Consider the following 55,856-nt stretch of genomic DNA (forward strand, 5'->3'; position numbering starts at 1 on the left):
TCGGGCAGCCCGAACTGCGCCTCCACGGCGAGGGTGTAGCCCGGCAACCGCAGTGAGTGGACCTGCGTGCCCGCGATCGACGCGCCGCGGGCCTCGGGGTGCCCCGCCGTGCGTCCCGGGTCCACGGCGTACTCGGGCCGCCGTACGGCGCCCAGTTGTTCGGCGAGTTCGCGCGCGGTGCCGCTGGGGGCGTCGGGCTTGGTCGCGGAGGCGTAGTCGAGGATCTCCCAGTGCGGCAGGTGACGGGCGGCCAGCCGGGCGCAGGCCTGCGCCATGGCCGCGGTCAGTGAGAAGTTCCCCGAGGCCACCACGCCGACACCGTGCTCCTCGGCCAGCGCGGCGATCTCCTCGTAGTCCGCGCCGGACAGGCCCGACGAGCCGACCACGACGTTGACCCCGCGGACCACGGCGGTGCGCACATGACGCCCGACCGCGGTGTGCGAGGTGTAGTCGATCAGCACGTCCACGCCGTCCAGAGCGTCGTCGACCGTGCTGAAGACGGGCACCCCGAGTTCCGGACCGCCCCACACCGCCCCGAGGTCCGCGCCGGCCGCCGACCGAGCCACCGCCGTCCGCAGCCGCAGGTCCCCGGAGTCCAGGACGGCACGCGCGACCGCCTCCCCGGTCCAGCCGGTCGCCCCGGCGACGCACACGTTCAGCAGGTCCATCCCACCAGCATGAGGCATGATCACCGTCCTTCCCGCCCGGAACCGGTCCCACCGGGGGACCTCAGGCGCAGCCGGGCGGCGGCGGAGCGGGCCTGACGGCGCATCCGGCCGGGCAGCGTCGTCGAGTGCGGCGCGGCGGCGACGAGCTGCTCCGACAGCCACAGCGAGCGCTTCTCCAGGTCCAGCTCGTCCAGCAGCCGGTCGATGTTGGCCAGCAGCGCCCCGTACAGGTCCCAGCTCTCCCAGCGCCGTTCCGTCTCCGCCCGCAGCAGCGCCGCGATCCGGTCCCGTTCCTCCCGGCCGCGCCGCAGCGCGTCCTCCAGCCGGGCCTCCGCCTGGTCCGCGCCCTCCGTGACCTGGGCGGCGATCAGCCGGCCGTAGCTGTCGACGGCGTCGGCCATGTCGGCGAACAACTCGTCGATGCCGGAGGCGAGCTCGCCGGTGAACAGCGGCTCCCGCGCCCCGCGCTCGCGGTCCAGCTCCGTCAGCGAGCGGCACAGCGTCCGCAGCAGCACGGTCGACACCTCCAGGGTGTCCAGCCCGCTGCGCAGGAGGAGCCGGGCCATCGCGCCCTCCGCCGGCTTCACCCGCGGGTTGAGCCGTGTCCCCTCCTCCGCCCTGCGCAGCGAGGCGTCGAACCGTGCGATCTCGTTGTCCAGCCGGCGTGCGTCCATCAGCCAGGAGCGGGCCTGCCCGGCGGTGGCGCCGTCGCGCACCTCCCGCCCCATACGGAGCATCAGCGCCCGCATGTGCTCGGCCAGCTCCCGCACCGCGTCACCGGCCGGCTCCACGAAGGCGGGGGGCGGCACGACGACGTTCAGCAGCACCCCGACGACCGCCCCGACCAGGGTCTCCAGGATGCGGTCCAGCGCCTCGCCGGAGGGGGCGGGGACGGCCAGGATGAGCATCGCGCTGATCGCCACCTCGGCCACGAACTCGTCCACGCGGATGAAGTGACCGATCACCAGCGACGCCAGGATGATCAGCCCGAGGCTCCACCAGGTCAGCCCGATCAGCTCCGCGAAGCCGACCGCGATGAGGACGCCCGCCACCACGCTGACCACCCGTCGGACGCCCGTGGTCACCGTCGTGTAGAGCGTCACCTGCACCACGAGCAGGGCCGTCAGCGGAGCCGTCAGCGGCGCGGGGTTGGGCAGCAGCCAGACGGCCACGGCGTACGACAGCACCGCGGCCACGGTGGAGCGCACCGTCTGCACGACGATCGGGTCGTTGTTGCGCCGCAGGAGGTCGGAGAGCGGGGCGGGGAGGACGCCGGGCACCCTGCCAGTCTCCCCACGCGCGGGACGCCGGCACCGGTCGGCGGCACGGGTTGCGCCGACCGCGTGAATACCCGGCCCCGACACGCCCCTGAGGCACCGTCGGCGGCCGCGGCGGGGGCTTCATGGTCCGGGCCGAGTGTGTCCGAGCAGGGGAGCGAGGTGCCTATGGCGTGCGCGGTACGGCGCTCCGGGGCCCTTGCCGCGGTGGTCGTCCTCGCGGCCGCCGCGGTCGCGTGCGGCGGCGCGTCGCGGACGTCCGGACGGGCGACGCTCGACTGGTACAACTTCCCCGACGACTCCGGGGCGCTCCAGCAGGCCGCCGACCGCTGCAGCCGTGCCTCCGGCGGACGCTACGTCATCCGCTACAACAAGCTCCCCCGGACGGCGGACGGCCAGCGGCAGCAACTCGTACGCCGGCTGGCCGCACACGACCCCGCGCTCGACGTCCTCGGCCTGGACGTCACCTGGGCCCCGGAATTCGCCGAGGCCGGCTGGATCCGCCCGTGGACGGGCGACCGGCGCGCCGAGGCCGTCCGGGACACCCTCGCCGCGCCGCTGCGGACGGCCACGTGGAAGGGCCGCCTCTACGCCGTCCCGTACAACACCAACGTCCAGCTGCTGTGGTACCGGTCGGACCTCGTGCCGGAGCCGCCCACGACCTGGGCCGGGATGCTCGATGCGGCCCGCGCCCTGGCGAAGGCCGGCAAGCCCCACCGGATCGAGGTCCAGGGCGCCCAGTACGAGGGGCTCACCGTCTGGTTCAACACGCTCGTAGCCAGCGCCGGCGGGTCGATCCTCAACGCCGACGCGACCGCGCCCTCGCTCGGCGCGCCCGCGGTGCGGGCCGCGGGCATCATGCGCGACCTGGCGGTCTCGCCCGCCGCCGACCCGTCGCTGCCCAACCAGACGGAGGACCAGAACAGGCTGGCCATGGAGTCCGGCACCGCCGCCTTCCAGCTGAACTACCCCTTCGTGTATCCGGCGATGAAGGCCGACAACCCCGAGCTGTTCCGGCACTTCCGGTGGGCCCGCTACCCGCGGGTCGACGCCGGCCGTCCCGCGCGGGTCACCATCGGCGGGATCGACCTCGCCGTCGGCGCCTACAGCCGCCGGCCCGCCCTCGCCTTCGAGGCGGCGCTGTGCCTGCGCGACCGCGACAACCAGCGGACCGCCGCGCTGCGGGGCGGCCTGCCGCCGACCCTGCGCGGCCTCTACGACGATCCCCGGATCAAACGCAGCTACCCCTTCGCGCAGGACATCCTCGCCGAGCTGGAGAACGCCGCCCTGCGGCCGCAGACCCCCGCCTACCAGAACGTGTCCATCGCGGTGGCCCACACCCTGTCACCACCCGCCGCCATCCGGCCGGCCGCGTCCGTCCGGGACCTGCGGGGGCAGATCGAGGACGCCCTGCAGTCCAAGGGGCTGGTCCCGTGACGCGGCTCTCGGAGGGCGCCCGCCAGGAGCGGCGGCTGGGCTGGCTGCTCTGCGCCCCCGCCGTGGTCGTCATGCTCGTCGTGACGGCCTACCCCGTGTTCTACGCCGTCTACCTGTCCCTGCACCGCTACGACCTGCGCTTCCCCCAGCTGGCCCGTTTCGTGGGCCTGGACAACTACGCCGCGGTCCTGAGCTCCGGGTTCTGGTGGGAGGCCTTCTGGGTGACCTGCCTGATCACGGTGGTGTCCGTCGCGGTGGAACTGGCCCTCGGCATGGGCCTGGCCGTCGTCATGCACCGGGCGGTCCTCGGCCGCTCCGCGGTGCGCACCGCGATCCTGCTGCCGTACGGCATCGTGACCGTCGTCGCCGCCTTCTCCTGGCAGTACGCCTGGACCCCCGGCATCGGCTACCTCGTCGACGCGGCGGGACAGGCCCCGCTGACCGACCACTGGAAGGCCATCGGACTGATCATCCTGGCCGAGGTCTGGAAGACCACGCCCTTCATGGCGCTGCTGCTGCTCGCCGGGCTGGCCCTGGTGCCCGAGGAGACCCTGCGCGCGGCCATGGTCGACGGCGCCGGCCGCTGGCAGCGCTTCCGGCTGGTCACGCTGCCGCTGATGAAGCCCGCCATCCTGGTGGCGCTGCTGTTCCGCACCCTCGACGCGTTCCGGATCTTCGACAACATCTACGTGCTCACGCAGGGCTCCAACGGCACGGGCTCGGTGTCGATCCTCGGCTACGACAACCTCTTCACGGCGCTGAACCTCGGCATCGGCTCGGCGATCTCGGTGCTGATCTTCGTGTGCGTGGCGGTCATCGCCTTCGCCTTCATCCGGCTGTTCGGCACGGCCGCCCCCGGATCGGAGGACAGCGGACGATGAGCACGAGCCCGGCGCAGCGGCGGCGGATCGCCCGCTGGAGCGTCGTCAACACCGTCGTGGTGCTGTACGCGCTGTTCCCGGTGTGGTGGATCGTCGCCCTGTCCTTCAAGGCCCCCGCCACCCTCTCCGACGGCAGCTTCGTCCCCCGTACGTGGACGCTGGAGAACTACCGGGGCATCTTCGCGACCTCCGAGTTCACCCGCGCGCTGGTCAACTCCATCGGGATCGCCCTGATCTCCACCGTCGTCGCCGTCACGCTGGGCACCATGGCCGCCTACGCTGTGGCCCGGCTGCGCTTCCCCGGCAAAGGGCTGCTGATCGGGACCTCGCTGCTGATCGCGATGTTCCCGCCGATCTCCCTGGTGTCGCCACTGTTCAACATCGAGCGCTTCCTCGGACTGTTCGACACGTGGGCCGGGCTGATCATCCCGTACATGACCTTCTCGCTGCCGCTGGCGATCTACACGCTGTCGGCGTTCTTCCGCGAGATCCCCTGGGACCTGGAGAAGGCGGCCAAGGTCGACGGGGCGACCCCGGCCCAGGCCTTCCGGCTGGTCATCGCACCGCTCGCGGCGCCTGGGGTGTTCACCACGGCGATCCTGGTCTTCATCTTCTGCTGGAACGACTTCCTGTTCGCGATCTCCCTCACCTCCACCACCACCGCCCGCACCGTGCCGGCGGCGATCGCGTTCTTCACCGGCAGCTCCCAGTTCCAGCAGCCCACCGGCTCGATCGCCGCGGCCGCCGTGGTCATCACCGTCCCGATCGTCGTCTTCGTGCTGCTGTTCCAGCGGCGCATCGTGGCCGGACTCACCTCCGGCGCAGTGAAGGGCTGAAGGACCGCACATGGCCGAGATCACCCTCGACGGCGTCACCAAGCGCTACCCCGACGGCGCGGTCGCCGTCCGCGACGTCAGCCTCGCCATCGGGGACGGCGAGTTCGTGATCCTCGTGGGGCCGTCAGGCTGCGGCAAGTCCACCACCCTCAACATGATCGCCGGGCTGGAGGACATCACCGAGGGCACCCTGCGCATCGGCGGGCAGGTCGTCAACGACAAGGCCCCCAAGGACCGCGACATCGCCATGGTCTTCCAGAGCTACGCCCTCTACCCCCACATGACCGTCCGCCAGAACATGGGCTTCGCCTTGCGGCTGGCCGGCGTGGACAAGGCCGTCATCAAGGAGAAGGTCGAGGAGGCCGCCCGGGTCCTGGACCTCACCGGCCACCTCGACCGCAAGCCCGCCAACCTCTCCGGCGGGCAGCGCCAGCGCGTCGCCATGGGCCGGGCCATCGTCCGCGAGCCCAAGGCCTTCCTGATGGACGAGCCGCTCTCCAACCTCGACGCCAAGCTGCGGGTCCAGATGCGCACCCAGATCGCCCGGCTGCAGCGGCGCCTGGGCACCACCACGGTGTACGTCACGCACGACCAGACCGAGGCCATGACCCTCGGCGACCGTGTCGTCGTGATGCGCGGCGGCGTCGTCCAGCAGACCGGCTCGCCGCAGGAACTGTACGACCGGCCGCGCAACCTCTTCGTCGCCGGGTTCATCGGCTCGCCCGCGATGAACTTCCTGCCCGCCGCCGTGGAGGAGGACCGGTTGCGCACCCCCCTCGGCGACCTGCCGCTCGACGACCGCCTCCGCACCGCCCTGGCACGCCACGACGCACCGCGCGAGGTCATCGCGGGCTTCCGGCCCGAGCACTTCGAGGACGCCGCGCTCGTCGACCCCGGCCGTGGCGGCGCCACGGTCACCGTCACCGTCGACGTCCGCGAGTCCCTCGGCTCCGACGTCTACGTCCACGTCGCCCAGGAGGGCGGCGCGGCCGCCGCGGCCGCCGCGGAGCAACTGGCGGAGCTCGCCGCCGACTCCGGGCTCGCCGACACCGGCGCCGGCGGCCCCGAGGTCGTCGCCCGGCTCTCCGCCAGGACCCGGGCCCGCGAGGGCGAACGCCTGCGGCTGTGGCTGGACACCGCACAGGCCCAGGTCTTCGACCCGGCCACCGGCGACAACCTCACGCTCCCCGAACGCCCCGGCGACACGACCGCGGGGTGAGCGCATGGCCCCGGCCACCGTCCCGCCGCCGCTGCCCGGCCCCCTCGCGCACCTCGCCCCGCTCCTCGACGACTGGGGCTACCTGGCGGTCGGCGTCCTCGTCCTGCTCGACAACTGCGGCATCCCCGTACCCGGGCAGACCGTCCTCGTCGTCGCGGCCGCCTACGCGGGCACCGGCCGGATGGACATCGCCGGCGTCGTCGTGGTCGCCGTCGCCGCGGCCGTCGCGGGCGACTGCCTCGGCTACCTCATCGGCCGCATCGGCGGCCGCGCCTTCGTCCACCGCTGGGGCCGCTACGTCCTGCTCACCCCGGAACGCTTCGTGCGCGGCGAGGAGTTCTTCGCCCGCCGCGGCGACCTCGTCGTCCTCCTCGCCCGGTTCGTCGACGTCCTGCGCCAGACCAACGGCATCATCGCCGGCACCGCCGGCATGCCCTGGTGGCGCTTCCTGCTCTGCAACACCCTCGGTGCGATCCTCTGGGTCGGCGTGTGGGCCTCCCTCGCCTACGCCGCCGGCGCCCGCCTCGGCCCCCTCTACGCCTGGCTCACCCGCTTCCAGCTCTACGCCCTGATCGCCGTGGCCCTCCTCGCCGCCGCCCTGACCGCCCGCCACATCCGCCGCCGCCGCATCCGCCGCCGCGACGCCGGTCCCTGAGGGGTCCTCACGCCCCGTCGCGGGCCATCAGCGTCGCCAGTCCGGCTCCGGTACGCGGACACCCCGTGCGGCTGCCCGTTGCTCAAGGAGGCCGGCGGAGCGGGACGGTCATGCAGGGCGCGTCTCGCCGGTTCGCCGTTGCGTACTCCCACCTTCGGGCAACGTCCGGCCCAGGACCAGGGCTTCGGCCGCGGGCGGCGGGGTCGGCGCGGTGCGAGGCCGCGCGTGGGGGCTCGGCCCCGCCACCTGCCGCCCGTCGGCGTGGTGCCCGGGGCCCGGCGGGGGCTAGAGCAGGTCCTCGATGGTGATCGGCATCTTGCGGACGCGGCGGCCCGTGGCGTGGTGGACGGCGTTGGCGATGGCGGCGCCGGCGCCGACCTGGCCGATCTCGCCGACGCCTTTGACGCCGAGGGGGTTGACGACGGTGTCCTCGACCTCGACGAACTCGACGTCGACGTCCGGCACGTCCGCGTTGACGGCGACCAGGTAGTCGCCGAGGCTCGACGCCGCCCAGCGGCCGGTGCGGGCCTCCATGTGGTTGGCCTCGAGGAGGGCCTGGCCCAGTCCCCAGATCATGCCGCCGGTGAGCTGGCTGCGGGCGGTCTTGGGGTTGAGGACCCGCCCGGGGGCGAAGGCGCCGACCATGCGGCGGACCCGGACGAGGCCCAGGTCGGCGTCGACGGCGACCTCGGCGAACTGGGCGCCGAAGGTCATCAGGGCGTGCCCGTTCGCGCCGGCGTCGGGGGTCCAGGAGCCCAGGGCCTCCATGTCGGGGAGGAACTGCCGGTGCATCATATCGGCGTAGGTCTCACCGGTGCCGGGGTCGTCCCGGAGCACCATGCGGCCGTCCTGGACCTCGACGGCCTCGGGGGCCGCGCCGTGCAGCGGCGACTCCGCGTCCGCGACCGCCCGCGCGACGAGCGCGTCGCGCAGGGTGGTGGCCGCGGTGTGGACGGCCGCGCTGATCATGCCCGCCCCGGCCGAGCCGACGGCCGCGGCGATCTGGGGGAAGGCGGTGTCGCCGTTCTCGAAGCGGCACCGCCCGGCCGGCAGGCCGAGGGCGTCGGCGGCGACCTGCGTCATGGCCGTGGCCACGCCGGTGCCGAAGTCGGGGGTGGCCGCCTGCACCAGGGCGGTCCCGTCGGCGTAGAGGCGGGCGCGGGCGCGCTGCGGGGTGACGGGCTGGGCGACGGGGTAGCCGGCGCTGGCCATGCCCGTGCCGATCAGCCAGTGCCCTTCACTCCGGGAGCGCGGTCGCGGATCGCGGTCCGCCCAGCCGAAACGCTCCGCGCCGCGGCGGTAGCACTCCTCCAGCCCCCAGCTCGACCACGGGTCGCCCGTGCCGGGGTCGGTCGCCGTGATGTTGCGCAGCCGCAGTTCCAGCGGGTCCATCCCGAGGCGCTCGGCGAGCTCGTCCATCGCGCACTCCATGGCGAACATGCCCGAGGCCTCGCCCGGCGCGCGCATGAAGGTCGGCGTCATGGTGTTCGCGCGGAACAGCCGGTACTCGCCCTCGTAGTGGGGGCACCCGTAGATCTGCGAGGCGACGCCCAGGGAGGGCTCGGCCCACTCGTCGAAGTGCGAGGTGGGGGAGAGCTTGTGGTGGCGCAGCGCGGTGAGCCGCCCGTCCCCGGCCGCCGCGAGCGTGATCGTCTGCTCCTGCTCCTCGCGGTGTCCCATCGAGGTGAACATCTGCTCGCGGGTCAGTGCCAGTTTCACCGGGCGGCCCACCTGCCGGGCGGCGATCGCGGCGAGGGCCGGATGGTGCCAGATCATGGCCTTGCCGCCGAAGCTGCCGCCCGTGTAGTGCCCGATGACCCGCACCCGGGAGACCGGCAGGCCGAGCAGCGCGGCGACCGTCTGCTGGGTGGAGGTGATGCCCTGCGTCGCGTCCCAGAGGGTGAGTTCGTCGCCCTCCCAGGACGCGGTGGTCGCCGGCGGCTCGAGGGGGTTGTGGTTGTTGGCGGCGTAGGTGAAGGTGACGTCGAGCCGTACGTCGGCCTCGTCGATCCCCTTCCGCAGGTCGCCCCGGCTCATGCGGCCCGGTATGAAGCCGCCGAAGATCGCCTCGGGCACGTGGGCCCGGTCCCGGCCCTGGTCGAGGGTGGTGACGGAGGGCTCCTCCGCGTACCGCACGTGCAGCAGGCTCGCCGCGTGCTGGGCCCGTTCGTGCGTGTCGGCGACGACGACGGCGATGTGCTGGCCCGCGTAGTGGACGACGTCGTCCTGCAGGGGGAAGAAGGTCTGGCCGGGCGCCGCCGTCCCCGCCAGGGAGGGGATCAGCGGCGGCTGCGCCGCGATGGGCGGGGTGTTCTCGTGGGTGAGGACGGCGAGGACGCCCTCTGCGGCCTCGGCCTCGCCCGCGTCGATCGAGGTGATCCGCCCGCAGGCGATGTGGGCCCCGACGAGCGCGGCGTACGCCATGCCGGGGAGCGGGACCTCCGCCGAGTACCGTGCAGAGCCGGTGACCTTGGGGCGGCCGTCGACACGGTCCATGGGCTGCCCGACGGCCGGGCTCATGACGGGCTCCCGGTGAGGGTCCCGAGCGCGCGGACCACGGCCCGGCAGGCGAGTTCGACCTTGAACGCGTTCATCGCCGTGGGCCGTGCCGCGGCCAGTTCGACCCGCGCGGCCTCGTGGAAGTTCTCCGGGATCGCCGGGGCCCCGAGCAGGAACTCCTCGGCGCGTCCGGCCCGCCAGGGCCGGGTGCCCACCCCGCCGAGCGCGAGGCGGACGTCCAGCACCAGCCCGTCCGCCAGCGCCAGCGCGGCCGCCACCGAGACCAGGGCGAACTCGTACGACTCGCGGTCCCTGACCTTCAGGTAGGTGGAACGACGGGCGATCGGCACCGAGGGCACCTCGATCACGGTGATCAGCTCGCCGTGCTCCAGCGGGTGCTCCCGGTCCGGGGTGTCGCCGGGCAGCAGGAAGAACTCGTCGAAGGAGTAGGAGCGTTCGCCGCCGGGCCCCTGGGTCCGGATCCTCGCGCCCAGCGCCGCCAGGGCCACGGCCACGTCCGAGGGGTGGGCTGCGATGCAGTGCGCGCTCGTGCCGAGGACGGCGTGCCCGCGGCTCGTCCCCTCGATCGCCGAGCAACCGCTGCCGGGTACGCGCTTGTTGCAGGGTGACGCGGAGTCACGGAAGTAGCCGCACCGCACGCGCTGCATCATGTTGCCGCCCATGGAGGCCATGTTGCGCAACTGCGCCGAGGCGCCGAGCTCCAGCGCCTGGGCGACGAGCGGGAAGCGCTCCCGTACGACGGGCGCCTGCGCGACCTGGCTCATCCGGGCCAGCGCGCCGATCCGCAGCGAGCCGTCGGGCATGCCCTCCACGCCGGTCAGGGGGAGGTCGTTGATGTCGACGAGCCGTCGCGGCGTGAGCACGTTCTGCCGCAGCAGGTCGACCTCCGTGGTGCCGCCGGCCAGGAAGTGGCTCTGCGGGTCGGCGGTGACGGCCGCGATGGCGTCCGCCGTGCCGGTGGCGCGGGTGTAGCTGATGGGCCGCACGGTGTCACGCTCCGCTGCCGGTTCCGGGATCGGTGTCCGGTCCCGCATCGCGCACCGCGCGGACCGCCGCACGGATGTTGGGGTACGCGGCGCAGCGGCAGATGTTGCCGCTCATCCACTCCTTGATCTCGGCGTCGTCCGAGGCGTGCCCCTCCCGCAGCAGCGCCACCGCCGACATGATCTGCCCCGGGGTGCAGTAGCCGCACTGGAAGGCGTCCTGCGCGATGAACGCCTCCTGCATCGGGTCGAGCCGGCCCTCCCGCGCGAGGCCCTCGATCGTGGTGACCTCGTGGCCCTCGCACGCGATGGCGAGCGTCAGGCAGCCCAGTACGCGCCGCCCGTCCACGAACACCGTGCAGGCCCCACAGGTGCCCTGGTCACAGCCCTTCTTGGCGCCGGTCAGCCGGAGGTGCTCGCGGAGCGCGTCGAGCAGGCTCACCCGGGGCTCGATGTCCGCCGCCCGCCGTTCCCCGTTGACGTGCAAGGTGACCGGGACGGGGTCCGGGCCGCGCTCCGGCAGTACGCCGGATTCCGCCGCGGTGTTCGCCGAAACATATGAGGACACCGGTCCACCTCCAGATCGGTCTCCCTTTCATGCTGTTTCGCCCGTCAACGACCCGCAACCGGGATCATGCCCCCGCGCGGCGGCACAGGGGGCGGACCGGATCGCCGGGCCGTGCCCGGGCGCCCCCGGCTCCGGGTCCTCGCGGGGCGGCTACCGCTGCCGGGCCGCGTACGCCCGTGCCTTGTTGCGGTTGCCGCACACGCGCATCGAGCACCAGCGGCGGCTGCGGTTCTTGGAGACGTCCCAGAAGACCCAGCCGCAGGTGTGCTCGGCGCAGCGCTTGAGGCGCGCCGCGTCGCCGGTGGTCACCAGCGCGCTCCAGGCCAGGGCGATGCGGGCGAGCGCCCCTTCCACGGGCGGCAGCCCCGGCGCGGGGGACAGTACGGGCCGGTCCCCGCCGACCGCGACGTGGACGGGCAGCCCCCGCAGCACCTCGTCGGCGGCCGCGACGGCCCCGGGGTCGGGGGTGTCGCCGACGTTGGCGCCCAGCACCTCGCGGATGCCGGCCCGCAGGCGCAGGGCGCGGTCGTGCTCGCCGGGCGTGACCGGCGTGCCGTCGTCGAGCAGGCCGCGGGAGGCGAGGAAGGCGGACAACCGGTCCGGCGCGGCCAGGTCGTCCGTGCCGATGTCGAGGTCGACGGTGTTGGCGAAGGCCTCCACCAGGACGGCGGCGGGCGGGGGTTCGAGCACGGGGCACCTCCTGTCGCCGAAGTCTACCGGCTATCGTGAACGGCGGTTAGAATCACCGGCGGAGCCGATAGCCGGTTAGTGTAGGGGGAGTTCACATGGGGGACCGCGCCCGCGTCACGCCGGTGAAGGAAGGCACCGCCCCGGCGGCCGACTCCGCGACCGCGCCGCCGACGGTCCTCCGGGGCACCCGCAACACGGCCGTGCTGGTCGGCTTCACCGCGGTCACCAATCTCGCCGACGGGGTGACCAAGATGGCGCTGCCCCTGCTCGCGGCGCGGGCCTCCGGCTCGCCGCTGCAGGTCACGGCGGTATCCCTGATGCTCACCCTGCCCTGGCTGCTGGTCGCCCTCCCCGTGGGCGTCCTGGTGGACCGCCGGGACCGCCGGGGGCTGCTGTGGGCCGCGGGCGGCGTGCGGATGGCGGCCGTGGCCTGCCTCCTCGCGGCGGCGGCCGGCGGCGGGCTCGGCATCGGGGTGCTCTGCGCGGCCGGTGCCGTCCTCGGCGTCGCGGAGGTGGTGGCGCTGACGGCGGAGGCGGCGCTCGTACCGTCCGTGGTGCCCCCGGCCGGGCGTGAACGCGCCAACGCGTGGATCACCGGCGCCGAGACCGTGTGCAACGAGTTCTGCGGCCCCCTGGTCGGCGGGGTGCTGATCGCCGTGGGCACCGGGTTCGCGCTCGGCGCGACCTGGGTCGCGTACGCGCTCGCCTCCCTCGCCCTGTTCCTGCTCGCCGGGCGGGTGGCCGGGGCACGCGGCACGGGCGCGGTGGCGGACCGCGCCCCCGCCGCCGTCCGCACGCAGATCGCCGAGGGCCTGTGCCACGTGTGGCGGCACGACCTGCTGCGCACCCTCTCGCTGGTCCTCACCGTCCTGTGCTCCTGCTGGGGCGCGTGGCTGGCGCTGATGCCCCTGCACGCGACCCACACGATGGGCCTGGACGCCGGGCGGTACGGGCTGCTGCTGAGCGCCCTCGGCGTGGGCGGGCTAACCGGCGCGCTCACCGTCGGCCGGGTCAACCGGCTGCTGGGCCGCCGCGGCGCGATGTCCGCCGACATCGCCGGCACCGCCGCGATGATGGCGCTGCCCGCGCTGACCACCGCCTTCTGGCCGGTGGCCGCCGGCGCCTTCCTCGGCGGCATGGGCGGCACCCTGTGGGCGGTCAACGCCCGCACGATCGCCCAGGACATCGTGCCGGAGCACATGATGGGCCGCTACAGCGCCGTCAGCAGACTGTTCAGCTGGGGCGCCATGCCGCTCGGCGCCACCCTGGCCGGCGTACTGGCCGAACTCGGCGGCCCCCGGCTGGTGTTCGCGGTCCTCGCCGTCGTCGCGGCCGCGGCGCTCGTCCCCTTCCTACGGATCGCCGCCCCGGCGCGTGCCTAACGCTGAGCGTCTTCCAGCTGTCGGACGACCGCCTCCGCGACCGCGCGGGCGCTGCCGGGGTTCTGACCGGTGATCAGCCGCCCGTCCTCGACGACGTAGGCGTCGAACGGCCGCCTGGCCGTAGAGTAGTCGGCGCCGAGCTTCGTCAGCTCCTCCTGGAGGCTGTAGGGCACCGCCTCGGCCCGGTGGGCGAGTTCCTCCTCGGGCCACGAGAACCCGGTCACCCGCCTGCCCCGGACCAGCGGTTCTCCGCTGCTCAGCGTCACGTTGAGCAGCCCCGTCGCGCCGTGGCAGACTGTGGACACGATCCGGCCCGACTCGTAGAACCTGGCCATCAGGGCCTCCAGTTCCCGGCTCTGCGGGAAGTCGAACATCACGCCGTGGCCGCCGGTGAGGTAAATGGCGTCGTAGTCCTCGAGGTTCACGTCGGTGATCGGCAACGTGTCCTCGAGGAGGTCCATGTACGCGCGGTCGGCGTAGTGCCTGCCGGTGCCGAGCTCCCCCAGCACCTCGTGGGAGAGGCTCTCCGGGTCGAGGGGGACCTTGCCGCCGGCCGGACTGGCGATGTCCATGGAGTAGCCGTCCTGCTCGACCACGTCCCAGAAGTGTGTCAGTTCCCCGAGCCACAGCCCGGTGCGCATGCCGACCTTCTCGTACTCGTCGACGTTGGTCACGATGACCAGGATCTTCTTGGTCGCAGGCATGCCACTGCCCTCTTCCCTGCGGGATTCGGTGCTCGTCGCGGCGGTCGACACCGCTGTGGCACCCCGTCGGTTCGAGCCTAAATGCGCCATTTGGGGCAGGCAAGGCGGTCCGGCGGGCCGGGCACCGGCTACGCCACGCAGAACTCGTTCCCCTCCGGGTCCTGCATCACCACCCCGTAGTGGTCCACGCCCGGTTGGGCGAGCACGCGCAGTCGGGAGGCCCCCGCCGCCACCAGCCGGCCGACCTCGGCCTCGACCCGCTCCCTGCGGGTCTCCAGGGGCACCTCGGCCCGCCGGCCGCCCACCTTGACGTCGAGGTGCAGCCGGTTCTTGACCACCTTGCCCTCGGGCACCTGCTGGAACCAGATCCGGGGCCCGTCACCCTCCGGGTCCACGATGGAGTCGCAGCACTCCCCGTCGCCGAGCTCCTCCTCCGGCACGCCGACGGAGAGCCAGTACTCCCGCCAGGTGGGGAAGCCGTCCGGGGCGTCCTCCATCCGGTAGCGCAGCGCGTCCGCCCAGAAGCGCGCCTGCGCCCCGGGATCCGCGCAGTCGATCGTCAGCTGGAACGCGACCATGGTGTGCCTCCGTCGAATGGGCCCGCCCGGTGCTTTGCACCGGTGGGGCCCATGCTGCCCGACGGGTACGACAGTCGCTCAGTCGCTCCCCTCGAGCCTGAAGCCGACCTTCAACCCGACCTGGAAGTGCCCGACCTGCCCGTCCGCGAAATGACCGCGGATCTGCGTCACCTCGAACCAGTCGAGGTTGCGCAGGGTCTCCGAGGCACGGCTCAGCCCGTTGCGGATGGCGGCGTCCAGGCCCTCGCCGGACGAGCCGACGATCTCGGTCACCCGGTACGTGTGGTCGGTCATGGGTCCTCCCTGATCAGTGGGAACGGGCGGTTCCGCCGCCCCTCCACGGTGCCTCATCGCCCCGCGGGCCGCGAGGGGAAGGACGGTCCCGGGCGTTAGCCGGCGGCGTGCCACGGGAAGGGGCTCCACATGGCCAGGGCCAACGCCGAGGTCGAAGCCCTGCTCCGCGAGTACGCCGACCTCATCCGGATCACCGGCGGCGACGCGTACAAGGCGCGCGCCTACGAGAAGGCCGCCCGCGCCATCGGCGGCCACCACGAGGACGTCTCCCGGCTCGACGACAAGGGACTGCGGAAGATACCCGACGTGGGGAAGTCCGTGGCCGAGAAGGTCACCGCGTACCTGCGCACCGGCACCGTCCCCGCCGTCGAGGAGCTGCGCGCCCGCATCCCCGCCGGCGTACGGGAGATGACCGCGATCCCGATGCTCGGCCCCAAGCGGGCCATGATGCTCTACCAGGAGCTGCACATCGCCTCGGTGCAGGAACTCGCCGACGCCATCCACGCCGAACGCCTGCGCGATCTGCCCGGCTTCGGCGCCCGCACCGAGGAGGCCATCCTGCACGGCATCGGCCTGATGCGGTCCTCGGCCGGCCGGGTCCCGCTGGACGTCGCCACCGCGGTCGCCGAGGAGGTCGTCGCCGAGCTCTCCGCGCTCCCCGATTGCGAGCGCTGCACGTACGCCGGCTCGCTGCGCCGCATGCGGGAAACCGTCGGCGACGTCGACGTGCTCGTCGCCGCCGAGCGGTCCGGGCCCTTCATGGAGGCGTTCACCCGGATGGCGGGCACCGCCGAGGTCATCGTGCGGGGCGCGAAGAAGACCTCGATCCGGACTACCAAGGGCCTCCAGGTCGACCTGCGGGTCGTGCCGCCCGACTCCTGGGGCGCGGCGCTGCAGTACTTCACCGGCTCCAAGGCCCACAACATCCGCACCCGCGAGATGGCCGTCCACCACGGCCTCAAGCTCTCCGAGTACGGGCTCTTCGACACCGCGACCGGCGAGCGCGTCGTCTCCCGCACCGAGGAGGAGGTCTACGCCCGGCTCGGGCTGCCCTGGATACCGCCCACCCTGCGCGAGGACCGGGGCGAGATCCAGGCCGGGCTCGCCGGGGAGCTCCCCGAGCCGCTCGCGCTGCGCGCCGTCCGCGGTGACCTGCACACCCACACCGACCTCACCGACGGCCTCGCCGGCCTGGAGGAGATGGTGGCAGCGGCGGCCGCGCGCGGCTACGCCTACTACGCGGTCACCGACCACGCACCCGACCTGTCCATGCAGCGCATGACGGACGAGAAGATCCTCGCCCAGCGCGAGGAGGCCCGCCGCCTGGACCGCGCCCACAAGGGCATGCGCGTCCTGCACGGCACCGAACTCAACATCGGCCCCGACGGGGGCGTGGACTGGCCGGAGGAGTTCCTGGCCGGCTTCGACCTGTGCGTGGCCTCGATCCACTCCCACTTCCACCAGGACCGCGAAACCCTCACCCGGCGCCTGGTGCGCGCGGCCGAGAACCCGTACGTCAACATCATCGGCCACCCCACCACCCGGCTGCTGGGCAGGCGCCCGGGCGTTGACGCCGACCTCGACGAGGTCTTCGCGGCCTGCGCCCGCACCGGCACGGCGCTGGAGGTCAACGCCCAGCCCGACCGGCTCGACCTCGGCGACGAACTGATCCTGCGGGCCCGCCGGCACGGCGTGAAGTTCGCCGTCGACAGCGACGCGCACGCCATCGTCCACCTGGACTTCATGCGCTACGGCGTCGGTACGGCGCAGCGGGGCTGGCTCACCGAGGACGACGTCGTCAACGCCTGGCCGCTCACCCGGCTGCGGCGCTTCCTGCGCAAGGGCGGCCGTACGCATCCGTGACCGTACCCGGGGTAGGCGCAGCGCGAGGGCCCCTACCACGCCCGACTTCGAGGAGGACACGATGCTGCTGCTGGGATTCGTGCTCATGGGCGCCACCGCCGCCTTCACCGGACTCCTGATCGCGGAGAACCTCGGCGGAGGACCCGACTACACCGTGACGTTGTTCGGCTCGGACATCGCCACCGTCAACACCCTCGGCGCGTTCCTCGCCGGTCTCGCGCTCGCCCTGGTGTTCTGCCTGGCCTCGGTCATCGCCCTGGCCGGCGCCGGACGCGAGCGCAGCCGCCGCGCGGAGCTGCGCCGGCTGCGCCGCCGGGCCCGCGCCGCGGAGACGGCGCCCGACGCCACCGCCCCGACCGCCCCGACCGTCGCCACCGGGACCGCCGGGACCGCCGACGACACGGACACGACCACGAAGACCCCCACGGCGTCCGCCCGCCGCCGGGGCATGCACCTGTTCGGCCACTGAGCCGGAGCAGGAGCGCACCATCCGGCGCATGTGGCGCCCGCCCACCGGTACGTACGACGGACCGCCGAAGATGCCTCCCGGACCCGCTGCCGCCATTCTGGGAACGGGGCAGGACAAGGAGGCCGGTACGTGTCCACCGCGAAGATCTGCTGTGTGGCGGGCGCCCCGTGCTGGGTCAGCCTGATGGCACGCGACCTGGACGTGGCGAAGGCGTTCTACGGACCACTGCTCGGCTGGGAGTTCGAACCCGGTCCGTCCCGCTGGGGCCCGTACGAACGCGCACTGGTGAACGGCACGGAGGTCGCCGGCATCGGGGCCATCGCCCGGGACTGGGAGACCTCGGTGTCCTGGACCACGTACTTCGGGGTGGAGAGCGCCGACGCCACCGCCTCCGACATCCGCGACCGCGGCGGCACGGTGGCCGTGGGCCCGCTCGACTTCGACGCCGGGCGGCTGGCCCTGGTGGCCGACTCCATGGGCGCCTCCTTCGGCATCTGGGAGGGCGAGCACGGCCCCGCCCGCAAGCTGCGGATGCACGGCGCCCCCTCCTGGATCGAGCTGCGCACCCGCGACGCCTTCGCCGCGGCCCTGTTCTACGGCGAGGTCTTCCACTGGGACCGGCGCGGGCCCCGCTACGTCGTGGAGTGGGAGAACGACCGCGTCGTCCTCTACGTCGACGGGCACAGCGTCGCGGGCATCCGCGGCGGCGGCGTCGAGGCCGCGGCCGACCCCAAGGTCCGGCCGCGGTGGCACGTCTTCTTCACCGTCGCCGACGTCGACGAGGCCGTCCGGCGCGCCAAGGACCTCGGCGGCGAGGTGACCGGCGAACCCCTCGACAGCGCCTACGGCAGGGTCGCGGGCATCCGCGACCCGGAGGGCGGACTGCTCTCCCTCGTCGCCGACCACGAGTAGCACGCCGCCCGCCCGCCGGGAGAAGCGGCCATGGAGTGGTTCACGGCACCCGACTACTGGCTGAGCCGCGTCGTCGTCCAGCGCGGCCTCGGCGTGCTCTACCTGGTCGCCTTCCTCACCGCCGCGAACCAGTTCCGCGCCCTCATCGGCGAGCACGGTCTGCTGCCCGTGCCGGACTTCCTGCGGCACGTGCCGTTCCGCCACGCGCCGAGCCTGTTCCACCTCCACTACTCCGACCGCCTCTTCGCCGCCGTCGCGTGGGGCGGCGTCGCGCTGTCCGCGGCCGTCGTCGCGGGCGTGACGGACCTCGTGCCGCTGTGGGCCGCCCTGCTGGTCTGGGCGGCGCTGTGGCTGCTCTACCTGTCGATCGTCAACGTCGGCCAGACGTGGTACGCGTTCGGCTGGGAGTCCCTGCTGCTGGAGGCCGGCTTCCTGGCGGTGTTCCTCGGCAACGACGAGACCGGGCCGCCCGTGCTGATCCTGTGGCTGATGCGCTGGCTGCTCTTCCGCGTCGAGTTCGGCGCTGGACTGATCAAGATGCGGGGCGACGCCTGCTGGCGCGACCTGACCTGCCTGTACTACCACCACGAGACGCAGCCCATGCCCGGCCCGCTCAGCTGGTTCTTCCACCACCTGCCGCGCGGGGTTCACCGGGCCGAGACCGCCGCCAACCACTTCGCCCAGCTGGTCGTGCCCGTCGCCCTGTTCACCCCGCAACCGGTGGCGGGCATCGCCGCCTGCGTCGTCATCGCCACCCAGCTGTGGCTCGTGCTCTCGGGCAACTTCGCGTGGCTGAACTGGCTGACCATCGTCCTCGCCGTCGCCGCGCTCGACGGCTCGTACGTGGCCGCGCCGCCACCCGCGGCGTCCGTCCCCCCGCCCGCCTGGTACGCGGCCCTGGTGATCGCCGCCACCGTCCTCGTCGCCGTCCTCAGCTACTGGCCCGCCCGCAACCTGCTCTCCCGCGGCCAGATGATGAACGTCTCCTTCAACCGGCTGCACCTGGTCAACTCCTACGGCGCCTTCGGCAGCATCAACCGGATGCGCCTGGAGGTCGTCGTCGAGGGCACCGACGCGGCCGAACCCGGTCCCGGCACGGTGTGGAAGGAGTACGGCTTCAAGGGCAAGCCCACCGACCGGCACCGGCTGCCCCGCCAGTTCGCCCCGTACCACCTGCGGCTGGACTGGCTGATGTGGTTCGCCGGGATCTCCCCGGCCTACGCGTGGAGCTGGTTCATCCCGTTCGTCGGCAAGCTCCTGGAGAACGACCCCCGCACGCTGCGCCTGCTGCGCAGCAACCCCTTCCCGCACGCCCCGCCCACGTACGTCCGGGCCCGCCTGTACCACTACCGCTTCACCGACCGGCGCACCCTGCGGGCCACCGGGGCCTGGTGGGAGCGGAGCCTGGTGCGCGAGTACCTGCCGCCGGTCGACCGCGAAGGCCTGCGACGCGAGGGCCGGTGACGACCGCCCCGCACATCGGCCGCGCCGCCCTCGCGCGGGCCCTCAGCCGCGCCAGGGGGTGGGACGGATCTCGAAGCCGGTGAGCCCCTCCGGCTCCTCCTCGACGACCTCCACACGGTCCACGATGGACAGCGGTGAGCCCTCGTGCGACCAGGCCACCATCCGTTCCACCGCCTCCGGCGGACCCTCGAAGACCGCCTCGACCGTGCCGTCCGGCCGGTTGCGGACCCAGCCGGCGACCCCGCTCTCGTCCGCCGTCATTCGGCAGGTGTCCCGGAAGTACACCCCCTGGACGTCGCCCGTCACGACGACCCGCCGCCGGATCACGACGGCCGCACCTGGCGGACCGCCTCACGGAAGGCGTCGGCGTCCAGGACGGCCGCCCCGCCGGGGTCGTTGTTGAAGTACACAAACACGTCGGAGCCCTCCGGCCAGGTGTCCGCGATGCGGTGTGCCCAGGTGGTCAGCGCCCGGGAGCCGTAGCGGGGCCACGGCCGGGCGATGCCCTCATGGAAGCGCACGTACCCCCAGTCCGCGGTGCGCCACAACGGCGTCGCAGGGCGTGCCCGCCGGTCGGCCCAGCACAGCGCGGCGCCGCGGCGCTTCAGCAGGGCCCGGATCTCGGGGGTCCACCAGGAGGCGTGCCGCGGCTCGACGGCCACCCGTACGCCCTCGGGGAAGCAGTGCAGGCACGCCTCCAGGACCCGGGCGTCGGCCCTCAGGTTCGGCGGGAGCTGCAGCAGCACCGGCCCCAGCCGGTCGCCGAGCCCCTCGGCGTGCGTCAGCAGCCGCCGCACCGGCTCCTCCGGGTCGCGCAGCCGCTTCATGTGGGTCAGGTAGCGGCTGGCCTTGACCGCCATCACGAAGCCCTCGGGCGTGTGCTCGCGCCAGCTCGCGAAGAGCTCCCGGGACGGCAGGCGGTAGAACGCGTTGTTGCTCTCGACCGTGCCGAAACGGCGCGCGTACTCCTCCAGCCACAGCCGCTGCGGCACCTGGGGCGGGTACAGCACGCCGCGCCAGTCCCGGTACTGCCATCCCGAGGTTCCCACGAGCACGGACATCGCGCGGTCCCTGCCGGTTGCTTGCTGCTCCCCATTCAGGGTAGGTCGTAAGAAGCCCCGCATCTCCCCGCTCGCGGGGGTGGAACCATGCACTTCACAGACCGCGCGGATGCCGGACGGCAGCTCGCCGAGCGGCTGCGGCATCTGGAATTCGACAACCCCATCGTGCTCGGGCTGCCCCGCGGCGGCGTGGTCGTCGCCTACGAGGTGGCCCGCGCCCTGCACGCACCCCTGGACGTGATCGTCGTCCGCAAGCTCGGCGTCCCGTACCACCGGGAGCTGGGCTTCGGCGCCATCGGCGAGGGCGGCGCCAAGGTGCTCAGCGACGACATCGTCCGCATGAGCCACGTCTCCCGCGCCGACATCGACACCGTCGAGCACCGCGAGGAGGCCGAGCTGGCCCGGCAGGCGCACCGCTTCCGCGAGGGGCGCCCGCGCACGCCACTGGCCGGCCGTACGGTGCTCCTCGTCGACGACGGCGTCGCCACCGGCGCCACCGCCCTCGCCGCCTGCGAGGTGGCCCGCTCCCAGGGCGCCGCCCGGGTCGTCCTCGCCGTGCCCGTGGCCTCGCCCCAGTCGCTGCCCGCCCTGCGGCACGCCGCCGACGACGTGGTGTGCCTGTCGGCGCCGAGCGCCTTCTTCGCGGTGGGGGAGTGGTACCACGACTTCTCCCAGACCGCCGACGACGAGGTGTCCGGGCTGCTCAAACAGGCCGCCGCCCGGGGACCGCGGACCACCGAGGTGGACCTGGCCGTGGGTGGCGAGGCCGGGGTGCGGCTCGCCGGGACGCTGACCATGCCCGCCGACGCACGGGCCCTGGTGGTCTTCGCCCACGGCACCGGCAGCAGCCGGCACAGCCCGCGCAACCGGGCCGTGGCCGCCGCCCTCAACCAGGCCGGCCTCGGCACCCTGCTGTTCGACCTCCTCACCTCCGCCGAGGAGGCGGACCGGGCCAACGTCTTCGACGTCGAACTGCTCGCCGGCCGTCTGGTCGAGGTCACCGCGTGGGCCCGCGGGGAGAACCTGCCGCTCGCCTACTTCGGGGCCAGTACCGGCGCGGCCGCCGCGCTGTGGGCCGCGGCCGACCCCCGGGCCGCCCCGTACGTCTCCTCGGTGGTGTCCCGGGGCGGCCGTCCCGATCTGGCCATGCCCCGGCTCGGCGAGGTCAGGGCGCCCACCCTGCTCATCGTCGGCGGCCGGGACACCACGGTCCTGGAGCTGAACCAGCGCGCACAGGAGGCGCTCGAGTGCCCCAGCCTGCTCCACGTGGTGCCCGGCGCGACCCACCTGTTCGAGGAGCCGGGAGCGCTCGACGAGGTGGCTCACCTGGCGCGTGACTGGTTGGCCGGTCACCTCCCTGCGACGGCAGGTGAGTGACCGTACCCTGAGGTCAGGGGGTGTGGAAGGGAGCAGGAGGATGCGCCGATGAGCAGCACGGTGACCATGCTGGACTCACTCCCGCCGGCCCATCGCCGAGCCTTCCTGGAGCACGCCAGGAAGGTCAGCTTCCCGCAGAGCTGGCGCATCTGCGACGAGGGCAGATTCGCCGACCGGTTCTGGGTGGTCGAGTCGGGTGCCGTCTCCATCGACATGGACGTGCCCGGCCGAGGTGCCGTCTCCGTCGAGACCCTGGGGCCCGGCGAACTCGTCGGCTGGTCCTGGCTGTTCCCTCCCTACCGCTGGCAGGTCGGCGCCCACGCGCTGGGCTCGGTGGGGGCGTACGAGTTCGGGGCGGCCGAGATCCGCGACCTGTGCCGGGACAACCCGGTGCTGGGCCAGGCCATCGTGCTGGCCGCCGCGCAGACCATCGCCCAGCGGCTGGGTTCGGCCCGGGCCAGGATGCTGGACATGTACGGCCCGCGCCTGCAGGAGCACTCCTGACCGACGGAAACCGGCCACGTGCACGGCTCGCGGGGCACCTGCCGGTAGCGCTCCCCGTCCGAGAAGTCCCCGACGTGTCACCGCCGTTCACGGCGGTGTTCAAGGCGAGGTTCACGGTGGCGTAGGCCACGGGCCCGGTGGCCCGGGTCAGCGCACCCAGGTGTCGTCGGCGCCCCTCGTGCCCACCGGGCGGCGGAACAGCTCGTCGCGTCCCGCGTCGTACAGGACGAACGACCGGTGCGCCTGCGGGGCGGGGCGCACCGCGACCACCTCCGACTCCCGGAAGCCGGGCCACGCTTTCCCGGAGTGGCCGGCACCCTCGACCGCTTTCGGCGCCGACAGCGGATTGCCGCCCGCGCAGCGCACCCGGGGCACGCCGCGGTCGTCGACGAGCACCGCCGTGCCCGCCTCCAGCACCGCCGGGAAGGAGGTCGCGGAGCCGTCCGCGAAGCCGTGGTCGGTGACCCTGGTGTCGGCGCGCAGCAGCGCGGGGGTGAGCGACTTCAGGTGCCGCCCGATCCCGTCGGCGTCGATGCCCGCCACCCGGGCGAAGGCGGCCGCCTTGCCGGGGTCCGCGGTCAGGGATGCGGTCTGCTCGGCGACGTCGCAGGCGGCCTCGCCCTTGGTGCCGCCGTACAGGGCGCTCGTACCACCGGAGACGCTCGGCGCCCCGTACGCGGCGGAGGGCTTCGGGGTCAGGGTGGGCGCCGGGGCGTCCGGGGGCGGGGACTCCTCGGCCGTGCTCGCGGTGAAGGAGTCGAGGCCCGCCACCCGCGCCGGCTGGAGCACGACCTGCGGCCGGGTCGGTGACGGGCTGCGCCCGGGCGCCGCCGTGCCTCCGTCGCCGCCCCGTGTGACCAGGAAGACCGCCAGGACGAGCGCCGCGGCCCCCAGCGCCGCCAGGGCCGACAGCCCGGCGCTCGACGTCCACCACGGACGGCGGGCGTGCGCGGGCGGGTCGTGGCCGGGGCCGGGGGTGCCGGGTGGCTCCTGGGGCGGGGGTGAGGTCACCCCGCATTCTCCGTCCACCCTCCGGCCGGGCCGCAAGCCGGGACATTCCGGACGGGCGGGCTGCCGCGGGGCTGCTTAGCCTGACACCGTGACCCGGCATCCGCCCTCCGCCCCGCACCCGGCCCCGGGGCCCACCCACGGCTGGCTGCACGCACTCGCCGCGGTCGTGGCCGGGTACGCCGTCATGGTGGTCGTGGCGGCCCTGGGCCTGTGGCTCGCGGGGGCCTCCGAGCTGCCGCAGGGCGCCTTCCTGCCCGTCATCGCCGCCACCGTGGTCATGGCCGTCGGGGGCCGGGTCGGCCTGGAGGGCGGCGCGGGCACCATCGCCCGGTCGGACGCGGCGGTGACCGTCTTCCCGCTGTCCGTCGCCCTGGCCGGAGCCCTCGTCACCGCCTACGTGGTCGTACGGCCGCTGCGCCGGCACGCGGTGGTGGCCGGGGACCGGCTGCTGTGGCTCTTCGTCCGGACGGGCGTGCTGTGGGCCCTCGTCACGCTGCTGATCGCCCTCGGCGCACGCCACACCTTCACCATCTCCACGGGCGAGGAGTTCCTCAACGACCTCGGCGACCTGTTGGGCATCACCCCCACCGTCGGTTTCCGCGCCGACGTCCCGGTCACGGTCGTCGCCGGGCTGCTCTGGCTGGCCGTCGTCCTCCTCCTGGCCTTCGCCGTGTCACGGCGGGCGCCCCTGCCCTCCCGGCTGGTGCCCGTGCACACCGTCGTCCGGCCGGCCGCCCGCGCCATGGTGGGCGTCCTGCTCGCCTACGTGGTCGGCGGCGCCGTGGTCGCGGTGGTCACCGCCTCGACGCGCGCGGAGCCCGCGGACAGCTTCGCCGTCGTCTTCCTCGGCCTGCCGAACGTGGCATGGCTCGCCCTCGGTCTCGGTATGGGCGCCTCATGGCACGGCAGCGTGCAGGGGGCGCTGGGTGTGCCGATGCCGGAGGCCCTGGCCGCCGTGCTGCGCAGCGGGGACGGGGAGGCCACCCTCGACCTCGCGTCGCTCTCCGAGCACGACGGCAGGGCCTGGTGGCTGGTGGTCGCCGCCGCCGTCGCCATGCTGGGCGCGGGCTGGGCCACCGCTTGGCGCGCGCGACCCGGCACGGGGCACGTGCGCAACGCCGTCCACCTGGGGGTGGCGTCCGCGGCGGCCATGCTGCTGATCGGCGTGCTCACCCGGATCGACGCGCACTACGGCCTGTCGCTGTTCGGCATCGGCGACCCGTCCGACACCGGCGGCCTCGGCGGTTCCATCGTGCTGCTCCCGAACCTGCTCCCCGCGATCGGCATCGCCGCGCTGTGGGGCGTGGCCGCAGGCCTGCTCGGCAGCATGGCCGTCCACCTGCTGGCCCGCGGCCGCACCGCCCGCCGGGACGCTGCGGCCCGCTGAGCGTCGCGTGGGGGGCCGCGGCCGGCATCGCCGCGCTGCGGGGTGCGGCGGCAGGCCTGCTCGGCAGCATGGCCGTCCACCTGCTCGCCCGCGCCCGCACCGCCCGCCCGGGCGCTCCGGCCCGCTGAGGCCGTCGCGGCGGGCTGCGCCCGGTTGCTCGGCGGACCGCGACCGCGGTCAACGCGTGGTCGCAAGGCGACCTGAGGCCGTGCCGGGCGGCCCCTCGGGGTTGTCCGTCCGGGTGGGGGGACGGGTCCGTGCCGGGGTTCTCGCGGCGGCACGTCTGCCGGGCCGGGGCCGGCCTGCGGGTGGCAGTTCGGGCGCCGTCGCGTGCGGAGCCGCGGCTGGCATTCCGGGCTGCCGGGCGTGGCGGCACACCTGCTCGGCAGCATGGCCGCCCGCATCCTGGCACCGGCCCGTCCCGCTGACGCCTGCCCCGGCGGCGGCCCCGTCCAAGGCGGAGGTTTGCCCGTCCGGGTGATCCGACGGGTTCGTGCCATGCTGCGGGCCGTCCGGCGGCAGGTCTGCCGGGCCGGGGCCGGTTCGGGCTCTGCGGGTGGCGATCCGGGCGCCGTCGCGTGGGCGGCCGCGGCCGGCATCGCCGCGCTGTGGGGCGTGGCAGCCGGCCGGGCCGCTTCCATCCTGGCCCGGGGCGAGCCGGCCGTTGCCGCGGCGGCGACGGCTGTGTCCTGGGCATCGGCGCGTGGCCCGGGCAGTACCGGCCGTCGGCCCTGGCATCCGCCTCAGGATTCGCCCGTCCAGGTGATCGGGTGGGTCTCGGTCGGGGACGCGTCGTCGCGCAGCGGCGGCTCCGCCGGGGGCGGGGGTTCGCCGGGCCGCATCTCGGGCGGTTCGGCGGCGGCGTAGGTCGCCATGCGGGCGCCGTCGCAGTAGCACCAGCGGTCGTGCTCGGCGTCGAAGAGCCAGACGGCGTCGCCGTCCACGACGGCGCCGATCCGCATCCCGCTCGTTCCCCGGTCGAAGGTCTCCAGGTCGATCGTCCCGGCCGCGAGGTCCTGCACCAAGGTCCGGTACGAGCCGAGCGCCTCCACCAGCCGGCCCAGCAGCGGACGGGCGTCCGCCGTGCGCGCCGGGGAGCCGCCCGCCGCAGGAGGGCCCTGCGGCACCGTGATCAGCAGCCGTCCGTCCACCCACGCGGACCAGCCGTTGGAGCACACGATCCGCGCCCAGTCGCCCCGGTGCTCGGTCACCCGCACCGGCAGCAGGGGGTCCAGCCCCGCGGAGGGGCTGGAGTCGTCCGGCGCCCGCCAGGTGGGCAGTCCGCCCGCCGGGGCGACATGGGTGGGGACGAACTCCGGCTCGTACATCAGGCCTACCTCCGCATGACGGCCGGCTCGTGCTGCCGCAGCAGCCTGACCACGACGAGACCGAAGGCCACCGACAGCACCACGAGCATGCCCATGTCCAGCAGCCACATCGAGGGCACGGGCCGGAAGAGCGGGTCCGACGTCACGTTGCTGGGTGTGAAGGCATGCAGGTCCAGCGTCGCGGCCATCGCCCCCAGCGCCCAGCGCGAGGGCACCAGCCAGGACAACTGCTCCAGACCCGGGACCCCGTGCAGGGGCAGCAGGGCACCGCAGAAGACGACCTGCACGATGGCGATCAGCACCAGCAGCGGCATGGTCACCTCCTCTTTGCGCACCAGGGCCGAGATCAGCAGCCCGAGCATCATCGAGGTGAACGCCAGCAGCGCCACCGCCAGCGTGATCTCCAGCAGCGGCGGCAACAGGACCCCGCTGCCGCCCTGGGGTCTCAGACGCACGCCGACGAGGGCGACCATCGTCAGGACCACCGCCTGCGCGACGGTGATCACTCCGAGGACCACGACCTTGGACGCCAGGTAGGCCGAGCGGGACAGGCCCACGGCCCGCTCCCGCTGGTAGATGACCCGTTCCTTGACGAGCTCGCGGACCGCGTTGGCGGCCCCGGTGAGCACCGAGCCGACGCACAGGATCAGCAGCACGTTGAGCGCGTTGTTCCGGCCCAGCGCACCGCCGGCCAGGGCGCGCGCCATCCCGCCCATCACGAAGGGCAGGGCCACCATGATCGCCAGGAAGGTGCGGTCGGCGGCCAGCGACGCCGTGTAGCGGCGCACCAGCGTCCACAACTGGCCGCCCCAGCCCTGCGGCTTGGGCGGCTCCAGGGGTTCGAGCTCCGCCGGGGGCTGCGGTCCTGCGGGTTCCAGCGCCGCCGCGACGTACTCGTCGTAGAGCGGGGAGGCCTCGTACTGGCCCGCCCAGTCGCGGTTCTCCTCGTTCTCGAAGGCCTCGAAGGCTTCCGGCCACTGCCGGAAGCCGAAGAAGGGGAGGGTCTTGCTGGGCGGCCCGTAGTAGGCCATGCGCCCGCCGGGGGCCATCACCAGCAACCGGTCGCAGACCTCCAGGCTGAGCACGCTGTGCGTCACCACGATGACCGTGCGGCCGTCGTCGGCGAGCTCGCGCAGCATCGTCATCACCGAACGGTCCATCCCCGGGTCCAGGCCGGAGGTCGGTTCGTCCAGGAAGAGCAGCGAGGGCTTGGTCAGCAGTTCCAGGGCGACGCTCACGCGCTTGCGCTGGCCGCCGGAGAGGGTGTGGACCGGCTGCTTCACCCGGGCCTCCAGGCCGAGTTCGGCGATCACCTCGTCCACCCGGGCCTGCCGCTCCTCCTTGGCGGTGTCGCCGGGGAAGCGGAGTTCGGCGGCGTACGACAGGGCGCGCCCGACGGGGAGCTGCTGGTGCAGGATGTCGTCCTGCGGGACGAGGCCGATGCGCTGGCGCAGGTCCGCGTACTCGCGGTACAGGTCGCGCCCGTCGTAGAGCACCGTGCCGTGGTTCGCGGGGCGCAGGCCGGTCAGTGCGTTCAGCAGCGTCGACTTGCCGGAGCCGCTCGGCCCGACCACCGCCAGCAGGCACTTCTCGCCGACGGGGAAGCTGATGTCGTCCAGCAGCACCTTGCCGCCGTCGTCCACCCGCACCGACAGGTCGCGGACGTTGAGCGAGACCTCGCCGGTGTCGGTGAACTGCTGCAGCTTGTCGCCGACCAGCCGGAAGACCGCGTGACCGACGTCGATGATGTCGCCCTGGTGCACGACCGCCCGCTCGACGCGCTGGCCGTCCAGATAGGTGCCGTTGTGGCTGTGCAGGTCGACGATCTCGTAGCCGCCGTCCGGCAGCGACCGCAGTTCGGCGTGGTGCCGCGAGACCAGCAGGTCCGAGACGACCAGGTCGTTGTCGGAGGCGCGCCCGATGTGGATCGTGCGGTCGGGCAGCGACCGCACCGACGTCGGGCGGCGGAAGGTGCCGGTCGCCGCGGGGGAGGCCATCGGCGGCGCCCGGTAGACCCCGGTGGGCGCCTCGGCGCTGCTCAGCCGGGCGCACGGCCCCTGCTCGGCGTGCCCGAAGCGGATGACGCTACCCGGGCCGACGCCCCACTGCCGGACCTGCCGGCCGTTGACGAAGGTGCCGTTGGTGCTGCCCAGGTCGTGCAGCATCCAGCTGTCGCCCGCGGGCCGGATCACCGCGTGGTGCCACGACACCCGGGGGTCGTCGAGGACGACGTCACCGTCGGGGTCGCGACCGACGTGGTACTCCCGACCCGGGACCAGGATCCGGGTGTCCCCGTCGGTCTCGAGCACGAGCTTGGGCGCGGTGGGCGCGAAACCTCGCTCGGCCACGGTTCGATCGTAGCCGCGGACCGGCCGCCCCGCCTGTCCCACCTGTCCCGCAACGGGCCGTCACATGGCCCTGAGGGACGGTGCCGGGGCTCTCACCACTCGGTCGGCGCGTAGTCCTTGAGGAACACCCCGTGCAGGTCCTCGCCCTGCTCGCCGCGGACGATCGGGTCGTACACCCGGGCCGCGCCGTCGATGAGGTCCAGCGGGGCGTGGAATCCCTCTTCGGCGAGGCGCATCTTGTCCGGGTGGGGCCGCTCGTCGGTGATCCAGCCGGTGTCGACGCTGGTCATCAGGATGCCGTCGGTCTCCAGCATCTCGCGCGCGCTGGTGCGGGTCAGCATGTTGAGCGCGGCCTTCGCCATGTTGGTGTGCGGATGGCCCGCCCCCTTGTAGCCGCGGGTGAACTTGCCCTCCATCGCGGAGACGTTCACGACGTACTTGCGGCGGGCGGCGGCGGCCGCCATCGCCGGGCGCAACCTGCTGACCAGGATGAACGGCGCGGTCTCGTTGCACAGCTGCACTTCGAGCATCTCGACCGGGTCGACCTCGCCCACGGCCCGGCTCCAGCTGTTCGCCGCGTCGAGGTCGGGGACCAGCCCGCCGGCGTCGATCGCCGTGCCGGCCTCGATCCGGGCGAGCGAGGCCGAACCGCTCACCAGCGCCAGGTCCGTGACCTCCTGGGCCCGGGCCGACAGCTCCGCACGGGGGGCGGGCAGCGCGGGCTGGGCACCGCTGCCGAAGGCCCCGAAGACCTCCGAGGCGGGCAGCGCCCCGGCCGGGAGCGGGGCGGACTCGGCGGCCACCAGTTCCGCGTAGGCGGCGGGGGAGCGGCGCACGGTCTGCGCCGCGTTGTTGATCAGGATGTCCAGGGGGCCCTCGGCGGCCACCGAGTCGGCGAGCGCGACGACCTGGGCCGGGTCGCGGAGGTCGATCCCCACGATCTTGAGGCGGTGGATCCACTCCTCGCTGTCCGGCATCGCCTTGAAGCGCCGGATGGCGTCCGCGGGGAAGCGCGTGGTGACGGTGGTGTGGGCGCCGTCGCGCAGCAGCCGCAGCGCGATGTACATGCCGATCTTGGCCCGGCCGCCGGTGAGCAGCGCGCGGCGGCCGGTCAGGTCGGTGCGCGCGTCGCGCCGGGCACGGTTGGCGGCCGCGCACTCCCGGCACAGCTGGTGGTAGAAGGCGTCGACCTCGACGTAGCGCCCCTTGCACACGTAGCAGGAGCGCGGCCGCCGCAGGATGCCCGCGATCGCACCGGTCGTGGACGAGGAGGGCAGCAGCCCCTGGGTCTCGTCGTCGATCCGCTCGGCGGAGCCGGTCGCGGTGGACTCGGTGACCATCTTGTCGTGGGCGGTCTTGGCGGCCCGCCGGTCCTGCCGGCGGCGCTGCTTCACCATCCGGTAGATGCCGGCCGTGGCCTTGCGCACGGTGACCGCGTCGGGGTGGTCGATCGGCAGCTCGTCGAGCTCCCTGAGCACGCTGAGGCACAGCTCCAGGCGCGCCGGGTCGATGCCCGGGACGCCCTCCCAGGCCGTTGCCGTGCTCTGCTCGTTCTCGGTCGCCGTCATGCCCGCCGTCGTTCCCTGGATCGTGTGTTCCCACTGGTGTCCTGCGGAACTCTACGGAGGCCGGGGCGCCCGGCCAAAACGGCGGCTTTCGCCCGTGCGTCCCCGGCGGCCGCAGCCGGCGGCCGGGGGGCGGCCCCGGGACGGTCCGCGGTGTGCCGGCGGGTCACTCCAGGGGGGCGGTGGCCTCGCTCTCGTACGCGTAGTCCCACGGCTCGTCGGCCATGTGCTCGAGGCGCTTGTAGTACGCGGCGCTGTCCGGCCACGCCTGGTGCGCCCCCGCGTCCTGCACGCTGATGGCCAGCGGGTCGTACAGGATGCCATCGGGGGGCTGCCCCCCGGCTCCCAGTGCGATGCCGAGGGTGAGACCGTCCCCGGGGCCGCCGTGGAGTCGGATCCTGGTGGTCATGGAGGTCACCTCCTGCATCCATGATCTCTCGCCGGGGGAGGTTTGGTGAAGAACCGGGACAGCGACCCGGCCGCGGGCCGACAGTGCGTGAGAGATCCGTTACGTTACGCTTCTCCGCCCGCTCCAACCCCCCACGAGGTGCCCGCGTGCGCGAATTCAGTCTGCCCGCGCTGGTCCCGGCCACCCTCGCCGGCGGCCTGGCCGACGTGGTGTTCGAGACCGCGGCGCAGGCCCCGGACGAGGTGCGGCTGGGCCGCAAGGAGGACGGCCGCTGGCGGGACGTGACCACGGCCGAGTTCCGCGACGAGGTGACGGCCCTGGCCAAGGGGCTGCTCGCGCACGGGGTGCGGTTCGGGGACCGGGTGGGGATCATGTCGCGCACCCGGTACGAGTGGACGCTCTTCGACTTCGCGCTGTGGACCATCGGGGCGCAGCCGGTGCCCGTCTACCCGACCTCCTCGGCCGAGCAGCTGCGCTGGATCCTCCACGACACCGGCGCCGTCGGCTGCGTCCTGGAGCACGAGGACCACGCCATGACGCTGGGCTCGGTGATCGACCGGCTGCCCGCCGTGACCCGCGTCTGGCAGCTGGACTCCGGGGCGGTGAAGCAGCTGGTGGCCGACGGGGAGCGGATCTCCGACGACGTGGTCCACCGGCACCGGCTCGCCGTCACGCCCGACGCCGTCGCCACCGTGATCTACACCTCGGGCACCACCGGACGCCCGCGGGGCTGCGTCCTGACCCACGGCAACTTCATGTGCCAGACCGACAACCTCATCGCCGGCTGGCGGCCGGTCTTCGACAGCGGCACCTCCGCGCAGCCGTCCGTGCTGCTCTTCCTGCCGCTGGCCCACGTCTTCGGCCGCATGATCCAGGTGGCGGCGGTGCGGGCGAGGGTGCGCCTGGGGCACCAGCCGGAGATGACGGCCGCCGAGCTCCTGCCCGACCTGGCGCTGTTCCGGCCGACGTTCGTGCTCGCCGTGCCGTACGTCTTCGAGAAGGTCTTCAACGCCGCGCGCGACAAGGCGGAGGAGGCCGGCCACCTGGGTGTGTTCGACAAGGCCGTCGACGTGGCCGTGCGCTTCGCCGAGGCCCGCGAGCGCCGTGCGCTGGGCACCGGCCCGGGACCGAGCGCGGCGCTGCGCGTGCTGCACCGCGTCTACGACCGGATGGTGTACGCCAAGGTCCGCGAGGCGCTGGGCGGCCGGGTCCGCAACGCGGTGAGCGGCGGCTCCACCATGGGGCGGCGGCTCGGGCTGTTCCTGGAGGGCGCGGGGGTCACGGTGTACGAGGGCTACGGACTCACCGAGTCCACCTCGGCCGCCACCGCCAACCCGCCCGGGCGGGTGCGCTACGGCACGGTCGGCCTCCCCGTGCCCGGCACGGACGTGCGGATCTCGGACGAGGGCGAGATCCTGCTGCGCGGCCCGGCCGTCTTCTCCGGATACCTCGGCGACCCCGGGGCCACGGCGCAGGCCCTGCGCGACGGCTGGCTGCACACCGGCGACATCGGCTTCCTCGACGAGCACGGCTACCTGACGATCACCGGCCGCAAGAAGGAGATCATCGTCACCACCAGCGGCAAGAACCTCTCCCCTGCCGTCCTGGAGGAACGCGTCCGCGAGCATCCGCTGGTCGAGCACTGCCTGGTCATCGGCAACGACCGGCCCTACGTGACGGCCCTGGTGACCCTGGACACCGAGGCGACGACCCAGTGGCTGAGGCTGCGCGGCAAGGCCGAAGCCGGGTTGCAGGAGCTGGTTCGCGACCCGGAGCTGGAGACCGAGGTGCGGCGGGCGGTGTCGGCGGCCAACACGCGGGTGTCGAAGGCGGAGTCGATCCGTTCGTTCCGCGTGCTGGCCGCCTCGTTCACGGAGGAGCGGGGGCTGGTCACCCCCTCCCGCAAGCTCAGGCGCCGGGCGGTCGAGGAGGCCTACGCCGCCGAGATCGACGCGATGTACCGGCGCTGAACCGCGGTCACGGCTTGGGGAGCAGGCATCCCGGCAGGGTCAGGTCGAACCGGTTGCCCGTGGTCACGCACGTGCCGATCCCGTAGGTCTGCTCGGCGTAGTTGATGCCCTGGCGGACGGTGACGGTGCCGTTCTCGGCCACCTCGCAGGGGTTGTTGAGGGTGCAGCGGCCGCCGTCCTCGTTCCCCGTGTTGTTGATGGCGACGACCTTGCCGGTCGTGGTGTCGATGACGGGCGACCCCGAGGTGCCGCCGATGGTGTTGCACGAGGAGGTGTAGCGGACCGAGTCCTTCCAGGTCCAGTCGCCCTCCTTGAGGAGGTGGACGAAGCCGTCGATGCTGCAGCTGTAGATGGTCTTCCAGTAGCCGGAGACGACCTTGATGGCCGTGCCCTGAACCGGGTGCGTACCGGAGACCTCCAGCGCGGAGATCCCGTAGGAGGACTGGATCTGCGCGTAGGTGCGGTTCAGCTGGTACACCGAGATGTCGGTGTCGGTCATGGTCGCGTACGCCAGCTTGGTGGCGCGCAGCGTGGCGACCGAGCGGCCGGAGGAGTTGAGCAGGCCGAAGGTGCGTGTCGACGTCTGGTTGACCAGCACCTCGCCGGCGTCGAGGAAGCCGCTGGTCAGGCAGTGCCCGTTGGAGAGCACCAGGGCGGGGTCGGTGGAAGCGGAGCCCGGGAAGCGGATGAGCGACCCGGAGCAGTTGCTGAGCGACACCGTCCCGGCGAAGTCGACGGTGACGGCGGCCCTGGCGTCCGGTGCGGCCGCGGCGTGCCGGCCGGCCGCCGAGGCGGGGGCTGCGGACAGCCCGAGGGACGCGACCGCGGCGAGGGCCGCAAGGGCAGCCGCGAAGACTCCTCTGAGAGGTCGTTTCATGTGGGGGGTCCTCTCGAGACCGAAGTTCTTTCGGTTTTGGCATGGACATTGTTGTGAACTCGAGAGGGTGGTCACAAGAGGGCCCAGTGCGGCCGGAGCGCGCCCGGCGGCGCGCCGTGGGCGGCTGCCGGCGGGCGCGGTCCGGTGACGGGGCGTCAGCCGGGAAGCCCCACGACCCGGTCGCCCGGCCGGCGGGCGGGCGACCCGATCCGGACGTCCGTCCCGCGCTGGCGGGGACCGGCCTGGACCGGTACGGCCGCGCTCGGCGCGGGGGCGACCAAGGCGTGGCGGGCGGCGGCCGCGAGCGCACGCCGGTCCGGGAGCGAGCCGGCCGCGATGCGGGGGAACGCCGTCACCTCCGCGGTGAGTCCGCGGGCCGCCACCACCCGGCGCACCGAGTCCATCAGGGTGTCCTCGCCGAGGAACGCCGCCTCGGTGCTGGGCCTCCCGTCGGCGTGCCGGTAGCGGATGAGCAGCGGCTGCACGTCGGCGCCGGCGTCCAGCGCGGCCTGGAACAGCGCCCGGCGGTACCGGCCTTCCTCACGGCCGCACCAGGTGCTGCCCTCCGGGAAGGCCACCACCGTCGCGCCCGAGCGCAGCGCCGCCGCGACCTCCGCCACCGTGTCCGGCAGCGCGCGGATCCGTTCCCGGTCGATGAAGATCGTGCGGCCGCGCACGCACAGCCGCCCGATCACCGGCCAGTCGCGGATCTCCCGCTTGGCGACGTTGCGGCCCGGGAAGACCGCGGCGATCAGCAGGATGTCCAGCCACGACACGTGGTTGGAGACCACCAGCAGGCCGCGGCCCGGCTCCCGCGGCGCCGGCTCGGGCAGCCGCACCCGGACGCCGAAGGCCGCCGCCACCGAGCGGGTCCAGCGCCGGATCAGCCGCTCGCGTCCCGCCGGGCCGCACAGCGCGCCGACCGGCACCGAGAGCACGACGCCGGTGAGCAGCACCACCAGCGCGGCGGCGTACCGCAGCAGCCGCCGGACCCGGCCCACCACCTGACCGTCACCGGTCACGCACGCCTGCGGGGAGCAGGGGGCGACCGGCGACCACCACGCCGCGGCCATCTCAGACCGATCCGAGCGAGCCGATGGCGCCGAAGTGGCGCAGGTAGCGCTCGTCGGTGCGCTCCAGCGAGAGCAGGATGAACAGGTCGGCGACGCCGAAGTCCGGGTCGTAGGCGGGCTCGCCGCACACCCAGGCGCCCAGCCGCAGGTAGCCACGGAGCAGCGCGGGCAGCGTGGTACGGGCCGGGCGGACGATGCCCGCCGGGTCCCAGGGGCGGCGCGGGGAGACCAGGTACTCCTCGGGGGCCATGTTCTTGGCGGAGACCCGGTCCCACACGCCCGCGGCCAGCGCGCCGCCGTCGGTGAGCGGCACCGAGCAGCAGCCGGCGACCCAGTTGTGGCCGGTGGTCGCCATGTAGCGGGTGATGCCGCCCCACATCAGCGCGACGACGGCCCCGTCACGGTGGTCGGCGTGCACGCACGAGCGGCCCACCTCGACCATGTCGTGCTGGATCGGCGCGAGCCGGGTCAGGTCGAACTCGGACTCGGAGTAGGTGCGGCCCGCGCGTCGGGCGTTGGCGGGGGTGAGCAGCCGGTAGGTGCCGACGACCTCGCCGGTGCGGTCGTCCTTCACCAGCAGGTGGTCGCAGAAGGCGTCGAGGGCGTCGACGTCCAGGCCCGGCTCGGGCGTGTCCAGCACGGCCCCCATCTCCCCGGCGAACACCTGGTGCCGCAGACGCTGTGCGGCCCGCACCTCCGCCTCGTCCTGGGCGAGGCTCACCGAATAGCGGGGGCGGTCGGTCGGGGTGTCGACGACGGGAGCGAGTTCGTACGAAGCGGTCATGGCGCGATTCCCTGGTCAGGGGGACGGGGACACCCTTATCTGTCCCGTCGCGGCCTTGCCTTGGCGTGTCCTTGACGGAGCGCGCAGATGTGCGCTCGCTGAAGTGCCGGTGCCGTGGGTCCGCGGGCCGCCCGCTTCACCCGGAAAGCGCTCCCAAGCGGCCTTCGAGCAGCAGCAGGAGCTCGCCGAGGATGCCCGCCAGCTCCTCGCGGCGGCCCTCCGGGAGCCCGGACAGCAGCCCCGTCTCGTAGGCGAGCTGCTCGGGCAGGACGCGGTCGACGAGCGTGCGGCCCTCCTCGGTCAGCCGCAGGTGGGAGACCCGGCGGTCGCGACTGTCCGGGCGGCGGGCGACCAGGGCGCGCTCCTCCAACAGCTTGATCCGCTTGGTGACCGCGGCGCCCGAGGCGAAGGTCTCCCGGGCCAGCCGGCCCGGCGTCAGCTCGCCGCCGACGCGGCGCAGGGCGATGAGGATGTCGTACTCGGGGCGGGTGAGGCCTTCGCGACCCAGGGGCGTCTCGGTGACCTGCTGCAGCAGTGCGGCGCAGCGGTTCAGCCTGCCGATCACGGCGACCGGCCCGAAGTCCAGGTCCGGGTAGACGTCCTGCCACTGGCGCAGCACCGTCGCGACGGCGTCCTCCACGCGGGTTGTCCTTCCTCCGTACGCCGGCGGCTCCGGCGGCGTGCGCATGATCGTACGCGTCGTCATGGCACGGTGACGGACCGGCCGTCCCCGCGCCGACCTGCCAGCATCAGGTGGCCGCGGTCCTCCGCGGCGGCGATCCGGCGCTCGGGCAGGGCCCGGCTCCACCACTCGCCGGAGGCGGTGTCGGCGGCCTCGCGCAGCTCCAGGAGGGCGGCCACGAGCCGGGCCTCGCGGGCGACGGGCGCGGCGAGCTCGTGCTCCAGGCGCCGCAGCGCGGCGCCCACCCGGTGGCCCGCCCGGCGGTTCGGCACGGCGAAGCAGGCGAGCAGCCCGGCGGCGGCGCCGACGAGGGTGTCCAGCCAGCGGTCGGCCACCAGCCGGCCGGCCGGCTGCGCGCCCGCGAACTCGGTCATGATCATGGCCATGGGCGTCACGAAGGCGCTGGCGATCCAGTAGTTGCGCGCGATGGTCGCCTCGGCCGCGACATTGCAGGCCAGCGCGGTCACGATGAGGGTCACGGCCCCGGTGGCCGTGAACGGCACCAGGACGGTGAACAGCAGCACGCCCAGGAGGTTGCCGAGCACCCGCTGCAGCGCGCGGTGCCACGACAGGGTTGTGTTGGCCGCGAAGACGGCCGCGGCGGTCACCACGGCCCAGTACGGCCGGTCCACGCCCAGGGCCATCGATCCCCACCCCGCCAGGGCGCTGCCCAGGAGGACGCGCAGCCCGAGGGGGAGCAGGTGCCGCAGGCCGGGGCGGTGGGGCCGCCCCGCCCGGCCGGTCCGGGTGCCGACGGAAGGGGCGGGGGTGCGCGCGGCGGGGCCGGGGTCCGGCAGGGTACGGGTACGGCGCAGGGTGCGGGCCCACTCGGTGAGCCGGTCCGCGTCGGCCGGCTCGGCGGCCTCGGCGCGTGCCAGCAGCCGCTCCAGGCCCACCAGATGGACGGTGGTCCGGGCCGCCCGCAGGGTGTGCCAGGCCGTGTGCACCGCGAGGGTGGCCTCGTGCCGGCTGCCGGGGGTGCCCCCGTCGGTCAGCGCGCGGGCCCGGACCTCCAGGGCCCGCGCGACGGCGGTGCGCTCGGGGGCGTGCGGCCGCACGAGCACCGGGGCCATGCACACCAGCCAGGCGACGGCCCCGCCGAGCAGCACCAGCCCGGTGTGTGCGGGCACCTGCCCGAGGGCCTGCGGGACGAAGGCCGCGCTCGCCGCCACGAAGGTGAAGATCACGTTCCCGGGCGGCCCGATCCGTGTCGCGTCGCACACCACCTTGTGCACCGCCGCGAGCAGGGCGGCCACCGCCACCCGGACCGGCGTCGACTCGGTCAGCGCGGCGGTGGCCAGCGCCACCCCGGCCCCGGCGGCCATGCCCAGGACGACCAGGGCGAGCGTCCGGGCCCGGGCGGCGAAGGGCAGCCCGTGCGCGTACAGGGCGCACAGTCCGCCGCCGGCGGCGTACAGCACCAGGTCCAGCCGCCCCAGGGCCAGCAGCGTCACCTCGACCAGGCCCACGGCGACGACGACGCTGAGGGCCCGGCGGTGCCAGAGGTCCTGGACGGAGCGGAGCCGGAAGGCGCCGCGGACGGGGAGGGGGAAACCGGGCATACGAGAAAGCTTAGCAGATGTTTTACTCGTGAAAGATATCCCGGACGACCGGCTCGGACGGACCCGGACGGACCGGGGACGAACGCGGTGGCCGGCCCCGTTCCGGGACCGGCCACCGCGGACCCGCGCGGATCAGGCGGGGAACGCCAGCGACAGCGCGAACCGCCCCTCGGCGTCCGTCCACCAGTGCCGCAGGGCGAGACCGGCGGCGGCCAGCTCGGCCCGCACGCCCTCCTCGCGGAACTTGGCGGAGACCTCGGTGCGCATCTCCTCGCCGCGGGCGAAGTCCACGGACAGGTCGAGCGCGGGGACCTTCACGGTCACGTCCGCGCGCGCCCGCAGACGCATCTCGATCCACTCCTGCTCGCGGTCCCACACGGCGAGGTGGTCGAAGTCGTCGGGGTGGAAGTCCGCGCCGAGCTCGCGGTCGATGACCGACAGGACGTTCTTGTTGAAGGCGGCCGTGACCCCCTGCGCGTCGTCGTACGCCGCCACCAGCGTCGCCTCGTCCTTGACCAGGTCGGTGCCGAGCAGCAGCGCGTCGCCCTGGGAGAGCAGGGCCCGGACCGAGGAGAGGAAACGGGCCCGCTCCTGCGGCAGCAGGTTGCCGATCGTGCCGCCGAGGAAGGCGACCAGCCGCGGCCCGGGAGTCCCGGGGAGGGTCAGGCCGTGCTGGAAGTCGGCGACGAGCGCGTGCACGGTCAGCTCCCGGTGGTCGGCGAGCAAGGCGTCGCCGGCCCCCCTGAGCGCGGACTCGCTGACGTCGATCGGCACGTACGTCAGCGGTGCGCCCAGCGCGCCGATGAGCAGCCGGGTCTTCTCCGAGGAGCCGGAGCCCAGCTCGACGAGGGTGCGGGCGCCGGTCGCCTTGGCGATCTCCGGCGCCCTCGCGTGCAGGATCTCGCGTTCGGCGCGGGTCGGGTAGTACTCGGGCAGCCGGGTGATCTCCTCGAACAGCTCGCTGCCGCGGGCGTCGTAGAACCACTTGGGCGGGAGCTGCTTGGGGCTGCGGGTCAGCCCGTACGCCACGTCGGCGCGCAGCGCGGCCGCGGTGGCGTCGGCGGGCAGGGTGCGGGTGAGGGTGAACGGGCTCACAGGTGCGGCTCCTTGAGCGGGATCAGCAGGACCTCGGTGGGATCGCCGTACAGCAGGTGGCGGTCGGGGACCTCGGTCCAGCGCGGACTGTCGTCGTACGGCTCGGAGGCCACGACGAGGGAGCGGCCGGGCGTGTCCAGGTACCAGAGCGTGTCGCCCCAGGCGGTACCGGCGATCGCCCGGCCGTCGGTCAGCAGGAAGTTGAGCCGTGAGTCGGGGGTCAGTGCGGCCAGCCGGCCGACGGTGTCGGCGAGCGCCTCGTCCGCCGCGGCGCCGGCGCGCAGCCGGTGCAGGGTCAGCGCCCAGGCCAGGGCGGAGTCGCAGCGCGCCTCCAAGGTCAGCAGCTCCTCGGGGGGCAGCGTGCGGGCCGCCTCGGCGACCGAGTGCGGCCAGCCGCGCAGCGCGCCGTTGTGGCTGAACAGCCAGCGGCCCGCCGTGTACGGCGCGGCGGCGGACTCGTCGGCCACCGAGCCCTCCGTGATGTCGCGGACCGCGCCGAGCAGCGCTCCGGAGCGCGTCACCCGGCACACGTCGGCGAAGGACGGGTCGTCCCACACCGGCCCGGAGCGCCGGTAGCGCGCGGGCAGCGGATCCCCGTCCGCGTACCAGCCGAGCCCGAAGCCGTCGGCGTTGACCGTGCCGTACTTCTGCCGGCGTGGCGCCCACGACTGGCGGTACAGCGAGTGCGGCGGGTCGATGACGAGTTCGCGGAGCGCGACGGGCGGCCCGACGTACGCCAGGTGCCGGCACATCAGCCGCGCCCCCGTCTGTTCGGGGCGGCGCTCACACCTGCTCCGGGCGGGCGTCGCGGGCGGTGCGGAAACCGGAGAAGATCTGCCGCCGGATCGGGTAGTCCCAGTTGCGGAACGTGCCCCGGCAGGCCACCTGGTCCACGGCGAAGGAACCGCCGCGCAGCACCTTGTGGTCGGGGCCGAAGAAGACCTCCGAGTACTCCTTGTACGGGAACGGGGCGAAGCCCGGGTAGGGCAGGAAGTCGCTCGCCGTCCACTCCCACACGTCGCCGACCAGCTGCCGTACGCCCAGCGGCGAGGCGCCGGCCGGGTAGCTGCCCACCGGGGCCGGCCGCAGGTGCCGCTGCCCGAGGTTGGCGTGCTCCGGGCCGGGGTCGGCGTCGCCCCACGGGTAGCGGCGGGAGCGACCGCTCCCCGGGTCGTGCCGGGCCGCCTTCTCCCACTCCGTCTCGGTGGGCAGCCGGCGTCCTGCCCAGCGGGCGTACGCGTCGGCCTCGTACCAGCACACGTGCAGCACGGGCTCCTCGCGCGGCACCGGCTCGGTCACCCCGAAGCGGCGGCGCAGCCACGTACCGCCCTCCCGGTGCCAGAACAACGGGGCGGACAGCCCGTGCTCGCGGACGTGCGCCCAGCCCGCCGGGGTCCACCAGCGCTCGTCCCCATAGCCGCCGTCCTCGATGAAGGCGAGGTACGCGCCGTTGCTCACCGGCACGGTGTCGATGAAGAACGGCGCCACCTCGCGCACGTGCGAGGGACGTTCGTTGTCCAGCGCCCACGGCTCGGCCGAGGTGCCCATGGTGAACGGACCGCCGGGGACCAGAACCTCGGCCGGCAGGAACGCCGCGTCCGCGGGTGCGGGCGGCGGCGGGGGCGCGGTCAGTGCCGCCGGGCCGCGGCGCAGCTGATGGGTGATCAGCATCGTCTCGTCGTGCTGCTGTTCGTGCTGGGCGATCATGCCGAAGGCGAAGGCCGCGTCGGTCAGCGGCGTGCCGTGCAGCGGTGCCCGCTCCAGGATGTCCAGCACGCGCCCGCGGACCTCGGCCGCGTACGCGTGCGCCTCCGCGGGCGGCAGCAGCGGCAGCGTGGGCCGTTCCGAGCGCGGGTGCTCGAAGGCGTCGTAGATCGGGTCGATGTCGGGGCGCAGGGCCTCACGGCCGCCGACGTTCCGCAGCAGCCACTGCTCCTCCTGGTTGCCGATGTGGGCCAGGTCCCAGACCAGGGGCGACATCAACGGGGAGTGCTGCGCGGCGAGTTCGTGGTCGTCGACGCAGGTGGTGAGCGCCCGGGTGCGGTCGCGCGCGGTGGTCAGGGCGTCCAGCGCCCGCCGGCGCAGGGTCTCGGGGTCGAGCGCGGGTGCGGTCACGTGCGGCTCTCCTTGCGTAGGAAGGCGTCGAGCATGTCGTCGGCGGGACAGCGGCCACGCTGGACGTAGCGCTCGGTGAAGTCGTCCACCGCCTGCTGCACGGCCTGGTCCGCGCCGAGCCGGGGCAGGGCCTCACGGGCGGCGGCGAAGCAGGTCATGGCGGTGGCGTGGAGTTCGGGGTCGGCCAGGCCGTGCCGGGCGGCGCGCCGCCACAGCGGGTTGCGCGGCGCCGGGTCCCGGCCCGCCGCGTCGGCGAGCGGCTTCACCGCCCGGTAGGCGACCTCGGAGGCGGCGGCGTCGTCGAAGAGCGCCACGGCCACGGCCAGCGGCACGATCCAGCCGTCCCGCCCCGACTGCGCGTCGATCATGCGCAGTTCGAGGTAGCCGCGTGGCCGCACCGGCGGGAACAGCGTCGACAGGTGGTAGTCCAGGTCGGCGGCGGTGGGAGGCCGGTACGACCCGTCACGGATCCAGTCGCGGAAGGTGAGCCCGTCGGGCACCGCCCAGGGTGCCTGGTCGCCGCGGATGCACAGCACCGGGGCGTCCAGGGCGTAGGCGGTCCAGGCCGTCCGCGGGTCGGCCCCGGTGGGCGGGGCGAGGGTGCGCCCCGGGTCCAGGGCGGCCCACACCGCCTGCCGCGTGGACCGCCAGCCGGTCGGACGGCCCGCGCTGAGCGGCGAGTTGGCGAACGCCGCGACCAGGACCGCGCCCAGCAGGTGCGCCAGCAGCCAGCGTCTGCCGAGTCCGAAGGGGCCCGGCTCCTCCGTACCCGAGTCCAGGCAGACCTGGACGGAGGCCGTGGAGCACATCATGGACCGGCCCGCGGGTCCTGAGCGGTCGAAGTACGTCTCCATCGCCGCGTACCGGGGCTCGTCCAGCAGCCTGCGGGGCCGGCGCCAGGGGTCGTGGCCGTGGCCCGCCAGGGCCAGGCCCTCCCGGCGGAGCCGGTGGCGTACGGAGTGGAGGTCGGCGGCCGCGGCGTTGACGCACGCGGTGAGTGAGGGGGCGGGCAGCGAGCTCAGCTCCAGCTGGCCGCCGGGCTCGGTCGTGAGCCGGGAGCGGAGGTACAGGTCGTGCAGTGCGGCGACGGCGGCGCCGAGCCGTGCGCGGCCCACCGGGCGGGCCGGGTCGTGCGGGTCGTGGAGGAACCATTCCAGTTCCACGCCTATGCGGCGCGGCGGGCCGGTCTTGAAACAGATGCCCTGGATGTGTTCCTCCGCTGCTGTCTCGGTGATCGGTTCGGATGTCTCCATCCGCTGGCTGGTGCCGGGCATGGCCGGGACCTCCCGTCGAAGGCGGCTTTCCGTGTCCCGCCCGGCCACGGCCGGGCGGTGTCCGTACCACCTAAGCCCTTCGGTGCGGGCCGCTCAAGAGCGCCCCGGACGAACGGCCGAGGGACGGCAGATGACACCCGAGTCGAGGGCGGCCCCTGCCGTCCGGTCCGAATCAAGCGTGGACCGCGACCTGGCGGCCCGCATCTCCAAAGCGCGTCTGTGCAGGTCAGAGCGTGGATGTCAGGACTTCCCCGACGATCTTCCGGTCCACCGCGGCGCGCACCAGCGCCGCGGCCAGGACGGCCTCCTCGCCCTCCGGGACCAGCTCCGCCAGCTCGCCGGCCGTGCCGGGGAGCTCCAGCCGCTGCGCACCCTGGAGCACCTTCCCGTCGAAGGCGGGGGCGAATTCCGGCCACACCGCCTGCACCTCCCGCAGGAAGAAGCCCGCCCCGACCGGGCCGATGCCGGGTACCTCCCGCAGCAGCCGGCACAGCCGCTCCGCGTCCCCGTCGGCCGCCGCGCGGGCCTTGCGCAGGTCGCCGCCGTACCGGTCCAGCAGCAACTGCGCCGCGTCGCCGAGCCGGGTCGCGGTCCGCTCGTCGTACCGGCGGTAGCCGCCCTCGTCCAGCACGTCCCGTCTCCGCTGCCAGGTCGCGCCGGCCGTCGCGGCGGGGTTGCGCAGCCCCGCCGCGAACAGGGCGCGGGCCGCTGCGATCGCCGTCCGCGTGCGGATGCGGGCACCGAGCAGCATCGCGAGGACGAGCAACTGGTAGAGCGGTTGCGGGGTGTCGCGCAACCGGATGCCCGCCTCCATGGCGTACGTCTCGCCGTGCGCCGCCAGCAGCGCCCGCACCGTCGCCCGGGCGTCCCGCACGTCCCGGGCGTTCTCCGTACTCCGGCCGGCGGTCACGTAGGGCCCGTTCCCGTGCGCAGTGCCCGGCGCGGCGGCCGGAGCTGGTCGTGGCGCATGGGGTGCGTGTTCCCGGACGGACCGGCATGAAACGGCTGCCCGAGGGCGCGGGTCCGGGCGGTGGGCTCAGCGGTCCAGGAGCCCGGCGCGGTCCTGGGTGCGGTAGCGCTCCAGCAGCGAGGCGAGGTCCGCGGCGGTGAAGCGGCGGTACGCCGCGCCGCAGGGTCCCTCGCCGGGCGGGGACCACCACACGGGGTCGGGACAGCGGAAGCCCTCACGGCGCAGGGCGGCGCGCCGCACCTTGTTGGTGGCGGTGACCGGCATGCGCGGCACGACCCGTACGAAGCGGGGGGCCGACTTCGTGCCGAAGTCCGCCTGCGCCGCCAGGAACGCGGCGAAGGCGCCGGGGTCGAAGGCGGCGCCCTCGCGGAGGGCCAGGGCCGCCATCACCTGGTCGCCCGAGACGGGGTCGGGGACGGCGTACACGGCGACGGCCGCGGCGGCGGGGAAGCGGGCCAGGACGTTCTCCACGACGGCGGCGGCGAGGTTCTCGCCGTCCACGCGCAGCCGGTCGTCGGCGCGGCCCGCGAAGTGGAACCAGCCCTCGGTGTCCCGGAAGAAGAGGTCGCCGGTCCAGTACCAGCCGTCGCGGGTGCGCGCGGCGACCGCCTCGGGGTTGCGCCAGTACCCCTCGAAGCGGGAGGACCCGCGGTTGACGAGCTCGCCGATCGCCTCGTCGCCGTTGAGCAGCCGCCCCGCCGCGTCGAGGACCGCGCGGGGCCGCTCGGCGCCGGTCGCCGGGTCCACCACGGCGAGGTCGGCTCCGGGAGCGGCGCGCCCGACCGCGCCGGGCGGCGTGCCGGGGGAGCGCTGGATGGCGGCTCCGCCTTCGGAGGAGCCGTACCCCTCGGTGAGGGGCACGCCGAAGCGCTCCGCGAACCGGGCCGCGTCGACCGCCCCGGCCTCGGTGCCGAAGCCCCGGCGCAGGCGGTGGTCGCGGTCGTCGGGGCGCTCGGGGGTGGCGAGCAGGTACTGCACGGCCCGCCCGACGTAGGTGAAGTACGTGGCCCCGTAGGCGCGTACGTCCGGCAGGAAGCGGGAGGCGGAGAAGGACCGGCGCAGCGCGACCGCGCCGCCGCCCGCGAGGGCGGGTGCCCAGCCGGCCATCACGGCGTTGCCGTGGAAGAGCGGCATGCACAGGTAGTGGACGTCGTCCGGTCCGAGGCCCAGGGAGCCGCTGAGGGAGGCTCCCGCGTCGGCGAGCCTGCCCTGGGAGACGACCACGGCCTTGGGGGCGCCGGTCGAGCCGGAGGTGAAGTAGAGCAGGAGCCGGGAACCGGGGCGTATCCGGCCGCCGCGCGGCGGACCGGCGTCCTCGTACAGGCGCAGCAGCGCCGCGTACGCCGGGTCGTCCACGACCAGGATCCGCTCCCGGGGGAGGGGGAGCGCGAGACCGCGCAGCAAGGGCAGGTGCGCGCGCTCGGTGACCAGCAGCGCGCACTCGGTGTGTGTGATGTCCCGGGCCAGTTCCGCACCGCGCCGGGTCGGGTTGACCCCCACCACGGCGGCCCCCGCACACGCCGCGGCGCCGAGCCACAGCGGGAACTCCGGGACGTTGCCCAGGAGCACCCCGACGTGCGGCTCGGCGCCGTGCGGCAGCAGGTCGGCCAGGAGCGCGGCGCGGGCGGCGGAAGCGGCCGCCACGTCATGGCGGCTGAGCCTGCGCTCCCCGTACAGCAGCCCGGGGCGCCGATCGCCCCACTGGCCCTCGACGAGCTCCGCCATGGTGCGCCCCATACGGCCGCACCATAGCTGACGTCTCGTCAGATGTCAGGCCTTCGGGGCCTCCTGGTCCGCGCCCTGTTCGGCGATGGACTTGCGGACCTCGTCCATGTCCAGGTCACGTGCCTGCTTGATCAGGTCCTCGAACGCGGGTGCGGGCAGCGCGCCGGGCTGGGAGAAGATGGCCACCTTGTCGCGGATGATCATCAGCGTCGGGATGGACTGGATCTGGAACGCGGCGGCCAGCTCGGGCTGCGCCTCCGTGTCGACCTTGCCGAACACGAGGTCGGTGTTCTTCTCCGCGGCCGACTCGTAGACGGGGGCGAACATCCGGCACGGGCCGCACCAGGACGCCCAGAAGTCGATCAGGACGAAGTCGTTGTTGCCCACGACCTCGTCGAAGTTGTCCTTGGTGAGCTCAACAGTGCTCATGCTTCCCTTACCTGCTTCCGGGTGCCGTCGGTCGGGACCCACTGACCGTAACCGAGGGCAGCGCTGCGCTATTCCGAACGCCGCCCTCCCGGCGCGTCCCCCCGTCGCCCCACGGAACGGGATGCCGGGAGCCGGGCGGGGCCGGATGCTGGAGGGAGCGGGGACGTCCGTCGCCCCCGCCGGTCAGACGCGGGGGCGACCCACGGGAGCGGCCGATGGTGACGACGATGCACGCCGTACGGGCGCATCGGCGCGGCGGGCCCGAACAGCTCCGCTACGAGACCGTGCCCCGGCCCGAGCCGGACGCGGGTGAGGCGCTGGTGGCGGTGCGGGCGGCCTCCGTGACGGCCGGGGAGCTCGGCTGGGACGCGACCTGGACCGATAGCTTCGACGGCTCGGGCCGCGACCGCACCCCCACGATCCCCTCGCACGAGGTCTCCGGCGTGGTCGCCGGGGTGGGCCCCGGGGTGATCACCCCGAGGGTCGGGGACGCCGTCTACGCACTGATCCCCTTCGTCCACGACGGTGCCGCGGCCGAGTTCGTCACCCTCCCCGCGGGCATCCTGGCCGCCAAGCCCCGGCGTCTCGACCACGACACGGCCGCCTCGGTCCCGCTCGCCGCGCTCACCGTCTGGCAGGCGCTCGCCCGGCACGCAGGGGTCACCCCGGGCCGGCACGTGCTGGTCCACGGCGCGGCGGGAGGCGTCGGCTCCTTCGCCGTCCAGATCGCCGCCGCGCTCGGCGCGCGGGTCACGGCGACCGCCGCCGCGCGCGACGCGGGATTCGTCGCCGGACTGGGCGCGGAGCGGGTCGTCGACTACGCCGGCAGCCGCTTCGAGGACGAGGTGGCGGACGTGGACGTCGTCTTCGACGCCGTCGGCGGCGCCACGCAGGACCGCTCCTGGTCGGTGCTGCGCCCCGGCGGGCTGCTGGTGAGCATCGTGTCCCCGCCGGACGAGGAGAGCGCCCGCGCGCACGGCGCCCGTGGCGTCTTCTTCGTCGTCGAGCCGGACCGGACGGGCCTGGAGGCGGTCTCCCGGCTCATCGACGGCGGCAAGCTCACCCCGCGGGTCGACCGCGTGGTGCCGCTCGCCGAGACCCGCGCCGCCTACGAGGCGCTGGAGCACGAGCACCGGCGCGGCAAGGTCGTCATCCACGTCGCCGACGGGGCCTGACCGCACAAGGCGGGCGAGGGCCTACGGGACGACCGTCACCGGCCAGCGGCCCGCCTTGACCAGCCGCACCGCCACCGAGCCCACGATCCGGTGCCCGGCCTTCTCGGAGGCGCCGACCACGACCGCGTCGGCCTTGAGCTCGTCGGAGGCCTGGGACAGCCCGCTGAACGGGTCGCCCGTGAAGGTGTGGAACTCCCAGCGCAGACTGGACACCGACTGGAAACGGGAAGCGGCCTTCTCTATCTCCGCCTTGAGCTCGTCGGCGATCTCGGCGGTCGCCTCCGCGACCGGCGCGCCGAAGGCGGCCCCCGCCGCCAGGACCGGCTGCACGTACACGATCGCCAGCAGCGCCCTCTGGCGCCGCGCCAGCCCCGCCGCGTACGCCGCGGCGCGCCACGACGACTCCGATCCGTCCAGTCCCGCCACGATCACCTTGGGACCGTCCGTGCCCCGCTCGAAAGCCGCCTTGTCGCTCACGTTCCGAGCCTACTTGCGGGACTGCCGCGCGCGCCGTACCGGACGCGGGGAATCCGCGCCCGCGGCGAGATGGCCGTCCACCAGCCGCTGCAGCGCGGAGGCGAAGACCGCCCGTTCGTCCTGGGGAAGGGCCGCCAGCAGGTCGCCGTGGACGCGGGCGGTGATCTCCCTGCCGAGGTCGACGAGCTCCCGGCCCGCCGCGGTGACGGTGATGATGCGGGCCCGGCGGTCCGTGGGGGAGGGGTGCCGCTCGGCGAGGCCGGCCCGCTCCAGCTCGTCCATGGTGACCACCATCGTGGTCTTGTCCTGCTGGGAGACCTCGGCCAGTTGAGCCTGCGTCAGCTCCCCGGGCAGCGCGTGCAGCAGCACGCAGTACCCGCGGGGGGTGAGCCCGACCTCGGCCAGCGCCGCCGCCAGCCGGTTCGTCATGGCGTGGCTGGCGTACTGCAGCAGCCCGGTGAAGTCGGGCGCGGAAACCGTGGGACCCATGGTCCGAGCCTAGCAAAAAGGTCCGTTACCGAATCATCGGTGACACGAACGATCGGGCGGGTAAATCGTTCGGCCGCGGGGGCCCGCTTGCCTACCATGGGACGGCATGAACCTCCCGTCCCGTCACCACGACGTCCCCGGCAAGCCCTCCCTCGACGGGCTCGAAGCGAAATGGTCGCGGCGCTGGGACGAGTCGGGCGTACACCGCTTCGACCGGTCGCGGCCGCGCGAGGAGATCTTCTCCATCGACACCCCGCCGCCCACGGCCAGCGGATCGCTCCACATCGGCCACGTCTTCTCGTACACCCACACCGACACCGTCGCCCGCTACCGGCGCATGCGCGGGCAGACCGTCTTCTACCCCATGGGCTGGGACGACAACGGCCTGCCCACCGAGCGCCGGGTCCAGAACCACCACGGGGTCCGCTGCGACCCCTCGCTCCCGTACGACCCCGGCTTCACCCCGCCCGAGCGCCCCGGCAGTCACCAGCAGTCCGTCTCGCGGCGGAACTTCATCGAACTGTGCGAGGCCCTCACCGCCGAGGACGAGAAGGCCTTCGAGCAACTCTGGCGCCGCCTGGGCCTGTCGGTCGACTGGACGCTCACGTACCAGACCGTCGGCGCCCGTTCGCGCGCCGCCTCCCAGCGCGCCTTCCTGCGCAACCTGGCGCGCGGCGAGGCCTACACGGCCGAGGCACCCACCCTGTGGGACACCACCTTCCGCACCGCCGTCGCCCAGGCGGAGCTGGAGGACCGCGAACGGCCCGGCGCCTACCACCGGCTGGCCTTCCACCGCCCCGGCGGCGGCCGGGTCGTCGTCGCCACCACCCGGCCGGAACTCCTCCCCGCCTGCGTCGCCCTGGTCGCGCACCCCGACGACGAGCGTTACCGGGAGCTGATCGGCACGAGCGTCACGACCCCGGTCTTCGGCGTCGAGGTCCCCGTCCACGCCCACCGGCTCGCCGACCCGGACAAGGGCACCGGCATCGCCATGATCTGCACCTTCGGCGACACCACCGACGTCACCTGGTGGCGCGAACTGCGGCTGCCCACCCGCCCGGTCCTCGGCCGCGACGGACGCTTCCTGCCCGCGCCGCCGGCCGCCCTGCGGACGGCGCAGGCCCGTGAGGCGTACGGAGAGCTGGCCGGCGCCACCGCGCACACCGGCCGCGAGCGGCTGGTGGGGATGCTGCGCGAGCGCGGCGACCTGGAGGGCGAGCCCGAACCGGTCGTCCACGCCGTCAAGTTCTACGAGAAGGGCGACCGGCCGCTGGAGATCGTCACCACCCGGTGGTACCTGCGCAACGGCGGCCGCGACGAGGTCCTGCGCGACCGGCTGCTGGAGCGGGGCCGCGAACTGCGCTGGCACCCGGAGCACATGCGCGTCCGCTACGAGAGCTGGGTCGAAGGGCTCAACGGCGACTGGCTGATCAGCCGCCAGCGGTACTTCGGCGTCCCCGTCCCCGTCTGGTACCCGCTCGACGAGGCCGGCGAGCCCGTCCACGGCAGGCCGCTGGTCCCCGACGAGTCGGCGCTGCCCGTCGACCCCGGCACCGACGTCCCCGACGGCTACCGCGAGGAGCAGCGCGGCGCGCCCGGCGGGTTCACCGGCGACCCGGACGTCATGGACACCTGGGCGACGTCGTCGCTCACCCCGCAGATCGCCGCCGGATGGGGCACCGACGACGAACTGTTCGCCAAGGTCTTCCCGATGGACCTGCGGCCGCAGGCCCACGAGATCATCCGCACCTGGCTGTTCGGCAGCATCGTCCGCGCCCACGCCGAGCAGGGCGTGCTGCCGTGGCGGCACGCCGCGATCTCCGGCTGGATCCTCGACCCGGACCGCAAGAAGATGTCCAAGTCCCGGGGCAAGGCGGTCACCCCGGGCGACCTGCTGGAGCAGCACGGCTCCGACGCCGTCCGCTACTGGGCGGCCGCCGCCCGGCCGGGCACGGACACCGCCTTCGACACCGGGCAGATGAAGATCGGCCGCCGCCTGGCCACCAAGGTCCTCAACGTCGGCCGCTTCGTTGTCACCTCCGGCGCGGTCGTGGACGGCGCCGCACCGGCGGTCGCCGCGCCGCTGGACCGCGCCCTCCTCGCGGCCCTCGCGTCGACCGTCCGCGCCGCCACCGACGCCCTGGAGGACTTCGACCACGCCCGCGCCCTGGAACGCGTGGAGTCCTTCTTCTGGGACTTCTGCGACGACTACGTCGAACTGGTCAAGGGCCGCGCGTACGACGGCGACACCTCCGCCCTCGCGACGCTGTCCACCGCCCTGTCGGTCCTGCTGCGGCTGTTCGCGCCCTTCCTGCCGTTCGTCACCGAGGAGGTCTGGTCGTGGTGGCGCGAGGGCTCGGTCCACCGCGCCGAATGGCCCGACGCGGACGCCCTGCGGGCGCTCGCCGGCGACGGCGACCCGCGCGTCCTGGCCACCGCCCGCGACGCGATCACCGCGGTCCGCAAGGCCAAGTCCGAGGCGCGGCTGTCGATGCGGGCGGAGGTCGCCCGGCTCGTCGTCACCGGCCCGGCCCCGCAGCTGTCGCTCCTCGCCCTGACCGAGGACGACGTCCGCGCCGCGGCCCGCGCGGCGGCGGTGGAACGCGTCCCGGCGGCCGGCGACGCCCTGGCGTACGAGGTGCGCCTCCCGGACTCGCCCTGAACGCCTGCGACGTGGCGGGCCCGCCCGCCCCGCCCGCGCGCCGAGCCGGTGGGTTGCGCCCGTCATGGGGCCGGTGAGCGGTGCGGGGCGGGTGGATCGGTGAGCGACGGAACGGGCCGGTGGGGACTGGCGGCCGGGGCGGGGCTGTTCACGGCGCTGGCGGTGGCCGGATGCCCGGGGGAGGGCGCCACGTCCTCCGCACCGCCCGAGCCGTCGGCCCCGGCCTCGGCATCCGCCTCCCCTGCGCGCTCAGCGCCCCGGCCCGGGCGGACGGCCGCGCCGCCGCGCCCCACCCAGGGCGGGACGGCCGGCCGGGGGCACGGGTCCGGAACGACGATCGAGCAGAACCCCGAGGGCTCCGGATCGCCGGTGCCGCGCACGCCGCCGACGCCGGACTGGACGCCGGCCACCGGTTTGCCCACCGACGCCGTCGAGGTGCCGATGCCCACGCAACTCGGCTGACGGACCCCCGCGGCGGGCCTCAGGGCAGCGGCTGCGGAGGGCGCGGGCCCACGTAGTGCCCGCTCGGGCGCATGCGCAGTGGGGGTTCCTCGTACTCCTCCAGGGCATGGGCGATCCAGCCCGCCGTCCGGGCGACCGCGAAGACCGTCTCGCCGGCTTCGGGGACCATACCGGCGGAGACGGAGAGCACTGCCAGGGCGAGGTCGACGTTGGGGTGGACGGGGGTGTGACGGGCCGTCGTGGCGGCCACCTCGCGGGCGGCGGTCAGCGCGCGCTCCGCGTACGGGACGTCCTCGAGCAGCCGCAGGAGCATGACCGCGCGCGGGTCCTCGGCCCGGTAGAGGCGGTGGCCGAGCCCCGGCACACGGCGGCCCGCGCGCAGGTGGTCGGCGACGACGGCCGCCGCGCTGCCGCGGTCGAGGACCTCGGCGAGCATGCGGTGGGCGAGGCCGCTCGCGGCCCCGTGCAGCGGGCCGTCGAGGGCCCCGAGGCCGGCCGAGACCACGGCGTACGGATGCGCGCGGGCGGAGGCGGCCACGCGCACGGCGAGTGTCGAGGCGGCCAGGTCGTGGTCGATGAGCAGGACGAGCGCCGCGTCCATCGCACGCAGTGACGCGTCGTCGGCCGGGTGATCGGACAGCCGGGACCACAGCCGCCAGGCCAGCCGGCCCTCTCCCTGGTGCGGGGTCCCGGCCGAGGGCAGAGCCCGGACCAGCGTGGGGATGAGGCCGCGGGCGGCGCCGAGCACGGCTTCGGGGGAGAGGTCGAACCGGAGCGGGTCCGCCACGGCCGCCGCGACGGCGGTCGCCCGCAGGCGGTCCATCGGGCCGCTGTGCCCGGGCAGCACCCCGACCGCCCGCCGGGCGGCCTGCAGCGCCTGCGGCGGCGCGGTGAAACGCACCCCGGAACGCAGGACGCCGGTCCACAGCCATTCCGCCACCTCCTCGTAGCCGTACCGCTCGGCCAGGGCCGTCGCGTCGACCCCGCGGAAGTAGTAGCGGTCCCCGTCGATGAGGGTGATCGCGGTGCGCACGGGGCCCATGCCGTCGTCCTCGGGGGGCGTCTGCGCCGCGCGCCGGTTGCGTCGCACGAGGGCGTCGACCTCCTCGGGGTCGAAGGTGCTGCCGCGCCCGCCGGGGGCGCGCCGGCTGCTCAGCAGGCCGCGGCTGACGTAGGCGTACACCGTCTCCGGCTTGACCCCGAGCCGCCCGGCCGCCTCGCGAGTGCTCAGCCGTTCCTCCGTCGTCATGACTCCATCTCACCACACATTGATTCAATCAATATTGACGGAGATTGAATCAATGATGGATGGTCGAGTCAATGCCGAGCCGTCGAAGCAGCACCGGAGGACCACCGTGACCGTCATGCCCGTCACCCCCGACGTACCCCGCGGCCTGAAGGGAGTCGTCGTCACCGAGACCGCGCTCGGCGACGTCCGCGGCACCGAGGGCTTCTACCACTACCGCCAGTACTCGGCCGTCGACCTGGCGCAGAGCCGCACCTTCGAGGACGTCTGGCACCTGATGCTGCTCGGCACGCTGCCCGACGCCGCCGGGCGCGCCGCCTTCGCCCGGCGCGTCGCCCCGCTGCGCCGACTGCCCGCCGCCGTCCGCGACGCGCTGCCGGCCGTCGCCCGTTCCGGAGCGCTGAGCGGCCCGCTCGCCGGGCTGCGCTCGGCGCTGTCCCTGCTGGGGGCGGCCGAGGGGTTCCGCCCGCTGTACGACATCGACCCGGAGCGTCGGCTGTCCGACGCGCTCACCGCGACCGCCGTCGTGCCCACGCTGCTGACCGCCCTGTACCGGCTCGGTCAGGGCCTGGAGCCGGTGGAACCGCGCGACGACCTGCCGTTCGCGGCCAACTACCTGTACATGCTCACCGGCGAGGAGCCCGACCCGGCCCGCGCCCGGGCCGCCGAGCGGTACCTGATCTCCACCGTGGACCACGGCTTCAACGCGTCCACCTTCACCGCCCGCGTCATCGCCTCGACCGGCGCCGACCTCGCCGCCTGCCTCACCGGCGCCGTCGGCGCGCTGTCCGGTCCGCTGCACGGCGGCGCCCCGAGCCGGGCCCTGGACACCCTGGACGCCATCGGCACCCCGGACCGCATCGACCCGTGGATCCGTGAACGCGTCCTGGCGGGCGACCGCATCATGGGGTTCGGCCACCCCGTCTACCGCACCGAGGACCCCCGTTCCCGGATGCTCAAGGAGATCGCCCGGTCCTTCGGCGGCCCGCTCGTCGACCTCGCCGTCCAGGTCGAGGCGCGGGTCGAGGCGATCCTCGCCGAGCTCAAGCCCGGCCGTGAACTCCACACCAACGTCGAGTTCTACGCCGGCGTCGTCATGGAGCTGTGCGGCCTGCCGCGCGAGATGTTCACCCCCACCTTCGCCTGCGCCCGTGTCGTGGGCTGGTGCGCCAACGTCCTGGAGCAGGCCGAGGACAGCAAGATCATCCGTCCGGCCGCCCGCTACGTCGGCCCGGTGCCGCCCCAGCCGGTGCCGGCGGCGTGAGGGGTCCGGGGGCCGGTCAGGGCGCCGAGGGGCGTTCCAGCAGGAGGTAGTCGCCGTCCTCGCCCGTGCGGTGGTAGCCCGCGCCCTCGTAGAGGTGGAGGGCCGGGTTGACGCGGTGGACGCCGAGCGTCAGCGTCCCGTGGCCGGCCGCGCGGGCCTGCGCGGCGAACGCGTCGAGGAGGAGGCGGCCGAAGCCGCGGCGCCGCAGGGCGGGCACCACGTGCAGGCCGACCAGCAGGGCCTTGCCGTCGTCCGCCGGCATCCACATCATCGAGCCGCCCGGCCCGCCGCCGGCCTCCAGCACGAGGGTGCGGTCCAGGCACTCCACCCACAGGCCGAGGTTGAGGTCGATCGCCTCGGTCCAGGCCGCCTCGGCGGCGGGTTCCACGGCACGCATGTAGTCGCGTTCCCACCGCAGGAGGTGCGGCAGGTCGGCGGGCCGCGCGGGGCGGGTGTCGGCCGTCGGGCCGGGGCTGATGGGCACGGTGGTCACCGTAACGCCCCTGCCGCGCCCGCCGGGGGCCGGGCCGCCGCTACTCCCGGGCGGCCGGCTTGCGGTCGACCGGCGTGACCGGGGTGACGGTCTCCTCCATGGTGCGGCGGGGGCCGGACCAGGGGGCGGGGACCGCGTCGAAGAGGTAGGCGAAACGGTAGGCCAGTTCCTCGTAGTTGACCCGCCAGCCGCGGAAGTGCGGCCACGCCTCCTCGGGGGTGCGCTCCAGCGGGTAGCCGTTGGCCGCGGCGTGGGCGACCGCCGCGGCGAACTCCTCGTACGGCAGCCTGATGGTCGCGTTGGGCGAGGGGTCGGCGTCGTACGGGATCCGCCAGATCGCGGCGATGTCGCGCAGGCAGACGAAGCCGGCCCGCAGGGCGAGCCGGGCCTCGGCCTGCGGGCGCCCGGGGTTGAGGGCGAGTTGCATGGCGGCGGCGTCCATGACGGCGAGCAGCGCGATCAGCCAGCTGCGGTCGGGCTGCGGCGAGCGGAACCGGCTGAGCACCGTGTAACTGGTGTGGCTCTCGCTCACTTCCGCCGCCCACCGCTCCCAGTTGCGGAACAGCTCGGTGAGGCTGTCGGTGAGCCCGATCTGGGCGTAGCGGGCGAGGATCTCCGGCCCCCACGGCGGGTTGCCTGCCCGGGCCTGCAGCAGGGTCACCTCCGCCTCGCGGCGCGAGTAGGCGGCGTACAGGGTCGGCAGGTAGCCGATCTGGAGGCCGATGGTGATCGGGCCGGTCGCGGCGGCGATGAAGTCGATCACCGTGAGGTCGACGTGGTGGCTGCTGGCGAAGCCCAGCGTGAACAGCGACGACCCCGCCTCCCGCAGCGCGTTGATCGGGGCGAGGTCGCTGACCGCCGCCTGCAGCATGGCGTACCCCGCCCAGAAGGCGACCAGCCAGCCGATCAGGTTGGCGAGGATGGACACCGCGGCCACCGGGACGAGGACACGGTCCTTGGCCTCGGGCGTCCGGCAGCGGTCCGCGACGAACTGGAAGGGCAGGTGGACCGCCGCGTGCACCAGGCGCGTGAAGCTGGACCGGGTCGGCCGCGGGATCACCAGCGTGCGCAGCACCGAAGAGAAGGTCCCGGCGACGACCAGCGCCCCGACGAGACCGATCAGGACGCGCACTGGACTTCCCTCCCCGGACGGTTCACAGCACCCGCCGGCGGACCAGCGCGGCCAGCACCAGCACACCGGGGAGCAGGGGCAACCATACGGTGACGATGCGGTACGCCAGCACCGCGGAGGTCGCCGCCACGCCGGTGGCCCCTGCGGTGACCAGCGCCAGCACCAGGGCCACGTCCAGCGAGCCGATTCCGCCCGGGGTCGGCAGCAGGGCCGCCGCCGCGCTGCCCGCCAGGTACGCCACCGCGACGTGCGCGGCCGGCACCGGCGCGTGCAGCGACCGTACGACCGCGACCAGCACCGCGGCGTGCATCACCGGGAAGGCCAGGGAACCCGCCCACAGCGCCGCCACCCGCGCGGAACGGCCGTGCACCGCGCGGACGTCGGTGGCGACCGTGCCGAGGAACGAGCGGACGGTGCGGCGGACGTGGCGCACCGACAGCAGGACCACCAGGACCAGGCAGAGCGCCGCGCCGGCCATGAGGGCGACGGTCGGACCGGGCCGCCCGGGCACGACCTTGCGCAGGTCGAGGGCGTGCGGGAAGGCCGCGAGCAGGACCACCAGCAGCCCGATCCGCACCACGCAGGCCGCCAGCGCCCGCACGGTCAGCGCGGCCGCGGAACGACTGGGGGAGAGGCCGCAGCGCAGCAGGAAGCGCAGGTTGACGGCGTTGCCGCCGACCCCCGCCGGGAGGATGTGGTTGGCCGCGGACGCGGCGAACTGGGTGGCCAGCAGGCGTCCCGTGGGCAGTTGCTCCAGCACGGCGCCCTGCTGGGCGGCCGCCGAGCACACCCAGGCGAGCAGCGTCGCGGCCCCGGCCGCCAGCAGCCACTCGGCGTCGGCGGAACCCAGCCGGTCGGTACCGGCGTCCACCATCGGCCACTGCCGCAGGACGATCAGGGCCACCAGCAACAGCGGTGCCACACCGACGATCTGACGTACTGGGAGGCGCCGCCACATGCCGTTCGTGCCCTTCCGGTCGCCGCGGTCGCCCGCTGCCGTGAGGTGCTCCCCGGCGCAGCCCCGGCCGTACCTACGCACGACCATACGGTGCGGTGACCCGTACCGCTCATCCGGCGGCGCGTCCGGCCGCCCCGTGGTACGGGGCGGGGCCGGACGGCGCCCCGGCGCGCGGGACGGCCTACAGCTCCAGGAGGCTGCCCTGGTCGTCCACGCGGTCGGCCGACTCGTCGTCGAACCAGATCGCATCGGTGGCGAGGTAGCGGAAGCGGTGCACGCCCGCCGGGAAGATCACCGACACCGTGCGGGTGCCGTCGCGGCGGGGGACGAGGGTGTGCCGGCCGGGCTCCCAGCCGTTGAAGTCGCCGACCACGCTGACGGTGCCGGGCGGGTGGTCGACGGGGAGGGCGAAGGTGATCCGCGTCTTGCGGCCGAACAGCTTGCTGCGCCTGAGCATGGGCTCTCCCTGCGGGGCGGACGAGGGACGGAGGACACGTGCGGTGCTCGGGTGCCCCACATTCTTCCGGTGCTCCGGGGAAAGTCACATACCGA

The 55,856-nt window shown here is 74.1% G+C and carries 53 protein-coding genes (1 of these 53 only partly in view); 18 read left to right on the forward strand and 35 right to left on the reverse strand.

Going from position 1 to position 55,856, the window contains the following annotated elements; translation table 11 throughout:
• Together dapB and PV410_RS07545 are read right to left on the reverse strand one after the other, a co-directional pair.
• A protein-coding gene (dapB, locus tag PV410_RS07540) for a 4-hydroxy-tetrahydrodipicolinate reductase (RefSeq protein ID WP_500323118.1) crosses the window boundary here: on the reverse strand, nt 1–668 show its 5' portion. 139 nt of this gene lie to the left of the window's left edge; only the first 668 of its 807 coding nucleotides appear in the window; the start codon lies at nt 666–668; its stop codon lies beyond the left edge, outside the window.
• A 20-nt stretch (nt 669–688) separates the two neighbouring features.
• A complete protein-coding gene (locus PV410_RS07545) occupies nt 689–1,948 on the reverse strand; it encodes an FUSC family protein (protein ID WP_500323120.1) in 1,260 nt (419 codons plus the stop codon).
• 165 nt (nt 1,949–2,113) lie between these two features.
• On the opposite strand from PV410_RS07545, the gene PV410_RS07550 reads away from it, so the two are divergent.
• Genes PV410_RS07550 through PV410_RS07570 form a run of 5 tightly spaced genes read left to right on the forward strand, consistent with a single transcriptional unit; the run spans nt 2,114 to nt 6,973 of the window.
• A complete protein-coding gene (locus PV410_RS07550) occupies nt 2,114–3,382 on the forward strand; it encodes an ABC transporter substrate-binding protein (protein ID WP_500323121.1) in 1,269 nt (422 codons plus the stop codon).
• Entirely contained in the window at nt 3,379–4,263 is an 885-nt protein-coding gene (locus tag PV410_RS07555; protein WP_500323122.1) for a carbohydrate ABC transporter permease, read from the forward strand. The genes PV410_RS07550 and PV410_RS07555 overlap by 4 nt, the downstream gene beginning before the upstream one ends.
• Nucleotides 4,260–5,099, forward strand: coding sequence for a carbohydrate ABC transporter permease (locus PV410_RS07560; RefSeq protein WP_500323123.1), 840 nt, complete (start codon nt 4,260–4,262; stop codon nt 5,097–5,099). The genes PV410_RS07555 and PV410_RS07560 overlap by 4 nt, the downstream gene beginning before the upstream one ends.
• Before the next feature lie 10 nt (nt 5,100–5,109).
• Nucleotides 5,110–6,318, forward strand: coding sequence for an ABC transporter ATP-binding protein (locus tag PV410_RS07565; protein ID WP_500323125.1), 1,209 nt, complete (start codon nt 5,110–5,112; stop codon nt 6,316–6,318).
• 4 nt (nt 6,319–6,322) lie between these two features.
• Entirely contained in the window at nt 6,323–6,973 is a 651-nt protein-coding gene (locus tag PV410_RS07570; protein ID WP_500323126.1) for a DedA family protein, read from the forward strand.
• 285 nt (nt 6,974–7,258) lie between these two features.
• Here the strand turns inward: PV410_RS07570 and PV410_RS07575 are convergent, their stop codons facing one another.
• The 4 genes from PV410_RS07575 to PV410_RS07590 form a co-directional block, all read right to left on the reverse strand.
• The gene (locus PV410_RS07575; protein ID WP_500323127.1) at nt 7,259–9,493 is read right to left on the reverse strand and encodes a xanthine dehydrogenase family protein molybdopterin-binding subunit; all 2,235 of its coding nucleotides are present in this window, start codon (nt 9,491–9,493) and stop codon (nt 7,259–7,261) included.
• Nucleotides 9,490–10,479 (reverse strand): FAD binding domain-containing protein, encoded by a 990-nt coding sequence (locus PV410_RS07580; protein ID WP_500323129.1) that lies wholly within the window; start codon nt 10,477–10,479, stop codon nt 9,490–9,492. The genes PV410_RS07575 and PV410_RS07580 overlap by 4 nt, the downstream gene beginning before the upstream one ends.
• Nucleotides 10,480–10,483: 4 nt before the next feature.
• Nucleotides 10,484–11,044 (reverse strand): (2Fe-2S)-binding protein, encoded by a 561-nt coding sequence (locus PV410_RS07585; protein WP_500323130.1) that lies wholly within the window; start codon nt 11,042–11,044, stop codon nt 10,484–10,486.
• A 150-nt stretch (nt 11,045–11,194) separates the two neighbouring features.
• Nucleotides 11,195–11,734 carry a CGNR zinc finger domain-containing protein gene (locus PV410_RS07590; RefSeq protein ID WP_500323132.1) on the reverse strand — a complete coding sequence of 180 codons (540 nt, stop codon included), beginning with the start codon at nt 11,732–11,734 and terminating at the stop codon, nt 11,195–11,197.
• A 95-nt stretch (nt 11,735–11,829) separates the two neighbouring features.
• Here PV410_RS07590 and PV410_RS07595 point away from each other — a divergent pair, with 95 nt between their 5' ends.
• Nucleotides 11,830–13,116, forward strand: coding sequence for an MFS transporter (locus tag PV410_RS07595; protein ID WP_500323133.1), 1,287 nt, complete (start codon nt 11,830–11,832; stop codon nt 13,114–13,116).
• On the opposite strand, the gene PV410_RS07600 is transcribed toward PV410_RS07595, so the two are convergent.
• From PV410_RS07600 to PV410_RS07610, 3 genes are all read right to left on the reverse strand, one after another.
• A complete protein-coding gene (locus tag PV410_RS07600; protein ID WP_500323134.1) occupies nt 13,113–13,820 on the reverse strand; it encodes a type 1 glutamine amidotransferase domain-containing protein in 708 nt (235 codons plus the stop codon). The genes PV410_RS07595 and PV410_RS07600 overlap by 4 nt on opposite strands.
• 128 nt (nt 13,821–13,948) lie before the next feature.
• Complete coding sequence (locus PV410_RS07605; protein ID WP_500323135.1) at nt 13,949–14,398, reverse strand: VOC family protein; 450 nt, start codon at nt 14,396–14,398, stop codon at nt 13,949–13,951.
• Between the two features lie 78 nt (nt 14,399–14,476).
• Nucleotides 14,477–14,692 carry a dodecin gene (locus PV410_RS07610; RefSeq protein ID WP_500323137.1) on the reverse strand — a complete coding sequence of 72 codons (216 nt, stop codon included), beginning with the start codon at nt 14,690–14,692 and terminating at the stop codon, nt 14,477–14,479.
• 129 nt (nt 14,693–14,821) lie between these two features.
• Between PV410_RS07610 and polX the strand changes: the two genes are divergently transcribed.
• The 4 genes from polX (at nt 14,822) to PV410_RS07630 (ending at nt 19,400) form a co-directional block, all read left to right on the forward strand.
• Nucleotides 14,822–16,555, forward strand: coding sequence for a DNA polymerase/3'-5' exonuclease PolX (gene polX / locus PV410_RS07615; protein WP_500323138.1), 1,734 nt, complete (start codon nt 14,822–14,824; stop codon nt 16,553–16,555).
• Nucleotides 16,556–16,616: 61 nt separating this feature from the next.
• Entirely contained in the window at nt 16,617–17,024 is a 408-nt protein-coding gene (locus tag PV410_RS07620; RefSeq protein WP_500323140.1) for a hypothetical protein, read from the forward strand.
• Nucleotides 17,025–17,153: 129 nt separating this feature from the next.
• On the forward strand, nt 17,154–17,936 hold the full coding sequence (locus tag PV410_RS07625; RefSeq protein ID WP_499515369.1) for a VOC family protein: 783 nt from the start codon (nt 17,154–17,156) through the stop codon (nt 17,934–17,936).
• A gap of 30 nt (nt 17,937–17,966) precedes the next feature.
• A complete protein-coding gene (locus PV410_RS07630) occupies nt 17,967–19,400 on the forward strand; it encodes a lipase maturation factor family protein (protein WP_500323142.1) in 1,434 nt (477 codons plus the stop codon).
• 42 nt (nt 19,401–19,442) lie between these two features.
• On the opposite strand, the gene PV410_RS07635 is transcribed toward PV410_RS07630, so the two are convergent.
• Nucleotides 19,443–19,727 (reverse strand): acylphosphatase, encoded by a 285-nt coding sequence (locus PV410_RS07635; RefSeq protein ID WP_500323143.1) that lies wholly within the window; start codon nt 19,725–19,727, stop codon nt 19,443–19,445.
• Nucleotides 19,724–20,461 (reverse strand): DUF72 domain-containing protein, encoded by a 738-nt coding sequence (locus PV410_RS07640; protein ID WP_500323144.1) that lies wholly within the window; start codon nt 20,459–20,461, stop codon nt 19,724–19,726. The genes PV410_RS07635 and PV410_RS07640 overlap by 4 nt, the downstream gene beginning before the upstream one ends.
• Nucleotides 20,462–20,548: 87 nt before the next feature.
• Between PV410_RS07640 and PV410_RS07645 the strand changes: the two genes are divergently transcribed.
• Entirely contained in the window at nt 20,549–21,838 is a 1,290-nt protein-coding gene (locus PV410_RS07645) for an alpha/beta family hydrolase (protein ID WP_500323145.1), read from the forward strand.
• Nucleotides 21,839–21,886: 48 nt separating this feature from the next.
• Nucleotides 21,887–22,342 (forward strand): Crp/Fnr family transcriptional regulator, encoded by a 456-nt coding sequence (locus PV410_RS07650; protein WP_499515374.1) that lies wholly within the window; start codon nt 21,887–21,889, stop codon nt 22,340–22,342.
• A gap of 147 nt (nt 22,343–22,489) precedes the next feature.
• Here PV410_RS07650 and PV410_RS07655 read toward each other — a convergent pair whose 3' ends face one another.
• A complete protein-coding gene (locus tag PV410_RS07655) occupies nt 22,490–23,353 on the reverse strand; it encodes a DUF6777 domain-containing protein (protein ID WP_500323146.1) in 864 nt (287 codons plus the stop codon).
• A gap of 88 nt (nt 23,354–23,441) precedes the next feature.
• Between PV410_RS07655 and PV410_RS07660 the strand changes: the two genes are divergently transcribed.
• Complete coding sequence (locus tag PV410_RS07660) at nt 23,442–24,740, forward strand: streptophobe family protein (RefSeq protein ID WP_500323148.1); 1,299 nt, start codon at nt 23,442–23,444, stop codon at nt 24,738–24,740.
• Between the two features lie 743 nt (nt 24,741–25,483).
• Here the strand turns inward: PV410_RS07660 and PV410_RS07665 are convergent.
• From PV410_RS07665 to PV410_RS07680, 4 genes are all read right to left on the reverse strand, one after another.
• Nucleotides 25,484–26,068 carry a hypothetical protein gene (locus PV410_RS07665; RefSeq protein WP_500323150.1) on the reverse strand — a complete coding sequence of 195 codons (585 nt, stop codon included), beginning with the start codon at nt 26,066–26,068 and terminating at the stop codon, nt 25,484–25,486.
• Between the two features lie 5 nt (nt 26,069–26,073).
• Entirely contained in the window at nt 26,074–28,416 is a 2,343-nt protein-coding gene (locus PV410_RS07670; RefSeq protein WP_500323151.1) for an FHA domain-containing protein, read from the reverse strand.
• 92 nt (nt 28,417–28,508) lie between these two features.
• Entirely contained in the window at nt 28,509–29,984 is a 1,476-nt protein-coding gene (locus PV410_RS07675) for an SDR family NAD(P)-dependent oxidoreductase (RefSeq protein ID WP_500323153.1), read from the reverse strand.
• A gap of 163 nt (nt 29,985–30,147) precedes the next feature.
• Complete coding sequence (locus tag PV410_RS07680; RefSeq protein ID WP_499515380.1) at nt 30,148–30,390, reverse strand: hypothetical protein; 243 nt, start codon at nt 30,388–30,390, stop codon at nt 30,148–30,150.
• Nucleotides 30,391–30,536: 146 nt separating this feature from the next.
• Between PV410_RS07680 and PV410_RS07685 the strand changes: the two genes are divergently transcribed.
• Nucleotides 30,537–32,360, forward strand: a complete 1,824-nt coding sequence (locus PV410_RS07685) for an AMP-dependent synthetase/ligase (protein ID WP_500323154.1) — start codon at nt 30,537–30,539, stop codon at nt 32,358–32,360.
• 7 nt (nt 32,361–32,367) lie between these two features.
• On the opposite strand, the gene PV410_RS07690 is transcribed toward PV410_RS07685, so the two are convergent.
• The 12 genes from PV410_RS07690 to trxA form a co-directional block, all read right to left on the reverse strand.
• Entirely contained in the window at nt 32,368–33,237 is an 870-nt protein-coding gene (locus PV410_RS07690) for a S1 family peptidase (protein ID WP_500323155.1), read from the reverse strand.
• Between the two features lie 155 nt (nt 33,238–33,392).
• Nucleotides 33,393–34,259: a lysophospholipid acyltransferase family protein gene (locus PV410_RS07695; protein WP_500323156.1), complete on the reverse strand. Its 867-nt coding sequence runs from the start codon at nt 34,257–34,259 to the stop codon at nt 33,393–33,395.
• Nucleotides 34,260–34,311: 52 nt separating this feature from the next.
• On the reverse strand, nt 34,312–35,094 hold the full coding sequence (locus tag PV410_RS07700) for a GNAT family N-acetyltransferase (protein ID WP_500323158.1): 783 nt from the start codon (nt 35,092–35,094) through the stop codon (nt 34,312–34,314).
• A 136-nt stretch (nt 35,095–35,230) separates the two neighbouring features.
• Nucleotides 35,231–35,782: a MarR family winged helix-turn-helix transcriptional regulator gene (locus PV410_RS07705; RefSeq protein ID WP_500323400.1), complete on the reverse strand. Its 552-nt coding sequence runs from the start codon at nt 35,780–35,782 to the stop codon at nt 35,231–35,233.
• Between the two features lie 14 nt (nt 35,783–35,796).
• A complete protein-coding gene (locus tag PV410_RS07710) occupies nt 35,797–37,338 on the reverse strand; it encodes an FUSC family protein (RefSeq protein WP_500323159.1) in 1,542 nt (513 codons plus the stop codon).
• A gap of 132 nt (nt 37,339–37,470) precedes the next feature.
• A complete protein-coding gene (gene egtD, locus PV410_RS07715; protein ID WP_500323161.1) occupies nt 37,471–38,433 on the reverse strand; it encodes an L-histidine N(alpha)-methyltransferase in 963 nt (320 codons plus the stop codon).
• Nucleotides 38,430–39,185 carry an ergothioneine biosynthesis protein EgtC gene (gene egtC / locus PV410_RS07720; RefSeq protein WP_500323163.1) on the reverse strand — a complete coding sequence of 252 codons (756 nt, stop codon included), beginning with the start codon at nt 39,183–39,185 and terminating at the stop codon, nt 38,430–38,432. The genes egtD and egtC overlap by 4 nt, the downstream gene beginning before the upstream one ends.
• 31 nt (nt 39,186–39,216) lie before the next feature.
• Nucleotides 39,217–40,548, reverse strand: a complete 1,332-nt coding sequence (gene egtB / locus PV410_RS07725) for an ergothioneine biosynthesis protein EgtB (protein ID WP_500323164.1) — start codon at nt 40,546–40,548, stop codon at nt 39,217–39,219.
• Complete coding sequence (egtA, locus tag PV410_RS07730; RefSeq protein WP_500323165.1) at nt 40,545–41,801, reverse strand: ergothioneine biosynthesis glutamate--cysteine ligase EgtA; 1,257 nt, start codon at nt 41,799–41,801, stop codon at nt 40,545–40,547. Before egtA ends, egtB begins: the two co-directional genes overlap by 4 nt.
• 247 nt (nt 41,802–42,048) lie before the next feature.
• A complete protein-coding gene (locus tag PV410_RS07735; protein ID WP_500323402.1) occupies nt 42,049–42,636 on the reverse strand; it encodes an endonuclease in 588 nt (195 codons plus the stop codon).
• Nucleotides 42,637–42,858: 222 nt separating this feature from the next.
• Nucleotides 42,859–44,529 carry an AMP-binding protein gene (locus PV410_RS07740; protein WP_500323166.1) on the reverse strand — a complete coding sequence of 557 codons (1,671 nt, stop codon included), beginning with the start codon at nt 44,527–44,529 and terminating at the stop codon, nt 42,859–42,861.
• Nucleotides 44,530–44,562: 33 nt separating this feature from the next.
• Complete coding sequence (trxA, locus tag PV410_RS07745; RefSeq protein ID WP_499515391.1) at nt 44,563–44,946, reverse strand: thioredoxin; 384 nt, start codon at nt 44,944–44,946, stop codon at nt 44,563–44,565.
• A 215-nt stretch (nt 44,947–45,161) separates the two neighbouring features.
• Between trxA and PV410_RS07750 the strand changes: the two genes are divergently transcribed.
• Complete coding sequence (locus PV410_RS07750) at nt 45,162–46,121, forward strand: NADP-dependent oxidoreductase (protein ID WP_500323169.1); 960 nt, start codon at nt 45,162–45,164, stop codon at nt 46,119–46,121.
• A gap of 21 nt (nt 46,122–46,142) precedes the next feature.
• Here the strand turns inward: PV410_RS07750 and PV410_RS07755 are convergent, their stop codons facing one another.
• Nucleotides 46,143–46,598: a universal stress protein gene (locus tag PV410_RS07755; protein ID WP_500323170.1), complete on the reverse strand. Its 456-nt coding sequence runs from the start codon at nt 46,596–46,598 to the stop codon at nt 46,143–46,145.
• 9 nt (nt 46,599–46,607) lie between these two features.
• On the reverse strand, nt 46,608–47,087 hold the full coding sequence (locus PV410_RS07760; protein ID WP_500323171.1) for a MarR family winged helix-turn-helix transcriptional regulator: 480 nt from the start codon (nt 47,085–47,087) through the stop codon (nt 46,608–46,610).
• A gap of 106 nt (nt 47,088–47,193) precedes the next feature.
• Here PV410_RS07760 and valS point away from each other — a divergent pair, with 106 nt between their 5' ends.
• Together valS and PV410_RS07770 are read left to right on the forward strand one after the other, a co-directional pair.
• Nucleotides 47,194–49,749, forward strand: coding sequence for a valine--tRNA ligase (gene valS / locus PV410_RS07765; RefSeq protein ID WP_500323173.1), 2,556 nt, complete (start codon nt 47,194–47,196; stop codon nt 49,747–49,749).
• Between the two features lie 99 nt (nt 49,750–49,848).
• The gene (locus tag PV410_RS07770) at nt 49,849–50,211 is read left to right on the forward strand and encodes a hypothetical protein (RefSeq protein ID WP_500323174.1); all 363 of its coding nucleotides are present in this window, start codon (nt 49,849–49,851) and stop codon (nt 50,209–50,211) included.
• A 19-nt stretch (nt 50,212–50,230) separates the two neighbouring features.
• On the opposite strand, the gene PV410_RS07775 is transcribed toward PV410_RS07770, so the two are convergent.
• Nucleotides 50,231–51,460 (reverse strand): citrate/2-methylcitrate synthase, encoded by a 1,230-nt coding sequence (locus tag PV410_RS07775; RefSeq protein WP_500323176.1) that lies wholly within the window; start codon nt 51,458–51,460, stop codon nt 50,231–50,233.
• Nucleotides 51,461–51,575: 115 nt separating this feature from the next.
• Between PV410_RS07775 and PV410_RS07780 the strand changes: the two genes are divergently transcribed.
• Nucleotides 51,576–52,721, forward strand: coding sequence for a citrate synthase/methylcitrate synthase (locus PV410_RS07780; RefSeq protein ID WP_500323177.1), 1,146 nt, complete (start codon nt 51,576–51,578; stop codon nt 52,719–52,721).
• Nucleotides 52,722–52,737: 16 nt separating this feature from the next.
• Here the strand turns inward: PV410_RS07780 and PV410_RS07785 are convergent, their stop codons facing one another.
• From PV410_RS07785 to PV410_RS07800, 4 genes are all read right to left on the reverse strand, one after another.
• Nucleotides 52,738–53,205, reverse strand: coding sequence for a GNAT family N-acetyltransferase (locus tag PV410_RS07785; protein ID WP_500323179.1), 468 nt, complete (start codon nt 53,203–53,205; stop codon nt 52,738–52,740).
• A gap of 49 nt (nt 53,206–53,254) precedes the next feature.
• Nucleotides 53,255–54,346 (reverse strand): hypothetical protein, encoded by a 1,092-nt coding sequence (locus PV410_RS07790; protein WP_500323181.1) that lies wholly within the window; start codon nt 54,344–54,346, stop codon nt 53,255–53,257.
• A 22-nt stretch (nt 54,347–54,368) separates the two neighbouring features.
• Nucleotides 54,369–55,385 (reverse strand): lysylphosphatidylglycerol synthase transmembrane domain-containing protein, encoded by a 1,017-nt coding sequence (locus PV410_RS07795; protein WP_500323182.1) that lies wholly within the window; start codon nt 55,383–55,385, stop codon nt 54,369–54,371.
• Between the two features lie 100 nt (nt 55,386–55,485).
• Nucleotides 55,486–55,761 (reverse strand): isoamylase early set domain-containing protein, encoded by a 276-nt coding sequence (locus PV410_RS07800; protein ID WP_500323184.1) that lies wholly within the window; start codon nt 55,759–55,761, stop codon nt 55,486–55,488.
• Nucleotides 55,762–55,856: the final 95 nt, after the last annotated feature.

It is taken from the genome of Streptomyces sp. PA03-5A (genome assembly GCF_033792725.1).
In the GTDB taxonomy this organism is placed as follows: Bacteria; Actinomycetota; Actinomycetes; order Streptomycetales; family Streptomycetaceae; genus Actinacidiphila.

What these genes read in the sequence shown, in the direction of transcription:
- PV410_RS07570 (WP_500323126.1), top strand. Translation starts at nt 6,323, where the DNA reads ATGGCCCCGGCCACCGTCCCGCCGCCGCTGCCCGGCCCCCTCGCGCAC.
- PV410_RS07710 (WP_500323159.1), bottom strand. Translation starts at nt 37,338, where the DNA reads ATGCCCGGTTTCCCCCTCCCCGTCCGCGGCGCCTTCCGGCTCCGCTCC.
- PV410_RS07780 (WP_500323177.1), top strand. Translation starts at nt 51,576, where the DNA reads ATGCCCGTCACCCCCGACGTACCCCGCGGCCTGAAGGGAGTCGTCGTC.
- PV410_RS07735 (WP_500323402.1), bottom strand. Translation starts at nt 42,636, where the DNA reads ATGGAGGCGGGCATCCGGTTGCGCGACACCCCGCAACCGCTCTACCAG.
- PV410_RS07675 (WP_500323153.1), bottom strand. Translation starts at nt 29,984, where the DNA reads ATGACGGCGACCGAGAACGAGCAGAGCACGGCAACGGCCTGGGAGGGC.
- PV410_RS07550 (WP_500323121.1), top strand. Translation starts at nt 2,114, where the DNA reads ATGGCGTGCGCGGTACGGCGCTCCGGGGCCCTTGCCGCGGTGGTCGTC.
- PV410_RS07565 (WP_500323125.1), top strand. Translation starts at nt 5,110, where the DNA reads ATGGCCGAGATCACCCTCGACGGCGTCACCAAGCGCTACCCCGACGGC.
- PV410_RS07575 (WP_500323127.1), bottom strand. Translation starts at nt 9,493, where the DNA reads ATGAGCCCGGCCGTCGGGCAGCCCATGGACCGTGTCGACGGCCGCCCC.
- egtC (WP_500323163.1), bottom strand. Translation starts at nt 39,185, where the DNA reads ATGTGCCGGCACCTGGCGTACGTCGGGCCGCCCGTCGCGCTCCGCGAA.
- PV410_RS07800 (WP_500323184.1), bottom strand. Translation starts at nt 55,761, where the DNA reads ATGCTCAGGCGCAGCAAGCTGTTCGGCCGCAAGACGCGGATCACCTTC.
- PV410_RS07595 (WP_500323133.1), top strand. Translation starts at nt 11,830, where the DNA reads ATGGGGGACCGCGCCCGCGTCACGCCGGTGAAGGAAGGCACCGCCCCG.
- PV410_RS07620 (WP_500323140.1), top strand. Translation starts at nt 16,617, where the DNA reads ATGCTGCTGCTGGGATTCGTGCTCATGGGCGCCACCGCCGCCTTCACC.
- trxA (WP_499515391.1), bottom strand. Translation starts at nt 44,946, where the DNA reads ATGAGCACTGTTGAGCTCACCAAGGACAACTTCGACGAGGTCGTGGGC.
- PV410_RS07775 (WP_500323176.1), bottom strand. Translation starts at nt 51,460, where the DNA reads ATGACGACGGAGGAACGGCTGAGCACTCGCGAGGCGGCCGGGCGGCTC.
- polX (WP_500323138.1), top strand. Translation starts at nt 14,822, where the DNA reads ATGGCCAGGGCCAACGCCGAGGTCGAAGCCCTGCTCCGCGAGTACGCC.
- PV410_RS07560 (WP_500323123.1), top strand. Translation starts at nt 4,260, where the DNA reads ATGAGCACGAGCCCGGCGCAGCGGCGGCGGATCGCCCGCTGGAGCGTC.
- PV410_RS07680 (WP_499515380.1), bottom strand. Translation starts at nt 30,390, where the DNA reads ATGACCACCAGGATCCGACTCCACGGCGGCCCCGGGGACGGTCTCACC.
- PV410_RS07690 (WP_500323155.1), bottom strand. Translation starts at nt 33,237, where the DNA reads ATGAAACGACCTCTCAGAGGAGTCTTCGCGGCTGCCCTTGCGGCCCTC.
- PV410_RS07665 (WP_500323150.1), bottom strand. Translation starts at nt 26,068, where the DNA reads ATGTACGAGCCGGAGTTCGTCCCCACCCATGTCGCCCCGGCGGGCGGA.
- PV410_RS07750 (WP_500323169.1), top strand. Translation starts at nt 45,162, where the DNA reads ATGGTGACGACGATGCACGCCGTACGGGCGCATCGGCGCGGCGGGCCC.
- egtA (WP_500323165.1), bottom strand. Translation starts at nt 41,801, where the DNA reads ATGGAGACATCCGAACCGATCACCGAGACAGCAGCGGAGGAACACATC.
- PV410_RS07600 (WP_500323134.1), bottom strand. Translation starts at nt 13,820, where the DNA reads ATGCCTGCGACCAAGAAGATCCTGGTCATCGTGACCAACGTCGACGAG.
- PV410_RS07605 (WP_500323135.1), bottom strand. Translation starts at nt 14,398, where the DNA reads ATGGTCGCGTTCCAGCTGACGATCGACTGCGCGGATCCCGGGGCGCAG.
- PV410_RS07630 (WP_500323142.1), top strand. Translation starts at nt 17,967, where the DNA reads ATGGAGTGGTTCACGGCACCCGACTACTGGCTGAGCCGCGTCGTCGTC.
- PV410_RS07705 (WP_500323400.1), bottom strand. Translation starts at nt 35,782, where the DNA reads ATGCGCACGCCGCCGGAGCCGCCGGCGTACGGAGGAAGGACAACCCGC.
- PV410_RS07740 (WP_500323166.1), bottom strand. Translation starts at nt 44,529, where the DNA reads ATGGGGCGCACCATGGCGGAGCTCGTCGAGGGCCAGTGGGGCGATCGG.
- PV410_RS07645 (WP_500323145.1), top strand. Translation starts at nt 20,549, where the DNA reads ATGCACTTCACAGACCGCGCGGATGCCGGACGGCAGCTCGCCGAGCGG.
- PV410_RS07650 (WP_499515374.1), top strand. Translation starts at nt 21,887, where the DNA reads ATGAGCAGCACGGTGACCATGCTGGACTCACTCCCGCCGGCCCATCGC.
- PV410_RS07640 (WP_500323144.1), bottom strand. Translation starts at nt 20,461, where the DNA reads ATGTCCGTGCTCGTGGGAACCTCGGGATGGCAGTACCGGGACTGGCGC.
- valS (WP_500323173.1), top strand. Translation starts at nt 47,194, where the DNA reads ATGAACCTCCCGTCCCGTCACCACGACGTCCCCGGCAAGCCCTCCCTC.
- PV410_RS07610 (WP_500323137.1), bottom strand. Translation starts at nt 14,692, where the DNA reads ATGACCGACCACACGTACCGGGTGACCGAGATCGTCGGCTCGTCCGGC.
- PV410_RS07760 (WP_500323171.1), bottom strand. Translation starts at nt 47,087, where the DNA reads ATGGGTCCCACGGTTTCCGCGCCCGACTTCACCGGGCTGCTGCAGTAC.
- PV410_RS07700 (WP_500323158.1), bottom strand. Translation starts at nt 35,094, where the DNA reads ATGACCGCTTCGTACGAACTCGCTCCCGTCGTCGACACCCCGACCGAC.